The sequence below is a fragment of the Pseudomonas sp. MF6751 genome (genome assembly GCF_016613265.1).
Classification (GTDB): domain Bacteria; phylum Pseudomonadota; class Gammaproteobacteria; order Pseudomonadales; family Pseudomonadaceae; genus Aquipseudomonas; species Aquipseudomonas fluorescens_BV.
Map to the genome: position 1 here is coordinate 1 of NZ_JAENSV010000034.1, position 49,142 is coordinate 49,142.

The window sequence follows — 49,142 nt, forward strand, 5'->3', positions numbered from 1 at the left end:
TAAACCGGCATCCCTGCCGGTTTACCCCCCAAATCCCTGTCGAATTCCGGCCAGCGTGGTTTAACGGGGCGCCTAAGATCAAAAGCAGATCAAGATCAAAAGCGGCTCGCTTCGCATCGTGGTTACCGTTGAGCTAACAGAGTTATGTAGATACCTATGCTCATCGCGGGCGAACCCGGCTCCCACACTGGGCCGTGTTCTTTTGTTGGAATGCGGTCCAATGTGGGAGCTGGCTTGCCTGCGATGACGGTAGGTCAGGCCACATCAACAAAAACGGCCTCCACTAAGGGAGGCCGTTCTCATGACAAACAAGCCGTTAAGTGCTTACTTGCGGTCTTCCAGCTTGGTGATGTCACGCGACTCGTAGCCGGTGTACAGCTGGCGCGGGCGGCCAATCTTGTACGGGCTGGAGAGCATTTCCTTCCAGTGAGAGATCCAGCCCACGGTCCGCGCCAGGGCGAAGATCACGGTGAACATGCTGGTTGGAATGCCGATCGCCTTGAGGATGATCCCCGAGTAGAAGTCGACGTTCGGGTACAGCGAGCGTTCGATGAAGTACGGGTCGGTCAGGGCGATCTCTTCCAGGCGCATGGCCAGTTCGAGTTGCGGATCGTTCTTGATGCCCAGTTCCTTCAACACTTCGTCGCAGGTCTGCTTCATGACGGTAGCGCGCGGGTCGCGGTTCTTGTAGACCCGGTGACCGAAGCCCATCAACTTGAACGGATCGTTCTTGTCCTTGGCCTTGGCGATGAAGGTGTCGATGTTGGACACATCGCCGATTTCATCGAGCATGGTCAATACGGCTTCGTTCGCACCGCCGTGGGCAGGGCCCCACAGTGCGGCGATACCGGCGGCAATACAGGCGAACGGGTTGGCACCCGAAGAGCCCGCCAGGCGCACGGTAGAGGTGGAAGCGTTTTGCTCGTGGTCGGCGTGGAGGATGAAGATCCGGTCCATGGCCTTGGCGAGCACCGGGCTGATCGGTTTGATCTCGCACGGGGTGTTGAACATCATGTGCAGGAAGTTTTCCGCGTACGTCAGGTCGTTGCGCGGGTACATCATGGGTTGGCCCATGGAGTACTTGTAAACCATTGCGGCCAGGGTAGGCATCTTGGCAACCAGGCGGATCGCGGAAATTTCGCGATGCTGCGGGTTATTGATGTCCAGGGAGTCGTGATAGAAGGCCGACAGGGCGCCCACTACACCGCACATGACGGCCATCGGGTGGGCGTCGCGACGGAAGCCGTTGAAGAAGGTCTTCAACTGCTCGTGAACCATGGTGTGGTTCTTCACGGTGCTGACGAACTGGGCTTTCTGCTCGGCTGTTGGCAATTCGCCATTTAGCAGCAGGTAGCAGGTTTCCAGGTAGTCCGACTTTTCAGCCAGTTGCTCGATCGGGTAGCCGCGATGAAGCAGAATGCCATTGTCACCATCGATATAGGTGATCTTCGACTCGCAGGAAGCGGTCGACATGAAGCCTGGGTCGAAAGTAAAACGGCCCGTGGCCGTCAGGCCCCGTACGTCGATAACATCGGGACCAACGGTGCCGGTTAAAATGGGCAGCTCGACGGGGGCTGCGCCCTCGATGATCAACTGCGCTTTTTTGTCAGCCATGTGGCCTCCTATTTATGCTTCAAATCATCAGACAGACCCCCCACGCAGGGCCCGCACCACTATATTGATATAAATCCAGATGTCAATTTGCCTAAAGTCTTGCGCCAGAAGGCTTTAACCGTACTTTTTCGTCGAAATTGACTGCCATTTACGCCTTTTATCCCGCCAGCGCAATCAGCTATTAGGGTGAGGTGTGCGCGTTGTCATTAGTAACCTAACTGTCTATACTCGGCCACCGACCGCCAAGGGCTTTTGGGCTTGCTTTCATTGGGGGTCGCACTCCCTGGGTGGTGCTTACCTGACCAGTCGCACTCCCCAACAACTTTGCCCTGATTGTTAGGGGCTCTTCAGTGTGAAAAAAAGCCGTGAATAGCCAACGACCTGTAAACCTAGACCTAAGGACCATCAAACTCCCCATCACCGGCGTTACGTCGTTCCTGCACCGTGTTTCCGGCATCATCCTGTTCCTGGGCTTGGGCATCATGCTTTATGCATTGAGCAAATCCCTGGGTTCCGAGGAAGGATACGCCGAGGTGAAGGCATGCTTGACCAGCCCGCTGGCCAAGTTCGTAGCATGGGGCCTCCTGTCCTCTCTTCTGTATCACCTGGTAGCCGGTGTGCGCCACTTGATCATGGACATGGGCATCGGTGAGACGCTGGAAGGCGGCCGCCTGGGCTCGAAAATCATCGTCGCCATTTCCGTGGTGCTGATCGTTCTGGCAGGAGTTTGGATATGGTAACCAGCGTAACGAATCTGTCGCGTTCGGGCCTCTATGACTGGATGGCACAGCGTGTGTCTGCGGTCGTTCTCGCGGCTTATTTCATTTTCCTGATCGGATACCTCGTCGCAAACCCGGGCATCGGCTATGAGCAATGGCACGGCCTGTTTTCCCACAATGCGATGCGAATCTTCAGTCTGCTGGCCCTTGTAGCCCTGGGCGCTCACGCCTGGGTTGGCATGTGGACCATCGCGACTGACTACCTGACGCCGATGGCGCTGGGCAAGTCGGCGACTGCAGTACGTTTCCTCTTCCAGGCAGTATGCGGCGTTGCGATGTTCGCTTACTTCGTCTGGGGTGTGCAGATTCTTTGGGGTATCTGATTCATGGCTAACATTCCAACTATTTCATTCGACGCCATCATTATTGGTGGCGGCGGTGCTGGCATGCGCGCTGCGCTGCAGCTGGCTCAGGGCGGTCACAAGACTGCCGTGATCACCAAGGTGTTCCCGACGCGCTCGCACACCGTATCGGCCCAGGGTGGCATCACCTGCGCCATCGCCTCTGCCGACCCGAACGATGACTGGCGCTGGCACATGTACGATACCGTCAAGGGTTCCGACTACATCGGTGACCAGGACGCTATCGAATACATGTGTCAGGAAGGCCCGGCCGCGGTGTTCGAGCTGGACCACATGGGTCTGCCGTTCTCCCGTACCGAGCAAGGCCGTATCTACCAGCGTCCATTCGGTGGCCAGTCCAAGGATTACGGTAAAGGCGGCCAGGCTGCCCGTACCTGCGCTGCGTCCGACCGTACTGGTCACGCGCTGCTGCATACCCTTTACCAAGGCAACCTGAAAGCCGGTACCACGTTCCTGAACGAGTACTACGCGGTTGACCTGGTCAAGAACGCACAGGGCGAGTTCGTCGGTGTGATCGCCATCTGCATCGAAACCGGTGAAACCACCTACATCCGCGCCAAGGCTACTGTGCTGGCGACCGGTGGTGCAGGTCGTATCTACGCGTCGACCACCAATGCCCTGATCAACACCGGTGACGGCGTCGGCATGGCTCTGCGTGCTGGCGTACCGGTACAAGACATCGAAATGTGGCAGTTCCACCCGACCGGCATCGCCGGCGCCGGTGTACTGGTGACCGAAGGTTGCCGTGGTGAAGGTGGTTACCTGATCAACAAGCACGGCGAGCGTTTCATGGAGCGTTATGCTCCGAACGCCAAAGACTTGGCGGGTCGTGACGTTGTGGCCCGTTCGATGGTTAAAGAAATCATCGCCGGTAACGGCTGTGGCCCGAATGGCGACCACGTACTGCTCAAGCTCGATCACCTGGGCGAAGAAGTGCTGCACAGCCGCCTGCCTGGTATCTGCGAGCTGTCCAAGACCTTTGCCCACGTTGACCCGGTAGTTGCTCCGGTTCCGGTGGTTCCAACTTGCCACTATATGATGGGCGGCGTGCCGACCAACATTCACGGCCAGGCAATCACCCAGAACGCCGAAGGCGAGGACGAGATCATCCATGGTCTGTTCGCGGTAGGCGAAGTGGCTTGCGTATCGGTTCACGGTGCCAACCGCCTGGGCGGCAACTCGCTGCTTGACCTGGTGGTATTCGGTCGCGCGGCTGGCCTGCACCTGGAAAAAGCGCTGACTGACGGCATCGAATACGATGACGCCACCGACGCCAACATCGAAGCTGCCCTGGCGCGTCTGAACGCTCTGAACGAGCGCACTGATGGCGAAGACGTGGCAACCCTGCGTCGCGAGCTGCAAAGCTGCATGCAGAACTACTTCGGTGTGTTCCGTACCGGTGAATACATGCAGAAGGGTATTGCCCAGCTGGCCGACCTGCGCAAGCGCATCGCCAACGTCAAGATCAACGATAAGAGCCAGGCGTTCAACACCGCTCGTATCGAAGCCCTTGAGCTGCAAAACCTGCTGGAAGTGGCTGAAGCGACGGCGATCGCCGCCGAGGTTCGTAAAGAATCCCGTGGCGCTCACGCTCGTGAAGACTTCGAAGATCGCGACGACGAAAACTGGTTGTGCCACACCCTGTACTTCCCGGGTGACAAGCGCGTAACCAAGCGTGCCGTGAACTTCTCGCCGAAGACGGTACCGACGTTTGAACCGAAGATTCGGACTTACTAAGGGTGGCTGCCATGTTGAAAGTCAGTGTTTATCGCTACAACCCTGATCAGGACGCTGCGCCGTTCATGCAGGAATTCCAGGTCGATACCGGTGGTAAAGACCTGATGGTGCTGGATGTACTGGCACTGATCAAAGAGCAGGACGAGGGTTTCTCCTATCGTCGCTCTTGCCGTGAAGGTGTGTGCGGTTCCGACGGCATGAACATCAACGGCAAAAACGGCCTGGCGTGCATCACGCCGCTGTCCGCCGTGGTCAAAGGCAACAAGCTGATCGTTCGTCCGCTGCCAGGTTTGCCGGTTATCCGTGACCTGGTCGTCGATATGAGCATCTTCTACAAGCAATACGAGAAAGTTAAGCCGTTCCTGCAGAACGACACGCCGGCTCCGGCCATCGAGCGTCTGCAGTCCCCGGAAGAGCGTGAAAAGCTCGATGGCCTGTACGAGTGCATCCTGTGCGCTTGCTGCTCGACATCCTGCCCGTCCTTCTGGTGGAACCCGGACAAGTTCCTGGGTCCAGCTGCGCTGCTGCAAGCCTACCGTTTCCTGGCAGACAGCCGCGACACCAAGACGTCCGAGCGTCTGGCTTCGCTGGATGACCCGTTCAGCGTATTCCGCTGCCGCGGGATCATGAACTGCGTCAACGTATGTCCTAAAGGCCTGAACCCGACTAAGGCCATTGGTCACATCCGTAACATGCTGCTGCAGAGCGGCGTGTAACTGACGTTGTAGTAAAAGCAGGACCGTTGTGCCCGTAAATGCTACGGCGCAGGCTTCAACCGGCGCCGTAGTTTTAACTTGAGCAGCGACTTACAAAGCCGCGGCTCTTATTTTGAAGAAATGAGACAAGCAGGGGCATTCGGGTTGGTACCCGAACTATCAGCGTGATCCTAAGTGGCTTGTTTTGGTCGCTGCACTTGGCCTTTTGCAAGCAAACTCGGTGTTTTCGCCGGTGGTGTCCCCAAATCGAGGGTGACCAAGCATGCAAGAAAGCGTGATGCAGCGCATGTGGAACAGCGGCTATCTTTCAGGTGGTAACGCTGCCTATGTGGAAGAGCTTTATGAGCTCTACCTGCACGACCCTAACGCTGTGCCAGAAGAATGGCGCACCAAATTTCAGACGTTGTCTTCAGACGGCAACGCTGCCACCGATGTATCGCACGCAACAATTCGCGATCAGTTCGTGCTGCTGGCAAAGAACCAGCGCCGCGCCCAACCGGTTTCCGCCGGCAGCGTGAGCAGTGAGCATGAGAAGAAGCAAGTTGAAGTACTGCGACTGATCCAGGCCTACCGTATGCGTGGCCACCAGGCAGCCCAGCTTGACCCGCTGGGGCTGTGGCAGCGTCCTGCACCTGCAGACCTGTCGATCAATCATTACGGCTTGACCAATGCCGATCTTGATACGACCTTCCGTGCCGGCGACCTGTTCATCGGCAAAGAGGAAGCGAGCCTACGCGAAATTCACGAAGCGTTGCAGCAGACATATTGCCGCACCATCGGCGCTGAATTCACGCACATAACCGATTCCGAGCAGCGCCAGTGGTTCCAGCACCGCCTGGAAGGCGTGCGTGGCCGTCCGGTATTGTCCGCCGATGTGCGCGGCCACCTGCTTGAGCGTGTGACCGCGGCCGAAGGCCTCGAGAAATACCTGGGCACCAAATACCCAGGCACCAAGCGTTTCGGCCTGGAAGGCGGCGAAAGCCTGATTCCGATGCTCGACGAGCTGATCCAACGTTCCGGTTCCTATGGCACCAAGGAAATCGTGATCGGCATGGCTCACCGTGGTCGCCTGAACGTGTTGGTCAACACCTTCGGCAAGAACCCGCGTGAGCTGTTCGACGAGTTCGAAGGCAAGAAGAAGGTCGAGTTGGGTTCCGGTGACGTTAAATACCACCAGGGCTTCTCGTCCAACGTGATGACCACCGGCGGTGAAGTTCACCTGGCCATGGCATTCAACCCCTCCCACCTGGAAATCGTTTCGCCAGTGGTCGAGGGTTCTGTACGTGCACGCCAGGATCGTCGTAACGATTCTACCGGTGAGAAGGTTCTGCCGATTTCCATCCACGGTGACGCGGCATTCGCCGGTCAAGGCGTGGTGCTGGAAACGTTCCAGATGTCGCAGACTCGCGGCTTCAAGACCGGCGGTACCGTTCACATCGTCATCAACAACCAGGTGGGCTTCACCATCAGCAACCCGTTGGATGCGCGCTCCACCGAGTACGCTACCGACGTTGCCAAGATGATTCAGGCGCCGATCCTCCATGTGAATGGCGATGATCCGGAAGCCGTGCTGTTCGTGACTCAACTGGCTGTCGACTACCGCATGCAGTTCAAGCGTGACGTGGTCATCGACCTGGTTTGCTACCGCCGTCGCGGTCACAACGAAGCGGACGAGCCAAGCGGCACCCAGCCGTTGATGTACCAGCAGATCACCAAGCAGCGCACCACCCGTGAGCTGTACGCCGAAAGCCTGACCAAGGCCGGCGTGGTTGACGATGCGCGTGTTCAGGCGAAAGTCGACGAATACCGCAACGCGCTGGACAACGGCCTGCATGTAGTGAAAAGCCTGGTCAAGGAGCCGAACAAAGAGCTGTTCGTTGACTGGCGCCCATACCTGGGCCACACCTGGACTGCCCGTCACGATACCTCGTTCGATTTGAAGACGTTGCAGGAACTGTCCGCCAAGCTGTTGGAAATTCCCGAAGGCTTCGTCGTACAGCGCCAGGTTGCGAAGATCTACGAAGACCGTCAGAAGATGCAAGCCGGTGGCCTGCCGATCAACTGGGGTTACGCCGAAACCATGGCGTACGCGACCCTGGCGTTCGAAGGTCACCCGATCCGCATGACCGGCCAGGATATCGGCCGCGGTACGTTCTCGCACCGTCATGCTGTATTGCACAACCAGAAAGACGCGGGCACCTACATCCCGTTGCAGAACCTGTACGAAGGCCAGCCACGTTTCGACCTGTACGATTCGTTCCTGTCCGAAGAAGCCGTACTGGCGTTCGAATACGGTTACTCGACCACCACGCCGAACGCGCTGGTGATCTGGGAAGCCCAGTTCGGCGACTTCGCCAACGGTGCCCAGGTAGTTATCGACCAGTTCATCACCAGCGGCGAGCACAAGTGGGGCCGTCTGTGCGGTCTGACCATGCTGCTGCCACACGGTTATGAAGGTCAGGGCCCGGAGCACTCCTCGGCCCGTCTGGAGCGTTACCTGCAACTGTGCGCCGAGCACAACATTCAGGTGTGCGTGCCGACGACCCCGGCCCAGATCTACCACTTGCTGCGCCGCCAGGTGATCCGTCCGCTGCGCAAGCCGCTGGTGGTGCTGACGCCGAAGTCGCTGTTGCGTCACAAACTGGCCGTTTCGACCCTGGAAGATCTGGCCCAAGGTTCGTTCCAGACCGTGATTCCAGAGATCGATACGCTGGACGCCGCCAAGGTCACTCGCCTGATCCTGTGCAGCGGCAAGGTCTACTACGATCTGCTGGAAAAACGCCGTGCCGAAGGCCGCGAAGACATCGCCATCGTGCGTATCGAGCAGCTTTATCCGTTCCCGGAAGATGACCTCATGGAGATCATCGCGCCTTACACCAACCTCACGAACGTAGTGTGGTGTCAGGAAGAACCGATGAACCAGGGCGCCTGGTACAGCAGCCAGCATCATCTGCGTCGCAGCATCGGCAACCACAACAAGGCCTTGGTCCTTGAGTACGCCGGTCGTGATGCTTCTGCTGCACCTGCCTGTGGTTATGCGTCGATGCACGCCGAGCAGCAGGAAAAACTGCTGCAAGATGCTTTCACTGTTTAACGCCTTCGCGCTGACTGAAACCGAATTTTAAGGACCTACAGATAATGGCTATCGAAATCAAAGCCCCGTCATTCCCGGAATCGGTTGCCGATGGCACCGTTGCCACCTGGCACAAGAAACCAGGCGAGGCCGTCAAGCGTGACGACCTGATCGTCGACATCGAGACCGACAAAGTCGTTCTGGAAGTATTGGCCGAAGCTGACGGCGTGCTGGGCGCGATCGTTGCGGAAGAGGGCGCTACCGTTCTGTCGAACCAGGTGTTGGGCTCGATCGAAGAGGGCAGCGCTGCTGCAGCGCCTGCTCCTGCCGCTGCTGCAACGGCTGCTTCGGCGCCTGCCGCTGCACCGGCAGCCGGTGGCGAAGATCCAATCGCTGCCCCGGCTGCGCGTCAACTGGCTGAAGAAAACGGCATCAACCTGGCTTCCATCAAGGGCACCGGCAAAGATGGCCGTGTGACCAAGGAAGACGTGGTTGCCGCAGTTGAAGCCAAGAAGAACGCTCCGGCTGCCGCACCTGCCAAGGCTGCAACTCCTGCTGCCGCTGCGCCTGTGTTTGCCGCTGGCGACCGCACCGAGAAGCGCGTACCGATGACTCGCGTACGTGCCACCGTGGCCAAGCGCCTGGTTGAAGCTCAGTCGAACATGGCGATGCTGACCACCTTCAACGAAGTCGACATGACCGAAGTCATGGCCCTGCGTTCTAAGTACAAGGACCTGTTCGAGAAGTCCCACAACGGCGTGCGCCTGGGCTTCATGTCGTTCTTCGTGAAAGCGGCCACCGAAGCGCTGAAGCGCTTCCCGGCAGTCAACGCTTCCATCGACGGCGGCGACATCGTTTACCACGGCTACGCAGATATCGGCGTTGCCGTCTCCAGCGACCGTGGCCTGGTGGTTCCAGTCCTGCGTAACGCCGAGCTGATGAGCCTGGCCGAAATCGAAGGCGGCATCGCTGGCTTCGGCAAGAAAGCCCGTGACGGCAAGCTGACCATCGACGAGATGACCGGCGGTACCTTCACCATCACCAACGGTGGTACCTTCGGTTCGATGATGTCGACGCCGATCGTCAACCCACCGCAAGCCGCGATCCTGGGCATGCACAACATCATCCAGCGTCCGATGGCCATCAACGGCCAAGTCGTGATCCGCCCAATGATGTACCTGGCACTGTCTTACGATCACCGCCTGATCGACGGTAAAGAAGCCGTGACGTTCCTGGTGACCATCAAGAACCTGCTGGAAGACCCGGCTCGCCTGCTCCTGGACATCTGATAGAAGCAGTCGCACGTTGCGAGCTACAAGCTGTAGGAAAAAGCAGCTTGGCTTGCAACGTGTGGCTAGAAGCTTGTCGCAAATAGAGGATCTATTTTCATGACACAGAAATTTGACGTTGTAGTGATTGGTGCAGGCCCTGGCGGCTATGTTGCCGCCATCAAGGCTGCGCAACTGGGCCTCTCCACTGCTTGCATCGAAAAATACACCGACAAGGAAGGCAAACTGGCGCTGGGCGGTACTTGCCTGAACGTGGGTTGCATTCCGTCCAAGGCGCTTCTGGACAGCTCCTGGAAATTCCACGAAGCCCAAGACGGCTTCGCGATCCACGGCATCAACCATGCTGGCGTGACCATGGACGTACCAGCAATGGTCGGGCGTAAAGCCAACATCGTCAAAGGCCTGACTTCCGGCGTTGCCACCTTGTTCAAGGCCAACGGCGTTACTTCGATTCAAGGCCACGGCAAGCTGCTGGCCGGCAAGAAAGTTGAAGTCACCAAGCCAGACGGTTCGGTTGAAGTCATCGAAGCCGAAAACGTGATCCTGGCGCCAGGTTCGCGTCCAATCGACATTCCGCCTGCTCCTGTTGATAACAACGTGATCGTTGATTCGACCGGCGCCCTGGAATTCCAGGCTGTGCCTAAGCGCCTGGGCGTGATCGGCGCTGGCGTCATCGGTCTGGAGCTGGGTTCGGTATGGTCGCGTCTGGGCGCTGAAGTCACCGTGCTGGAAGCCCTGGACACGTTCCTGCTGGCGGCTGACACTGCAGTCTCCAAGGAAGCGCTGAAAACCCTGACCAAACAAGGTCTGGACATCAAGCTTGGCGCCCGTGTTACCGGTTCCAAGGTCAACGGCGAAGAAGTCGTGGTGACCTACACCGATAAAGACGGCGAGCAGACCATCACCTTCGACAAGCTGATCGTTGCCGTTGGTCGCCGCCCAGTGACCAATGACCTGTTGGCTTCCGACAGCGGCGTGAACATCGACGAGCGTGGTTTCATCCACGTTGACGATCATTGCGCTACCACCGTGCCTGGCGTCTATGCCATTGGCGACGTGGTTCGTGGCATGATGCTGGCCCACAAGGCTTCCGAAGAAGGCATCATGGTTGTCGAGCGCATCAAGGGTCACAAGACCCAGATGAACTACGACCTGATCCCATCGGTTATCTACACCCACCCGGAAATTGCATGGGTCGGCAAGAACGAACAGCAGTTGAAAGCTGAAGGCGTTGAAGTTAACGTCGGCACCTTCCCGTTTGCCGCTTCTGGCCGTGCCATGGCAGCCAACGACACCGGTGGTTTTGTCAAAGTCATCGCTGATGCCAAGACTGACCGCGTTTTGGGCGTCCACGTGATTGGCCCAAGCGCTGCAGAATTGGTTCAGCAAGGCGCGATCGGCATGGAATTCGGCACCAGTGCCGAGGACTTGGGCATGATGGTCTTCTCCCATCCGACCCTGTCCGAAGCGTTGCACGAAGCAGCGTTGGCAGTGAATGGCGGCGCCATCCACATCGCCAACCGCAAGAAGCGCTAAGCGAGATAATAAGAAACCACGGCGGAGTTGCCCGTCGTGAGCCTTGCGCGCAAGACTCACCGCGGAATATCCGCTGGACGCAGCCTTGCGCAGCTTTACGGGCCATAAGCCCCGCAAGTTGCGCAAGCAGCAGTCACAGGTGGCGCGGCACTCATAATGAGCGCAGCGCCGAATGCGCAGTACCTAACGAAGACGGTAAAAAGCATGAATCTTCACGAGTATCAGGGTAAGCAGCTGTTCGCTGAATACGGCCTGCCAGTTTCCAAGGGCTACGCAGTAGATACCCCGGAAGCAGCAGCAGAAGCTTGCGACAAAATCGGCGGCAGCGAGTGGGTTGTCAAAGCCCAGGTCCACGCCGGTGGTCGCGGTAAAGCGGGCGGCGTCAAGCTGGTTCGCAGCAAAGAAGACGCCAAGGCCTTCGCACAGCAGTGGCTGGGCAAGCGTCTGGTGACTTACCAGACTGATGCCAATGGCCAACCAGTCACCAAGATCCTGGTTGAATCGTGCACTGATATCGCTAAAGAGCTGTACCTGGGCGCTGTCGTTGACCGTTCGAGCCGTCGCATCGTGTTCATGGCTTCCACCGAAGGTGGCGTGGACATCGAGAAAATCGCTCACGAAACCCCAGAAAAAATTCTGAAGGCCACTATCGATCCACTGGTTGGCGCTCAGCCATTCCAGGGTCGCGAGCTGGCTTTCCAGCTGGGCCTGGAAGGCAAGCAAGTTGCCCAGTTCGCCAAGATCTTCGTAGGTCTGGCCAAACTGTTCCAGGATCACGATCTGGCCCTGCTGGAAGTGAACCCGCTGGTGATCAAGGCTGACGGCGATCTGCACTGCCTCGATGCCAAGATCAACATCGACGCCAACGCCATGTACCGTCAGCCTAAGCTGAAGACTTTCCACGATCCGTCGCAAGACGATCCGCGCGAAGCGCACGCTGCCAAGTTCGAACTGAACTACGTAGCCCTGGAAGGCAACATCGGCTGCATGGTCAACGGTGCCGGCCTGGCCATGGGTACCATGGACATCGTCAACCTGCATGGCGGCAAGCCAGCCAACTTCCTCGACGTAGGTGGTGGCGCTACCAAGGAACGCGTTACCGAAGCGTTCAAGATCATCCTGTCCGACTCCAACGTCGCCGCAGTACTGGTCAACATCTTCGGCGGCATCGTTCGTTGCGACATGATTGCCGAAGGCATCATCGGTGCAGTGAAAGAAGTCGGCGTTAAAATCCCGGTTGTTGTTCGCCTTGAAGGTAACAACGCTGAACTGGGCGCTAAAGTACTGGCAGAAAGCGGTTTGAACATCATCGCGGCTACCAGCCTGACCGACGCTGCTCAACAAGTTGTCAAAGCTGCGGAGGGCAAGTAATGAGCGTCCTGATCAATAAAGACACCAAAGTTATCTGCCAGGGTATTACCGGTTCGCAAGGTAGTTTCCACACCCAGCAAGCCATCGAATACGGCACCCAGATGGTTGGCGGCGTAACACCAGGCAAAGGCGGCACCGAGCACCTGGGCCTGCCCGTGTTCAACACTGTAAAAGAAGCAGTAGAAGCCACTGGCGCCACTGCCAGCGTGATCTACGTTCCAGCTCCTTTCTGCAAGGACTCGATCCTGGAAGCGGCGTTCGGCGGCATCAAGCTGATCGTCTGCATCACCGAAGGCATTCCTACCCTGGACATGCTGGACGCTAAAGTTAAGTGCGACGAGCTGGGCGTAGTCCTGATCGGCCCTAACTGCCCAGGCGTGATCACCCCAGGCGAATGCAAGATCGGCATCATGCCAGGTCACATTCACTTGCCAGGTAAAGTCGGTATCGTTTCCCGTTCCGGCACCCTGACCTACGAAGCTGTGAAGCAGACCACTGACGCCGGTTTCGGTCAGTCGACTTGCGTCGGCATCGGCGGTGACCCGATCCCAGGCTCCAACTTCATCGACATCCTGAAGCTGTTCCAGGAAGACCCGAAGACCGAAGCGATCGTGATGATCGGTGAGATCGGCGGTTCGGCTGAAGAAGAAGCGGCTGCCTACATCAAAGCACACGTGACCAAGCCGGTTGTTTCCTACATCGCTGGTGTGACTGCCCCTGCGGGCAAGCGCATGGGCCATGCTGGCGCAATCATCTCTGGCGGCAAAGGCACTGCAGACGAGAAATTCGCTGCACTGCAAGACGCAGGCGTTAAAACCGTGCGTTCGCTGGCAGACATCGGCAAGGCCCTGGCCGAGCTGACCGGTTGGGCTGTCAAGTAAGCCTCGCGCTTAGCTGACGCTTCACCACACAAAGGCCACCTTCGGGTGGCCTTTGTGCATTCTGGATATATCCAGATTGACGAATGTGCTCGGTTCAATGTGGGAGCTGGCTTGCCTGCGATACAGGCAACTGGGTGCATCAGCCAAACCGAGTCGATGCCATCGCAGGCAAGCCAGCGCCCACAGGGTTCTGTGTTGCCCAATTAAGTATGAAAACGCGACATTGAAATGTCGCTTATCGGACAGTTCGCCCCGCAACAGTGCGTTTGTCAGCCTGATTCTGTACTCTAGCCGCCTCTTTATGCGTCCGCGTCCCAAAAGGAAGCTGCGCGCTAGACCGGTCGGTCCCCACAAGGGCCGGCAGCATTTCCCTCATCCATAGGGAAGCCCTCTCTAAATTCCGATTCAGTAGTGTGGTATTTCCTCAAATGAAAGTGTTGAAAAGCCAGGATATCCTGGCGCTGGGCTTTATGACCTTTGCCCTGTTCGTGGGCGCCGGCAACATCATCTTCCCGCCTATCGTGGGTTTGCAGTCCGGGCCGCATGTGTGGATGGCGGCGCTGGGCTTTCTGATCACCGCAGTCGGTTTGCCGGTGGTCACCGTGATCGCCCTGGCCAAGGTCGGTGGTGGCATGGACGCGCTGAGCAGCCCGATAGGCAAGATTGCCGGTGGCCTGCTGGCGGCAGCGGCCTACCTGGCAGTGGGCCCACTGTTTGCGACCCCACGCACCGCAACAGTATCGTTTGAAGTGGGCCTGGCGCCCTTGACCGGTGAAAGCCCGTTGGCGCTGTTCCTCTACAGCTCGGTGTATTTCCTGGTGGTGTTCTTTGTCTCCCTGTACCCAGGGCGACTGCTGGACACCGTGGGCCGTTTCCTGGCGCCGCTGAAGATCATCGCCCTGGCTATCCTCGGTATCGCTGCGTTTGCCTTGCCCGCCGGTGAGGTGGGGGTTGCCACGCCGGAATACGTTGCCGCGCCGTTCTCCCAAGGCTTTATCAATGGTTACCTGACCATGGATACCCTGGGCGCCCTGGTGTTCGGCATTGTGATCGTCAACGCTATTCGCTCCCGTGGCGTCGAGTCACCCAAGCTGATCACCCGTTACGCGATCATTGCCGGGCTGATTGCCGGCGTGGGCCTGGCACTGGTGTACGTCAGCCTGTTCCGTCTGGGTTCGGGCAGCCATGCCGTGGCCGCGGGTGCCAGCAATGGCGCGGCGGTACTGCACGCCTATGTGCAGTACACGTTCGGCTCCCTGGGTAGTGGTTTCCTCGCCGTGCTGATTTCCCTGGCATGCCTGGTGACCGCCGTGGGCCTGACCTGTGCCTGTGCCGAGTACTTCAGTAAGATCCTGCCGCTGTCCTACAAGACCCTGGTGGTGATCCTGGCACTGTTCTCGCTGTTTGTGTCCAACCTGGGCTTGACCAAACTCATTGCCTTCTCGATCCCGGTGCTGACCGCGATCTACCCGCCGTGCATCGTGTTGGTGGCCTTGAGCTTCTGCAAAGGGTTCTGGCAGGAACAGGGCCGTATTGTCGGCCCGGTGATGCTGGTGTCGTTCATCTTTGGCTGCATCGACGCACTCAAGGGTGCGGGCCTGGCGGGTTGGATGCCTACGCAACTGGTAAACCTGCCGTTGAGCGAACAAGGCTTGGCGTGGCTGGTGCCGTCGGTGATGACGCTGGTCGTAGCCGTGGTGATTGACCGTATGCTGGGCAAGCGCAGCGAAGCGATCGCTTAAAACCTCTGACTTATACGCTGCAATTAAAAAGCCCCGGATCAAATGATCCGGGGCTTTTTTTGTACGCAGTGCCAAGCCAGGCTGCCTGTTTCAGGGTATCGGGAACTTGCTCTTTGTCGAATCCACTCCCATGTTCCTCAAATATTCCTGGGCGGGCCTTAAATCGCTTTTTTTGGGTAGATAGTGTCCAGAGACATCGGAAAGGTGGAATTTCCCGAAGGCATCTTTCCTTATATAGCCTGCGCTGACTACCTTTTCTGATTGGCCACTGCCAGCGCCGATTTCCGCGATGGCAGGATGTGATAACCATTTTGGCGGTGCACTTTTGTCGATAGTACCGATGATCAGTTGGTTGTCTTGAGTGAAGACGAACTTGCTGACTGTGTCGGGTTTCAATACAACCTTCAGGTCATCCGGCTTTGTGATGCGAACCAGTTCCGCTCGGGCCGCTCGGGGGTTCAATGCCGCTCCGGCCAGATGCAGCTCGGCGTTCAGGTCACGAGCCCTGGTATTGACCAGCACTGCAAGTGGTTTTCGAATGGGCGGCTCTATTCGCCAACTGCCGGAGGTGGAAGAGCTGCTTGCAGGCACTAGGTTTTCCGCCGAGGAGGCAGAATGAGGCTGCGGTAGGGGTTCTAGCGTTTGGGGTAGTTTGGCGCCTCCCGGCAAACCGGTTAGCACCCATTCGCCGTTCCCTTTGTTCAAAAGCGTAGCCACCCGACGCTTTGTTTCGGGGTTTATAACGTTTACAAATCCTGATTCGAATTTGAACGCTGGGCTTATTTGATAGACCCTGCTCACGTTTGAGTTATCGGTGTAACGGATCAACCATTTTTCACCGACTTGTTGTGGCCTGGTGGTGCTGAGCGGTTTTCCTGCCAGTAGCTGATTATCCAGTGCGTGCGCGGCGAGGTCCCCACGGTTCTGTACAGGGTGGGCCGCGTTCGGCAATTGGGTCGGGATGCTTGAGGGGCGGCCGCCCGATATCGACGTACCCGGAACCGGTACGACGTGACCGCTTGGCGTACCATTTGTACCTGCCGTGTTTGTCAGTCGCCGTTGGAGCGTGCGCCCAGGGGTTCTGAACACTGGGCGCAACGGGGTCCTTTTGAGTAAAGGGATACCCGACGCAGCCATGGCGAAATCGTCGTACACCGCCCCCCAGCGTCCCGGTTGGGTGAGGAGCTTGGGCAGGCTTCGTCCGGGTGTACGCAACGTTCTTAGCGCAGCCTTGGAGAGCCTGTTGGTGGCTGACATACCAGCGTTGACCGGGATGAGGCTTAGAACGAATTGGGCTATGTCTGCGGCGAACATTAATTTGTTGGCTGCGGATCGGGCCGATACCTCTGCGCTGGTTGTCATCCCAACCGACGCTCTCCCTCTGAGTAACCCCACCTCCTGCATGTACAGGTTTTCAGTGATGCTACCTTTGAACGGCTTCAGCCGGATGCCCGCTTCATAGTCGGCCGCGAATTTCTTGAGCCACGTGCCGAGCTGAGGCAAAAACAGGGTGTCGTGAATATTATATCGATCAACAGGTGATACCCGCTGATCCATGTAGGACATCCACTCGGGCGTGTTCAGCAGCGTGTTAAGTTGATCCTCGTCCACAATTTCTCTGAAGGGACGTCCGTCGGGAGCATCCGGGCTGTACAGCACCAGCGAGGGGTGGTTGGTCGGTTTGATGACCATCATGCCCTGGACGGGTTTGCCGTTCAGGACCACTCTATGCGAGACGATGGACGCACCATTCACGATTGGCCAGGTGGTGGAGTCGCTATGCTCAAGTGTCGCTTCGATCCATTGTTCGGCGATTTTTTGCCTGTTCAGATAGGCGTCGGGATCCAGGCTGGTGATGAACGCGTCCTTGGCCATCCTTGCCTTCAGATGGTTTTTCCACGCGTCGGGCAGCACCCTGGCTTCGTCGGAGGCGGCAGTGGGGCTGAGTTTGTCATCGAGTAGTTTGAGGTATTTGCCGCCCACATCGGTTTGGCTGATCAGGTTCTCGAGAAACGGCTTATCCAGGGTAAGCAGGTATTTTCCGTTAGCACTTACGACGCGAGCGGACCAGGTGCTCGTCGGCGAGCGTTCATGCCATGGCGTTGTGTTCATGAGAGCCAGGTCGGTCAGCGATCGGGTGTGGATCTGCGGCTTTGGTGCGTTTGCGGTACCTAAAAGTCCGCGATTGCTCGACTGCTGTGTGGTCATCTGAACCATCACGCGGTCTGGGTCTATTTCCTCGTGCTGGTAGCGGCCCGGCAGCTTGGCTTTCAACGCCTGGGCCAGCAACTGTTTGGCGAAAATGTTGGGGGCCGGGATGTTTACCAATAGCGCTTGCAAGTGCGTAAGGCTTGTATCCTGTGCTTCCTCCAGCTCCCTATAGCTCGTTTCTTGTTGGGGAGTCAGTTCTTTAAGCCATTGTGGTTGCAGTTTGTTGTGCAGTTGTTCATTGCGTGCGAGCAGGGCATTACTGCCATCGAAATGCAGTGAAAGATCCGCTGCATCATTGATGGTTTCGACAGTTTGGGCAGAGAGCAACGACGGTGTGCGAGAGGAGCCAGCTTCGGCTTGCGTTTGGGCGAACCCGGCCCGCATGGTTTCATTGACCTCGTCAGCCTGTCGCTGCAACAACTGGGGAAAGGTTTGTGCCACGACGTCGCCGCAGACGGGGGCGAATCCCAGCATTAAATCATCACCCCACGGAGGGTTTCGACTGTGCTCTACCGACACCGGTAGACTTTTGAGTAGCAGGTTGGCCTTCTCGTCATCATTATCGATCCTCCGCATCAATGCTTCGCGGGCTTTGCCAGGGCTCGCGAACTCCTCGAAACCGTCCCCGGGGGTGTAAAGCACTACAGGCCCGGTGGTGTCATCCAGCCCGATATTACGGGTGTCACTTGCGGTGTAAGGTGCCTCGGCCGACGAGCCGTCGCTGCGAGTGATAAGAAAACAACCGGCTAAAAATGCGCCGTTGGCGGAGTTGTCATCTATCCGGATCGGATACACCCCAGGCCGATCCCCTGCGGGAAGTTCGCGCTCGCGTGCTTCAAGGGTGGGGTACTGAAAGGCGGTGTCGATCAACTTTTTGCCAGCCTCGCTGAGGGTTCCGTCTTCAACCCGCAGGGCTGCCTCGGTGGAAAGCATTTGCCGATGCAGGGCGAGCAGTTGGGCTGAACGTGATGGCTGCTTGGGGGAGCCTACGGGTGATCTTTTCCAGTAGCTACTGAGCGCGCCTGAAAAGCGGGTTGCGATATCGTGTGCAAGCGTCAGCAGGGAACCCTGATGCTCCAACCTGGTTTGGGGAGCACCCGCAGGTCCGTCAATGTAAAAGCCCGTTTGTATGTCGGCACTGTGCTCTTCAGTGTTGGGCGTGCCAGTGACGGCGTTTATGTGGACTTGCGCGACTTTTTCGAGCAATGCCTCCGATAAGCTTTGCGTAGAAATCAGCACGGGCTCTGCCGGCGGCTGTTTTCGATAGGTGTTGACGTGGATAATGTTCGGGTCGATTGATGTGAGCTGGGGAAAGGCTTTTTTCAACTGAGCCTGGGTGAAGCGTTGGAATGTCATCTGCTGACTGAGTAAATCAATAATTTTCTGGTTGTACGCCTGATGCTGCTCGATCAATTGGGATTGCGCGGCAACTGCGTTCGGCCCTGTATCATTGGCAACGACTGGCTTTATGCCGGCTACTTGGATTTTGATCCGATCATCCGGGTCTAGTCCCAACGGCTTGGGCTGAGGGTGATGCGATAAAGGCGGGTGTTGCGTTGTCGATTCAGAGGCTGTGCCCACGGACAGCTGGATCGCTTGCGGCGCATGTGTTTGGCTGACAGAGAGAGACGTTGAGCGCATTTAACATCCTAAGGATAGATATGCAGTTCCTTCCGCCTGAGAAATGATCAAGGCTTCGTGCCTTGGGGCCAACTAAGTGAGTGGAGGCGTCCTATTGGTTCCAAGGCCGAACTCATGCATATCTGGAAACAGGAATTCTCATAAAAGACAGGTAGTACGACCGGGGTTTTGATATTTGTTGCACAACTCACCGGGCTCACATTTAGAAGGACCCGCATGTCGTTCGTCGAAACCAATCAAGTCCACCTGCTTGCCGCCCTGTGGTTCATCCTGTGCTGGGGCGGCTATACCCGTTACGCCACTTGGAAAGCTCGAGATACGGCCTGCCTGGCCAGCGTGTTGCACCTCTACCGTGAAGACTGGATGCGCCGCATGCTGTTGCGCGATAACCGCATCGCCGATGCCAGCGTGATCGGCAACCTGGAGCGTAATGCCTCGTTCTTTGCTTCCAGTACCTTGATCATCCTTGCGGGTATCCTGACCGTGCTCGGTGCTTCGGAGCGGGCGGTGTCGTTGCTGGCAGACATTCCAATGGTGCAGCAGGCGTCCCAGGGCATGTCGGAGGTCAAGTTGCTGTGCCTGGCCCTGGTATTTGTCTATGCGTTTTTTACTTTCAGCTGGTGCATGCGTCAGTACAACTTCGCGGCGGTGCTGGTGGGCTCGGCGCCGATGATTGGTGAACGACATGTGTCGGAGCAGGAGCGCAATGCATTTGCCTTGCGGGCAGCGCGGGTGATTTCGATGGCGGCCAACCAGTTCAACTTTGGCCTGCGTGCGTATTACTTCGGCATGACCATGCTGGCCTGGTTTGTCAGCCCCTGGTTGTTCATGTTGATGAGCAGTGGGGTGGTGTTGGTGCTGTACCGCCGCGAGTTCCATTCCGATGTATTGCAGGTGATGGTGTACACCCCGACCGATATGCCGGCAGTCGACGCTGTAAAAGAGGGCGCATCGTAGCGCTGGCAGCAAATCCCGGACAAAGAAAAGCCCGCTTGGTCAGCGGGCTTTCTTTTTGCTGCAATACAGCTTTAAACCCTGCGATTACTGCTTGGCAGGTTCTGCAGGTGCGGCAGGTGCAGCTTCTTTTGCAGCCGCTTCGTTCGATTCGGCCTGAGCTTTGGCAGCTTCGGCGTTTTCTTTCGCAGCGTCGTTCACTTTATCCTGTGCTTTAGCCATATCTTGCTGAGCTTGCTCAGCATGTGCAGCAGCGTCTTGGGCTTTGTCTTCGGATTTCTTGTCGCAGGCAGCCAGACCGAGAGCAGCGGCCAGCATCATGGAAATAGCTAATGTCTTACGCATGGGGTGTTTCTCCTTATTGAAGATATCTACTGGCCTTTCGAACCCAAGGGGCCAGCATTAGTTCCTTATGTCCCACAGATATATAGCATGTTTCGTACAGGAACTTTACCCAGTCATTCCCATCCGCCGAATTCACACTAATAAGAGTCTAAACACAATGACCGAAAACCCTTTGTTGGAGCGTGCCGTGCGCTTCGTTTCGGCCCTGCGCCATTGCCAGGTGCTGGGTGTGGCGGTGCATGAAGCCAGCGAGGAGGGCATGACCCTCGTACTGCCTTATGGGCCGCATATTGTCGGTGATCCCCTGACCGGGGTGATCCACGGCGGCGCGCTGACCTCCTTGATGGACACCGCTTGCGGCATGGCGACCCTGTGCGTATTGCCCGAGTTCGAGGTGTGCCCCACCCTGGACCTGCGTATCGACTACATGCATCCCGCCGAACCCCATAAGCCGGTGTATGGCTTCGCGCAATGCTACCGGGTCACCACCGACGTGATCTTCACCCGTGGCGTTGCCTATCAGGATGACCCGCAACAACCTATCGCCCATGTGGTAGGCACGTTCATGCGCATGGGCAAGCGCCTCAAAGGCACCCAAGGCTTGGGCACTGTCATCAAGGGAGAACAGGCATGACGCATCGGTTCAAGACGCGCCTGGAGCAAGCCCTCGACCGTGGCAACTACGATGCGCTGCTCGAGCTGGTGCCCTATGCCAGGCTGATCGGCATCGAATGCACCCGCCTGGGGGATGAGTTGCTGTTTCGCCTGCCGGCCAGCAAGGACAATATTGGTAACCCCATATTGCCAGCGTTGCATGGCGGGGTGATCGCCGGCTTCATGGAGCTGGCAGCCGCCATGCACCTGCTGGTGTTCACTGGCGCTCCGGGCCTGCCGAAAATCATCGACTTCTCCCTGGATTACCTGCGCGCCGGCCAGTTTCGGGACACTTATGCCAAGTGTCAGGTATGGCGCCAGGGCCGGCGCGTGGCCAACGTGGCGATTACCGCCTGGCAGAGCACACCGGCCGAACCGATTGCCACTGCCCGGGCACATTTCAAAATTGAGGAATTGGTTCGCCCTTGAAATCCTGGTCTTAGTCCCCAACTTTGATGACAACCCGCCGCCAACCCTCAAGGGCGCGGCCACTGCCATCCAATTGGAGTTTGATGACCATGAGTGTGGAAACTCAAAAGGAAACCCTGGGCTTCCAGACCGAGGTGAAGCAACTGCTGCACCTCATGATCCATTCGCTGTATTCCAACAAGGAAATTTTCCTTCGCGAATTGATCTCGAACGCCTCTGACGCTGTCGATAAATTACGTTTCGAAGCCCTGTCCAAGCCTGAGTTGCTGGAAGGCGGCGCGGAACTCAAGATCCGTGTGAGCTACGACAAAGACGCCAAGACCGTCACCCTCGAAGACAACGGTATCGGCATGAGCCGTGACGATGCGATCACCCACCTGGGGACCATCGCCAAGTCCGGCACCGCAGATTTCATGAAGAACCTGTCGGGCGACCAGAAAAAAGACTCTCACCTGATCGGCCAATTCGGCGTGGGCTTCTATTCGGCCTTCATCGTCGCCGACAAGGTTGAAGTATTCAGCCGCCGCGCCGGCCTTGACGCCAGCGAGGGCGTGCACTGGGCTTCCAAGGGCGAGGGCGAATTTGAAATCGCCACTATCGACAAGGCTGACCGTGGCACGCGCATCGTGCTGCACCTGAAAGCCGGTGAAGACGAATTCGCCGATGGCTGGCGCCTGCGCAACATCATCAAGAAGTATTCCGACCACATCGCGTTGCCGATCGAGTTGCCCAAGGAACAGACCGTTGCCGAAGGCGAAGAAGCCCCCGCGGTGGAGTGGGAAACCGTCAACCGCGCCAGCGCCCTGTGGACCCGTCCGCGTACCGAGATCAAGGACGAGGAATACCAGGAGTTCTACAAGCACATCGGGCACGACTACGAGAACCCGCTGAGCTGGAGCCACAACAAGGTTGAAGGTAAGCTCGAATACAGCTCGCTGCTCTACGTACCGGCCCGTGCTCCGTTCGACCTGTACCAGCGTGAGGCGCCAAAAGGCCTGAAGCTGTACGTGCAGCGCGTGTTCGTAATGGACCAGGCGGAATCCTTCCTGCCGCTGTACCTGCGCTTTATCAAAGGTGTGGTCGACTCCAACGACCTGTCGCTGAACGTGTCGCGGGAAATCCTGCAGAAAGACCCGATCATCGATTCCATGAAGTCGGCGCTGACCAAGCGCGTACTCGACATGCTGGAAAAGCTGGCGAAGAACGAGCCTGAGCAATACAAGAGCTTCTGGAAAAACTTCGGCCAGGTCATGAAAGAAGGCCCGGCAGAAGATTTTGCCAACAAGGAAAAAATCGCCGGTTTGCTGCGTTTTGCCTCGACTCAAGGCGAAGACGGCGAGCAGGTTGTGTCCCTGGCTGACTACCTGGCACGTGCCAAGGAAGGTCAGGACAAGATCTACTACCTGACCGGCGAAACCTACGCCCAGGTCAAGAACAGCCCGCACCTGGAAGTCTTCCGCAAGAAAGGCATCGAAGTGCTGCTGCTGACCGACCGCATCGATGAGTGGCTGATGAGCTACCTCACCGAGTTCGACGGCAAAACCTTCGTCGATGTGGCCCGTGGTGACCTGGACCTGGGTAACCTGGACTCCGAAGAAGAGAAGAAAGAAGCCGAAGAAGTCGCCAAGTCCAAAGAGGGCCTGGTTGAGCGCATCAAGGCTTCCCTGGGCGAAGCGGTGAGTGAAGTGCGGGTTTCCCACCGCCTGACCGACTCTCCTGCGATCCTGGCCATCGGCGAGCAGGATCTGGGCATGCAGATGCGCCAGATCCTCGAAGCCAGCGGCCAGAAAGTGCCGGATTCCAAGCCCATCTTCGAATTCAACCCGTCTCACCCGCTGATCGAGAAACTCGATGGCGAGCAGAGCGAAGAGCGGTTTGGCGACCTGTCGCACATCCTCTTCGACCAGGCCGCCCTGGCAGCCGGCGACAGCTTGAAGGACCCGGCCGCGTATGTGCGCCGACTGAACAAGCTGTTGGTTGAATTGTCGGTTTAACACCGTTGTAGAAAAACCCGCTTCGGCGGGTTTTTTCGTTTGTGCGCACCTCAACTGGAGTGAATCATGAGCCAAGTCACTGTACGTTCCGTGGTCTATCAGATTGATGGCCAGTCTTATGAAAGCCGTCTGGCATTCGATGCCAGCCACAAGGGCCCGTTGCCGGGACTGCTGATGGCGCCGAACTGGATGGGCGTGAGTGCGGGGGCCGAAGAGATCGCGCAGGCCGTTGCCGGCAAAGGCTACGTGGTGCTGATTGCCGACCTCTACGGGCAAAACGTACGTCCTTCAAATGGCGATGAAGCGGGCGCGGCGATGATGCCGTTGAAGAATGATCGCCCGTTGCTGAACAAGCGCATGCAAGCCGCCTTCGAGCAACTGCAAGGCCAGACTGAAGCCGCAGTGGACACATCGAAACTGGCCACCTTCGGCTTCTGCTTTGGCGGTTGCTGCTCCCTGGAGCTGGCCCGTACCGGCGCGCCGCTGAAGGCTGCCGTGTCGTTCCATGGCACTCTGGATACACCGAACCCCACAGACGCGAAGAACATCAAGGGTTCAGTGCTGGTGCTGCATGGCGCCTCGGACCCGTTGGTGCCCAAAGAGCAATTGCCGGCGTTCGAAGATGAAATGAACGCGGCGGGTGTGGATTGGCAGTTGCTCAGCTACGGCGGCGCGGTGCATTCCTTCACTGACCCCCATGCCAATGTGCCGGGCAAGATGATGTACGACGCCAAGACCGCCGCACGGGCTTTCCAGTCGATGCATAACTTGTTGGATGAAGTGTTCAAAGGCTGATGCTTCGGCGCCTGTTCGGGCCTTTTCGCGAGCAAGCCCGCTCCCACATTTCGATCTGTGAACGCAGTCAAATGTGGGAGCGGGCTTGCTCGCGAATGCTATCTAACAGGCAACTCGATTCTTTCTGACTCCCCCGGCACAGTGGGCCAATCCCCAGCCGCCCAACGCTGTCTCGCCTGCTCGATCACAGCCGGGTCGCTCGCCACAAAATTCCAGTTGATCCGCCGTGGCCCATCCAGCGGTGCCCCGCCAAATACCATCAGGTGGCAATCACTCTCGGCATACAGAGTCATCTCCTGCCCAGTCGGCAATACCACCAAGCTGTTGACCTCCAGGGCTTCACCGTCCAATTGCACCTCACCCTCCAGCACATACACCGCACGTTCCTCATGTTCATCCGGAATCAACAGGGTGGTGGCGGTTTGCATCTGTACCTCGGCATACAGCGTCGGCGACAGCACCGGCACCGGTGATCTGAGGCAAAAACCATCACCGGCGATCAAACGCACCTGCACGCCGAGGTTATCGCTTATCGGCAAACTTGCGGCTGGGTGATGGCTGTAGTGTCCGGGCCCGGTCTCGTGGTCCTTGGGCGAGGCCAGCCACACCTGCAGGCCATGCAGGTTGAAACCCCTGGCCTTGACCGCTTCAGGTGTGCGCTCGACGTGGGCAATCGCGCTGCCGGCGGTCATCCAGCTGACATCGCCGGCTTGCACCATCTGGTCCGAGCCAAGGCTGTCTTTATGCTGCAAGGTGCCTTCAAACAGGTAGGTGAGGGTGGACAGGCCGATGTGGGGATGCTGGCGGATATTCATGCCGTTACCCGGTGCGTAGCGGGTCGGCAGCATATGGTCGAAAAACACAAAGGGCCCGACGCTGCGGCATTCACGCGAGGGCAGGGGCCGCAGGATAGGCTGGCCTTCTACATCTTCGGGGCGAGGGCGAATCACGGTGAGGGTGGTCATGGGCATCCCATTCTGAGCGGGTTGGATGCTTTGAGCATAACCCGCTCGATGGGAAGTTGGGGCTATTGGCTGAAGGCGCCTTCCGACAATTTCGTCTCGATAGTGACTTCGGCGGTGGTCATCAGCTTATGTACCGGGCACTTATCGGCCACGCGATGCAGTTCATCGCGCTGGGCGTCAGTGAGTACGCCCTTGAGGGTCAGCTTGACGTTGAGCTTGTATTTACCCTTTTGCTCTTCGTCGCTGTCGTGAGTGACCTCCACGGTCACGCCGGTCAGCGGGATATCTTTTTTCTGCGCGTAGAGCCTTACGGTCAAGGCTTTGCACGACGCCAGCGCAGCATCGAAATAATCGTGGGGGGAGGGCGCCGAATCGTCACCGCCCAGGCTCTTGGGCAGGTCGGTAAACAGCTCGTGATTATTGATATTCACGCTGTGACGGAAGTTTTCAGCGTTCAGCGTATTAACGGTAACAGGCATGGCAAACCTCATAAGGGCGCAGGATGAAGGTCATGCAGTTATAGAGCATGCTGGCACCCCAGTGTTCCGGTTTTTTCCATGCTGAACCCTGAAGGCTGGCGCAAGGTCTACCCGTATCAGCCCTTATTGAGGTTTTACCGTGTCTGGAGCCCGCCTGAGTCTTGCCTTGTTGCTCGCCGCCAGCAGCCTTGTCGCGCAGGCCCGTGACTATGCCTACAGCGACGCGCACCTGCACTATGTGGATTTTTTCCAGGAAACCGCCGGCATGGACAAGCTGCTCAAGGCCATGGCGGACAACCGCATTGAACACGTCATGATTTCCGGGATTCCCGTGGCCAAGAAATGGCACGAAGACGAGCCCAAGCGTCCGCGCTACTACGCCGGTGACGACGCCGATGCCTATTGGTACAGCGCCACGGATGTGATCGTCGCGGCGGCGGTCAATAAACTTTCCCCCGAGCAACGTCAGCACTTTCATCCCTTTCTCGCCGGTTTCAATCCCAACGACAAGAACTCTGCAGCCCATATCCAGCGCATGCTCGACCTCAACCCAGGGCTGTGGCAGGGCATCGGTGAAGTGTTCACCCGGCACGATGACCTTACCGCCCTGACCTCCGGTGACACCCCGCGCGCCAATAACGAAGCCATGACGCGCATCTATCACCTGGCGGCCGAAAACGACCTGCCGGTGCTGCTGCACTCCAACATCACCTCCAAACGTGAGCGCAACCCGCTGTACCTGGCGGAAGTCGAACAGCCGTTACGCAATCACCCGCACACGCGTTTTATCTGGGCCCATGCCGGTACCAGCAAGGAAATTCACCGTCATCAGGTGCAGATGGACTTTTTGTTGCCTACCCTGACGCGCCTGCTTGAGGCGTACCCCAACCTGTATATCGACCTGTCCTGGAGCATGCTCACGCCCTATCTGCTGGATGACGCCGGCAAGCCACGGCCGCAATGGGTTGCGCTGGTGGAGCGCTTCCCGGATCGCTTCATGCTCGGCTCCGATGTTGTGGGGCGCTTCAATAAGTTGGGCAAGGAGATGCGCCGTTTCGATCCTTTCCTCGATGCGTTGCCCGAAGACGTTGCCTACAAGGTTGCGCGCGACAATTTCCTGGCCATCCTGCCCAAGCCGTCTCGCGATGGCGACGCGCGTTGATATCGCGTTTTGATCTTATGCCAATGACCTGAGGTGCCGATAACGTCCAAGAGACCCGCTGCAGGTGGATGCAGTACTTATGGAAGGAACCCTGGCATGAATATCCGCAGTTTGAATATCGCCCCTCGCGCCGGCCTGGGCTTTGGTGTGCTGGCGTTGATGGTGTTCGTCTTGGGCGGCTTTGCCCTGTTGCAGATGGCTAATATGCGCCAGCAGTCGGACCAGGTGGAGACCAACTGGCTGCCCAGCGTGATGGCGGTGGGGGAGATGAACCAGGATGTGTTGCGCATTCGGGCGCTGACGTTGCGCTTGCTGGTCAACCGCGACCCCCAGGCGGTGGCGCAGAACGAGCAGAAAATTGCCGAGATCAAAACCGGTTTGCACCACGCTGAAGGCGTGTACGAGGCATTGATCGTCTTGCCTGAGGAGCGCGTGCTGTTTGATCGCTTCAAGGTCGAGGAGCAGCAGTACCTGCAACGCCAGGAGCAGGTGGTGGGCTTATCCAAGGCCAATCGGCTGGAGGAGGCCATTGCGGTGGTCAATGGCGAAATGAATCAGATGGCTGACCAGATGGCCGTGACGCTGCGTGAGTTGGTCAATCTGAACAAGTCCAGCGCCAACGAGGCCGCCCGGCTGGCACAGCAGGTGTTCAGCCAGTCGCGGGTCTGGGTGATGACCATGATTGGCGTCACGGCGTTGGTCACGATTGGCCTGGCGGTGTGGCTGACACGCAGCATCGTGCTGCCGCTGGCACAGTCGTTGAAAGTGGCCCAGGGCGTTGCCAGTGGCGACTTGACGGGCGACATCAGGCTCAGTGGCAGCGACGAGCCGGCGCGCTTGCAACAGGCGCTCAAGCGTATGCAGGAGAGCTTGCGCGACACTATCCGGCGCATATCAGAATCGTCGAACCAATTGGCGTCGGCTTCCGAAGAGCTCAGTTGCGTCACCGAGGATGCGACCCGTGGTTTGCACCAGCAGAACCAGGAAATCGAACAGGCGGCCACGGCAGTCAATCAGATGACGGTGGCGGTGGAGGAGGTAGCGAGCAATGCCGTGGCCACGTCCCAGGCGTCTCGCGAATCCGACCGGATTGCCCAGCAAGGGCGTGAGCAGGTGCAGCAGACGGTGGTGTCGATTGAAGCCCTCGCGACCGATGTGACCGCCAATGTGACCCAAGTCGAAGCGCTGGCGCAAAAGGTCTATGGCATCAGCACAGTGCTGGATGTGATTCGTTCGATTGCCGAGCAAACCAACTTGCTGGCACTGAACGCGGCGATTGAAGCGGCGCGAGCGGGGGATGCCGGGCGCGGGTTTGCGGTGGTAGCCGATGAGGTGCGGGCCTTGGCCCATCGCACGCAACAGTCGACCCAGGAAATCGAGCAGATGATCAGCGGGATTCAGCAGGGCACCGACCAGGCTGTCAGCTCGATGCAGCAGAGCAATACACGGGCGCGCTCTACACTGGATATCGCCAAATCGGCGGGCATGGCCCTGGAAGAGATTGCCTCGGCTTTCACCTTGATCAACGAACGCAACCTGGTGATTGCCAGCGCGTCGGAGCAGCAGGCGGCGGTGGCTCGGGAGGTGGATCGTAACCTGATGAATATCCGCGACCTGGCGCACCAGACATCGACCGGGGCTAACCAGACCAGTGCAGCGAGTCAGGAGTTGTCGCGGTTGGCGGTGGATCTGAATTCGATGGTGGCGCGGTTTTCGGTGTAGGGCGGGGAACCGGGGCGGCCCAGCCGCAGGCAAGCCAGCTCCCACACTGGACCGTATTCCTTCAGGATGAACGCGGTCGAATGTGGGAGCTGGCTTGCCTGCGATGAAGGCGACGCGGTTTCAAATCAAAGCGCAAAAAAAGCCCCGAACCAGTCGGGGCTTTTTCGTGTGATCAACCTGCGGGCTTACTTGCCCTGCCAGCGCTTGAGTACCAAGGTGGCATTGGTGCCACCAAAACCAAAGCTGTTGCTCATCACGGTGTCGATCTTGGCGTTTTCAACGGTCTTGGTCAGGATTGGCATATCGGCCACAACCGGATCAATCTCGTCGATGTTGGCCGAGCCGGCCATGAAGTTGCCTTCCATCATCAGCAGGCAATAGATCGCCTCGTGTACGCCAGCGGCGCCCAGGGAGTGACCCGACAGGCTCTTGGTGGAGCTGATCTTCGGAGCCTTGTCGCCAAATACCGCGCGCACGCCTTCCATTTCCTTGGCATCGCCGACCGGGGTCGAAGTGCCGTGGGTGTTCAGGTAGTCGATTGGGGTATCGACGGTGGACATTGCCATCTGCATGCAGCGGATGGCGCCTTCACCGCTTGGCGCAACCATGTCGTAGCCGTCGGACGTGGCGCCGTAGCCGACGATTTCCGCGTAGATCTTCGCACCACGGGCCAGGGCGTGTTCCAGCTCCTCGACCACCACCATGCCACCACCACCGGCGATGACGAAACCGTCACGCTTGGCGTCGTAGGCACGGGAGGCTTTTTCCGGGGTTTCGTTGTACTGGGTGGACAAGGCACCCATGGCGTCGAACAGGAACGACTGGCTCCAATGCTCTTCTTCACCGCCGCCGGCAAACACGATGTCCTGCTTGCCCAGTTGGATCTGCTCAACGGCAGTCCCGATGCAGTGGGCGCTGGTGGCGCACGCGGAGGAGATCGAGTAGTTCACGCCCTTGATCTGGAACGGCGTAGCCAGGCAGGCGGAAACGGTGCTGCCCATGGTCCGCGTGACACGGTAAGGGCCGACGCGCTTCACGCCTTTTTCGCGCAGGATGTCCAGCGCTTCCATCTGGTTGAGGGTCGATGCGCCGCCGGAGCCGGCGATCAGGCCGGTGCGTACGTTCGAAACCTGGTCTTCGCTCAGGCCGGAGTCGGCGATCGCGTCTTTCATGGCCAGGTAGGCGTAGGCGGCAGCGTGGCCGACGAAGCGATAGATCTTGCGATCGATCAGTTCTTCGAGGGGCAGGTCAATGGAGCCGGAAACCTGGCTACGCAGACCCATTTCGGCATATTCCGGGTTGAAGCGGATGCCAGGGCGACTTGCACGCAGGTTAGCGGTGACGGTCTCTTTGTCATTGCCCAGGCAAGAAACGATGCCCAGACCAGTGATAACGACGCGGCGCATGCGGATAACCCTTAAAAGTTGTCAGTGGAAGTGAATACGCCGACCCGAAGGCCTTCGGCAGTATAGATCTCGCGACCGTCGACAGTCACCGAACCGTCGGCAATGGCCAGGTTCAGCTTGCCCTTGAGGACGCGCTTGATTTGAATGTTGTAAGTGACTTTCTTGGCGCTCGGCAGTACCTGGCCAAAGAACTTCACTTCGCCCGAACCCAGGGCGCGACCGCGGCCCGGCAGGCCTTGCCAGCCCAGGTAGAAGCCGACCAGTTGCCACATGGCGTCAAGGCCCAGGCAACCTGGCATCACAGGGTCGCCTTCGAAGTGGCAAGCGAAGAACCACAGGTCAGGGGTGATATCCAGCTCGGCGACCAATTCACCTTTGCCGTACTTGCCACCCTCTTCGCTGATATGGGTGATGCGATCCACCATCAGCATGTTCGGGGCGGGCAGTTGCGCGTTACCTGGGCCGAACAGCTCACCGCGACTGCAGCGCAGCAGGTCTTCCCGAGTAAAGGCGTTTTGTTTGGTCATGCGAGCTCCTCAATAATCCCATGCGGCAGGGTAGGGCAAATCTTCCCGAACCGAATGAAGCGTTCATGCCTCATAGCGGCAGCCTACACATAGACTATTGCGTTGTAGTGAAAGTCACAGCGGCAAGGCACTGAATGTACACTTGTTCACTGAAATTTTAAACCGGGCCTGTTTATCAGCCCGTTCGGGTGCCTAAGACTGCCGCACTTTCGTCTTTCACGCCAGTCGCAGTTGGCTGATGGCGCGGCGCTATTGCACCCAGCGCTGCAGGATTTGCTGCAAATCCGTGCGTTTGAACGGCTTGGCCAGGTAATCGTTCATTCCGGCTGCCAGGCAGGCTTCGCGATCGCCCTGCAAGGCGTTGGCCGTCAGGGCGATGATGGGCAGATCGGCGCAACCGGGCAGTTGGCGAATCTGCCGTGTGGCTTCGTAGCCGTCGATCAAGGGCAGCCGACAATCCATCAGGATAGCGGTGAAAATCAGGCTCTCGGCGCTGCGGATCGCCTCGGCGCCGTCCGTGGCCAGGCTGACTTCAAAGCCCAGGCTGCGCAGCATCGCTTCGACCACGGTGCGGTTGACCGGGTTGTCCTCTACCAACAGCACGTGGCGCCCATCGCCGGCGCTGGCTTTGCCAAGCGCGTCAGGTGCGGTGACCGGCGCATGCTGCTGGTCAATGGCCAGCGGAATCTCCAAGGTGAACACTGAACCTCGACCTTCTTCGCTCTGGGCGCGCAAGGTGCCACCCATACGTTCGGCCAGGGTGCGCGCAATCGGCAGGCCCAGGCCCGTGCCACCGTAACGCCTGGAAATGGAGCTGTCTGCCTGCTGGAATGCATCGAACATCAAATCCAGGCGTTCGGCGGAAATACCGATACCGCTGTCGCGTACGGTGCAGGTGAACCACACCAACTCATGGTCCAGGGTTTGCCAGTGGGGCTCCACGGTCACGCTGCCATGTTCGGTAAATTTCAATGCATTGCCGATCAGGTTCACCAGAATCTGGCGGATCCGCGTCGGGTCGCCGCGCACACGCAGAGCCTCCATGCCCATGGGAATGGGCAGTTCCAGGCTCAGCCCGCGCTGCTGGGCGCTGTGCTGGAAAGCCTGGGCGCAGCTGTTGATCAGATCGGCCAGGTTGAACGGAATATGTTCCAGTTCCAGGGCGGCGCGTTCAATGCGTGAGAAATCGAGGATGTCATTGATCACCTTGAGCAAATGCTCGGTGGACTCGCACGCCAGCGCCGCGTACTCGGTCTGCTCCTCGGTCATCTCCGTGGTTTCGAGCAGTTGCAGCATGCCCAGCACGCCGTTCATGGGCGTGCGCAGTTCGTGGCTCATCATCGCCAGAAAATCCGACTTGGCGTTGTTCGCCCGCTCGGCTTCTTCACGGGTCTGGATCAACTGGGCCATGGCTTGTTGCTGTTCGCGACTGGCCTGTTGAAGGCCCTCGGCCAGGTTGTTGATATGCCGCGAGAGGTCGCCCAATTCCGAGTCATCGACGATGGGCAGTGGCGTCTTGTAATCGCCTTGCTGGATGGCCTTGACCGCGTGCCCCATGGCGCTGATCGGCTGTGACAGGCTGGCCGACAAGCGTCGCGCCAGCAGGAAGGTAAACAGCAGGGCAAACAGCGCCAGTACCCCTGCCTTGAACAGGATTTCCTGCTGGCGCTGGCTGAAGGCGTCGTTGGACATGCCCACAATCACCCGCCCCAGGTAGTCCGCGCGGGGGGCCTTGGGTTCGCTGAGGTTGTCCTGGAAAAAGTCATTGTTGAGCTGGATGTGTTGCAGGCGGATCGGTGCCTGGAACACCTTCACCGACAGCGAACGGTCATGCCGCTCGGACGGCTGCTCCACATACACCAAAATGTTCTCGGCGCTGTCCTGGATCTCCAGGAAGCGCACATGGGGTGTGGCCAAGGTCGCACGCAGCAGGGTTTCAAGCACATCGTTGTTGCCGGAAATCACGCCGTACTCAGTGGCAGGCGCCAGCTGGTTGGCGATCAATTGACCGGTGTGGTCCAGCTCCTGGCGCAAGTCCTGGATGCGCACGAAGGTGAAGAAGGTGATGAGCAGCAGGGTCAACAGCAGCGCAGGGCCCAGGGTAATGAGCTGGGTGCGGGTGTTGATATCCCAACGACGGCGCAAGGTCATGGGCGTTGTTCTCCTTCGGCCAGGCGGGCGGCAACGGCGATTTCATCGACCTGTTCGATGCCCAGTGAGCGCGCGACTTGTGGGTTGCCCACGACTTTGAAGTACTGCGGGTAGAGCGTGCTGGGCCAACTGGCCGGCGGCTGGTCCAGCAGTTGGTCCAGTACCGCGAGCCAGTCGGATTGATCGCTGTAGGTGCTGGCCAGGCTGCCGGCCCGCACAAACCCCGCGTTGGGCCCCACCAACGGCAGTTGTTGGGCGTAGCTGCTCAGCAACAGGTTTTTTACGGTCTTGGGGTTGTACAGCTGCGGATCGTCGAGGCCCAGTAGCACGTCGCTGTTTTTGAACAGGGTTTGCAGTGGGCGACTGTCGCTGGTGTTGTCCCAGAGCTGGGGCATGATTTCCAGGCCCATGGGTTTGGCGAACTGGATCAGTTCGCGCAGCAGGAACTCGCTATCGACGCCGTACAGCACGCCGACGCGCCGGGCCTGGGGCAGGATATTGGCGATCAGGCGCAACTGACGTTCCAGCGGCGGGTCGCTCCATAGCAGACTGATTTTTGCCGGGTGCAAGTTGCCCAGGCGTTGTCGGGCCTGCAGACGGCTGATGCGCAGCACCAGGGTTGGTGGCCCCTGAGCATCCTGCAGGCGCCAGTCCAGACTCGGCAGGTCAAGGAGAATCAGGCGTGTGCTGGCAGGCAGGTGACTGGGCGCTGGCAACTGCTTGAGTGGCGTGAAGCTGACCTGGTCTTCGGGGCGCTGTTGGGCAAGGGCCTGGGTAAAGGCGCGCACGCCGGTGCTGTCTTCGGCGGCCGTCAGCAGGATGTTTGCGCTCCACGCCGGCGCCGTCAGCAACAGGCACGCGAGCAGCAGGGCGCGGCGCCAAAACCGTGAAGCCAAGAAGAGGGTCATCCGTGACTGGTCGGCCATGTCAGAAGTCCAGCTCGGCGCTGAAGTAGAGAACGTGGCGATGGTCGTAGTTGTTGTCGGCCCAGGTGGTGGGCTGGTTGTCCAGGCGTTGCTGCAACATGCCCGCCAGCTCCACATTGGCTTTGCCTACGGCAATGCGCTTGGCCACCCGCAGGTCGACCCGCTGGAAGCGATATTGGTTGAGTGCGTCGTCGCCATAGTAGAACAAGGCGCTGGACCAACCCTGGCCCCACTCACGCAGCCAACCGGCCGAGCCACTGTTACGCGCGGTTTGCGCTTTGTCCAGCGGGTTGCTGGAGGTGGCGTCTACATAAGCATAGGTCAGGCGCAGGCGGTCGGCGTTACTCACGCGCCAGTCGAACTGCGACTCGGCACCACTAAAGCGCGAGCTGTTGGCGTTGCTGGCGATGTATTGGTTGTTGCGCAGCGGCGAGCTGATCATGTCGGTGATTTCGTCATAGAACAGCTTCACGTCGACATTCAGCCCCAGCTCGGCAAAGAAGCCGTTGTAGCCTAGCTCGCGCGAGCGCATCAACTCTTTGTCGAGGTTGCCGGGGCCGCGCGTCACGACAAAATATTGACCGGCGTTTTGCCCGTAGGTCGGGGAGCTGAGATTGGTGACGCGGTAGCTCCAATTGACGTTGTTCTCGAACATGTCCGGCGAGCGGATTGCCTCGGAGTACACCGCGCGCAAGCCGTGGCGGGGGTTGATCAGGTAATTGACCGCCACACGCGGCGTGAGCGAGTTGCCGCTCAGGTGGGTGTCTTCGTACATGGCGCCACCTTGCAGCAACCAGTGCTCGCTGGCGCGCCATTCCAGGTGGCCGAACAGGCGCCAGGTGGTGTCGTCCAGGGTGCCATTGAAGTAGGTTTCGGAGTCGGCGCGGTCATAGCGGTAATTCATGCCGCTGACCAGGCGCAGGCTGTCGGAGAGGCTGAGCGTGTCCTGGATCTCCACGTCGTAGCGGCTTTCGCGGGTGCTTTGGTCGATATCGCCGCACACGCTTTGGTTGGCACCGTTGCGCCACTGGTCCAACACCTGGTTGGCCAAGGCCTGTTCGGCGGCGTTACCCGGTGGGGCGGAGCCTTGGCTGTAGGTGTCCATGTGCCGTGCCAGCAATTCGGCATAGTTGGGGTTGAGCTGCCATAGCTGGGTCAGTTCAGGGCTGAACGAGGCCTTGGCGTCACAGGCTTTCCAGATTTGCTTGCGGTCCCATTGCTGTGCCGAGCCCTGGATATACAGGCTGTGGTCGGGGTTGAAGTCGAAGTTCCAGCGCAGGGACCCTGCGTAGTCCTTGGCGGTGACATCAGAATTGGTGCCGCCTTCGGTAATTCCGGCAAACACCGGGGTGTAGGTATAAGGGCGCTGGTTGGTGCCTTCCTTGACGTTCAGTTGCCAATCGAGACTTTGTTGCGCGTTCAAGGCCTGGCTCACCGCCAGGCTGAAACGGTTGAGGCGACGCCCGTCACGGCGGTCGGCGCCGACCGCGTCGCTGTCAAAACCATCGTCCTGTTGCCCGGACAGAGACAAGCGCAAATTGCCGGTCTCCCAGCCCACACCCTGGCTGGCATAGAAGTCATTGATGCCACGCTCACCACGGATGACCTTTACCCGCGAGCCGTGGCTGTTGGCTGGCGAGCGGGTGAGAATATTCACCACCGCCATCAGCGCATTGGCACCGTAGCTGACGGTGTTGGGGCCGCGAAAGACCTCGATGCGCTCGATGTCCTCCATGGCCACCGGGATATCGCTCCAATCCACCGTGGCCAGGCCGGCGCGATAGACCGAGCGACCGTCGATCAGCACCTGCATGCGCCGTGCGTCACTGGCGCTGGTGCCATGGTAATTCACCGACGCCTGGTTGCCGCTGGTGTAGCCGACCATCATCCCCGGGACCAGCCGCAGCAGTTCCGAGATGTCCCGGGCGCCGCTGGCCTTGATCAGCTCACTGTCGATCACCGTCATGCTGCCGGGCACGGCGGCGGCCGATTGCTTGAGGCGCGTGGCGGTCAAGACCTGGGGCAGCGGCTGGCTGTCGAGGAACAGATCGTCGGCCTGCGCGCAGGTAGCACACAACAGCAGCAACAATAATGATGAGCGAGGAGGAGGGCCCAGATACACGGCACGGCCTTGTTAATTGCGGATAGCCGCCCATGTTAACCGAGGTGCGGCTGTTTGCCAGTCGTCGGACTTGCATTTACTTCGCACGCCTCTGGCATTTTCTGACTCGCGCGAATTGATACGGGGGCTGGCCGCAAGCGGGGCGCCCCGTATAATGCCGCCATCGCCACTGGTATGGATTAACGGATTGCATATGACTGAACAGCGCCCTATTGCGGTCCTGGGAGGCGGAAGTTTTGGTACCGCCGTGGCTAACCTGCTGGCCGAGAACGGTCACGCGGTGCGCCAGTGGATGCGCGATCCCGAGCAGGCCGAAGCCATTCGCGTGCATCGCGAAAACCCTCGTTACCTTAAAGGTATCAAGATTCATCCCGCCGTCGAGCCGGTGACCGACCTGCTGGAAACCCTCACGGCCTGCGACCTGTGCTTTGTCGCGCTGCCTTCCAGCGCCTTGCGCTCGGTACTGGCGCCACACGCCGAACGCTTGGCCGGCAAGTTACTGGTCAGCCTGACCAAGGGTATCGAAGCCCATACTTTCAAGTTGATGAGTGAAATCCTCACCGAAATTGCCCCTCAGGCGCGCATTGGCGTGCTGTCCGGGCCAAACCTTGCACGGGAGGTCGCCGAGCACGCGTTGACCGCCACCGTGGTCGCCAGTGAAGACGAGGCTTTGTGCGAGCGCGTCCAGGCCGTGCTGCACGGCCGTACCTTCCGGGTCTACGCCAGCGCCGATCGCTTCGGCGTCGAATTGGGCGGGGCCTTGAAAAACGTCTACGCGATCATTGCTGGCATGGCCGTGGCCTTGGGCATGGGCGAAAACACCAAGAGCATGCTGATTACCCGCGCACTGGCCGAGATGACACGTTTTGCGGTGAACCAGGGCGCCAACCCGATGACCTTCCTCGGCCTGGCGGGCGTGGGGGACTTGATCGTCACCTGTTCTTCGCCCAAAAGCCGCAACTACCAGGTCGGGTTCGCCTTAGGCCAAGGGCTGAGCCTGGAGGAAGCGGTGACGCGTCTGGGCGAAGTGGCCGAGGGGGTCAACACCCTCAAGGTCTTGAAGGCCAAGGCCCAGGAAGTGGGCGTGTACATGCCGCTGGTCGCCGGCCTGCATGCGATCCTGTTCGAAGGGCGCACCCTGAACCAGGTCATCGAGTTGCTGATGCGGGCCGAGCCCAAGACCGATGTCGACTTTATTTCCACCAGTGGTTTCAACTGAGGAACGCGTCATGAACGATCCCAAAGCTGCCCCCCCATACGAGTCGATTGGCTTGCGCATCCTGTGGATGCTGGTATTTGTGCTGGTGTGGCAGGTAGCCCAATTCCTGCTCGGTGCGCTGGTGGTGGTGCAATTGATTTACCGGCTGATCTACGGCGCACCGAACCTGGGCCTGATGAACTTTGGCGACAGCCTCAGCCAGTTCCTGGCGCAGATTGGCCGCTTCGGCAGCTTCCACACCGAACAAAAGCCCTGGCCGTTCGCCGATTGGCCAACCCCGCGCGCGCCCGAAGGCGAAGCGGCCCACAGCGTACCGCCGGCACCGCACCCGGTGCGTGATGAAGAGCCGAAGCTATGAAGGTATGGATTCTGCGTCACGGCGAGGCCCAAGCGCATGCGCGCACGGACGCTGAACGCAACCTTACCGAGCATGGGCGTGCTGAAGTATTGCGCAGTGCTACGCACCTGATTGGCCAGCCCTTGGGCGCCATCATTGCCAGCCCTTATGTTAGGGCGCAGCAGACGGCGCAGTTGGTGCGCGATGTGCTGGGGTTTGAGCCTGAGATCCGCACGGTGCCGTGGCTGACGCCCGATGGGGATGTCCAGCGAGTGCTGGAGAAACTCGATACCGATGACAACGTGCTGTTGGTTAGCCACCAACCGCTGGTGGGTAGCCTGATCAGTTTTCTGCAGCATGGGCATCAGCGTCAGCCACAGCCGATGTACACGGCCAGCCTGGCGGAGCTTGAGGGTGATTTTCCGTTGGCGGGGTTGATGAGTCTGGTGGATGTGAAGAATCCCTAGGCATCGTGCGACGCTGTGGCGAGGGAGCTTGCTCCCGCGACGGCCTGCCAGCCGACACCTATCTCGCTGACGCCCGCGATCCAATTGTGGGAGCTGGCTTGCCTGCGATGACGGCATCCCTGCCGGTTTACCCCCCACTCCCTGTCGAATTACGGCCAGCGTGGTTTGATGGGGCGCCTAAGATCAAAAGCAGATCAAGATCAAGAGCAGATCAAGAGCGTCTCGCTTCGCATCGTGGTTAGCGGCAGGCCGTTTCCTTCGTCTGTGCTATACAGTCAACCAAGCAAGTGCTTGGTTGGCTGTATCTCGGATCACAAAGGAGCGCGTCCCATGCCTGTCGCTTTTCGTTTGCCGTTGCAGGTCTTCTTCGAGCGTGAAGCGCGGCACCCGCGCAAAGTCTTCCTCGTTCAGCCCATCGGCGGCGGTGAGGTGCAGGCCCTCACCTGGGGCGAGGTCGGCCACCAGGCCCGTTGCGCCGCGCACTGGCTGCGTGCGCGGGAGTTGCCCCAGGGTTCGCACATTGCCTTGATTTCAAAAAACTGCGCCCACTGGATCATCGCCGACCTGGCGATCTGGATGGCCGGGCACGTGTCGGTGCCGCTTTATCCCAACCTCACCGCCGAGTCTGTCGCCCATGTGCTGACCCATTCGCAGGCGCGGTTGGCGCTGATCGGCAAGCTGGATGATTGGTCGGCAATGGCGCCTGGCGTTCCTGCGGATGTGCCGACTGTCAGCCTGCCGCTGTGCACTCCTGAAGAGACTTTCGATTTCACTTGGGCGGACCTGCAAGCCTGTTCACCGATCCAGGACAACCCGCTACCGGATGCCGCCAGCCTGGCCACTATCATCTACACCTCCGGTACGACCGGCCTGCCTAAAGGGGTGATGCACAGTTTCGGCGCCTTGGGGTTTGCTGCCTCGGGCGGTACTGAGCTGTTTGGCCTGGGGGAGGGCGACCGGTTGCTGTCGTACCTGCCGCTGTGCCATGTGGCGGAGCGGATGTTTGTAGAAATGGCGTCGATCTATACCGGGCAAACCGTTTTTTTCGCCGAGAGCCTGGAAACCTTCCTCACCGATCTGCGCAGGGCGCGGCCGACGGCCTTGTTTGGCGTGCCGCGCATCTGGACCAAATTCCAACTGGGCGTCTACGCCAAAATCCCGGAAACACGCCTCGATACCCTGTTACGCCTGCCTTTCATCGGCAAACGCGTCGGCCATAAAATTCTCGCCGGCCTGGGGCTGGATGCGCTGCGCATCGCCCTGTCCGGCGCCGCGCCGGTGCCCGAGGCGTTGCTGCGTTGGTATCAGCGCCTGGGCCTGGATGTGCTGGAGGTGTACGGCATGACCGAAAACTGCGGCTATTCCCATGTGTGTCGCCCAGGTGGGCAAACGCTCGGTTGGATCGGCCAGCCCTGCCCAGGCGTGCAAGTGCGTATCGACCCGTCAGGCGAAGTGCAGGTACGCAGTGGCGCGACCATGTTGGGCTACTTCAAGGACCCGCAGAAAACCGCAGATACGCTCACTGCAGATGGCTTCCTGCGTACGGGTGACAAGGGCGAGCAGGACGCGGACGGTCGCCTGCGCCTGACCGGACGTCTCAAGGAAATTTTCAAGACCAGCAAAGGCAAATACGTAGCCCCGGCGCCGATTGAAAACCGCCTGGCCGAACATGCACGTATTGAACAGGTGTGTGTGGTCGGCGAGGGGCTCAGCGCGCCGATCGGGCTGTGCGTGTTGTCGGCACCCGGCGAGGACCGCCAAGCTCTCGGCAGCGGCCTTGAGCGCTGGCTGGCACAGGTGAACGCGGGCCTGGACAAGCATGAACGCATGGGGCACTTGGTGGTGGTGAAAGACCACTGGGCGGTGGAAAATGGTTTTCTCACGCCGACCTTGAAGATCAAACGCAACGTGATCGAGTCGACGTACGGGCCACAATTGCAAGCATGGAGCGCGCGCGCCGAAACCGTTCTGTGGCAGGATTAGGGTCGTAATAAAACCAACAAGGACAACCGTATGAGCCTGTGGCGTACCCAACCGAATATCGAACACCTCAACGCGATCCAGAAAAACACCATCGGTGAAATGCTGGATATTCGTTTCGAAAGCTTCGACGACGAATCCCTTACCGCCAGTATGGTGGTCGACCACCGCACCCATCAGCCCTACGGCCTGCTGCACGGCGGCGCCTCGGTGGTGCTGGCCGAAAGTGTCGGCTCCATGGCCGCCTACTTGTGCATTGATGCAAGCAAGTTCTATTGCGTGGGCCTGGAGGTCAACGCCAACCACCTGCGCGGCGTGCGCAGCGGCCGGGTAACTGCGGTGGCCAAGGCTATTCATATCGGGCGTACCACCCAGGTGTGGGACATCCGCCTGAGCAGCGACGAGGGCAAGGCCAGTTGTGTCTCGCGCCTGACCATGGCCGTGGTGCCGCTGGGTGAACAACCGCCGGCGCGATAGCGCGTGGCGTGAGTGTCATCATTCCTGGCAGTTACAGTCATTGCTGTAGGGGCCGGGCATGGTGACAATCCCCCTCTGTTTTTGTTGATGGAACCTGTATGTCGCAGCACGTGTTTTTTACCCACGCCAATGGCTTCCCTTCGGCCACCTACGGCAAGCTGTTTGCCGCCCTGGCCCCGGAATATGCGGTGGCCCATCTGCCACAGCACGGTCACGACCCCAGGTTCCCGGTAGATGATAACTGGCAGAACCTGGTGGACGAGCTGATCCATCATCTGGAGCAGCAGCCAGAGCCTGTATGGGGCGTGGGCCATTCCCTGGGTGGCGTGCTGCATTTACACGCGGCCATGCGCTGCCCGCAGCTGTACCGGGGCGTGGTGATGCTGGATTCGCCGGTGCTCACCCGCGCAGACCGCTGGGTGATCCGCGCTGCCAAGCGCTTTGGTTTTATCGACCGACTCACCCCGGCTGGGCGCACGCTTGGCCGGCGCGAAGAATTCACCGACCTGGACACCGCGCGCAGCTATTTCGCCGGCAAGACCCTGTTCCGTGGCTTTGATCCCGATTGCTTTGACGCGTACCTGCAACATGGCCTGCAGCAAGTGGGCGACCGCCTGCGCCTGCGGTTCGACCCTGCCACCGAAATCAGCATCTATCGCGGCGTGCCCCACACCAGCCCGGGCCAGGTGCGCCAGTTGAAGGTGCCGCTGGCCGTGGTGCGTGGCCGCCAGAGCCGGGTGGTGATGCGTCACCATGCCAGCGGTGTCGACCGCTTGCCCATGGGCGAAATGCTCACCATGCCCGGCGGCCATATGTTTCCCCTCGAACGCCCTCAGGACACTGCTGCCTTGATCAAGACTCTGTTCGCCCGCTGGCAGGCCCGTGAGCGCAGTTGCGCATGAGTACGCCCGTTGAAGAGGTACGCCTGAGCCTGCCGCACATCGAACTGGCCGCGCATCTGTTCGGGCCCGAGGACGGCCTGCCGGTAATTGCCCTCCATGGTTGGCTGGACAACGCCAACAGCTTTGCGCGCCTGGCGCCCAGGCTGCGAGGGTTGCGCATCGTCGCCCTGGACATGGCGGGGCATGGGCATTCGGCGCACCGCCCGGCTGGCGCCGGTTATGCCTTGTGGGATTACGTCTACGATGTGCTGCAGGTGGCTGAGCAACTGGGCTGGAAACGTTTTGCATTACTTGGCCACTCCCTGGGCGCCATCGTCTCTCTGGTAGTGGCCGGGGCCTTGCCGGAGCGGGTGACACACCTGGGCCTGATTGACGGCGTGATCCCACCGACCGCCAGCGGCGAGAACGCGGCCGAGCGCCTGGGCATGGCGTTGCAGGCGCAATTGAGCCTGCAGGACAAGCGCAAGCCGGTCTACAACAGCCTTGATCGAGCGGTCGAGGCGCGGATGAAGGGCGTGGTGGCGGTCAGCCGTGAAGCAGCGCAGCTCCTGGCCCAGCGCGGTTTGATGCCTGTACCGGGCGGTTACACCTGGCGCAGCGATAGCCGCCTGACCCTGGCGTCGCCGATGCGCCTGACCGACGAACAAGCCATGGCCTTCGTGCGAAGGGTAGGGTGCCCTACCCAGTTGGTGGTCGCGGCTGACGGCATGCTGGCGAAACATTCCGAATTGCTTTCTCAGCTACCCTTCACGGTTACCACGCTGCCAGGCGGCCATCATTTACACCTGAATGACGAGCCCGGTGCGGCTCTTGTTGCAGACTGTTTCAATCGGTTCTTCTCCACGCCTTGACTTGGCGGGGTCAACTGCCGAGGCTGGGCGGATTGAAAGGGAGTCAACCATGAACACACTCGATATCGCTGTGACCAACATTGGCCAGGGCTCACTGATCCGATGAGCCTGGGTAAAGGATGTATCCGTGCCCTTGGCCTTTGCTGTTTCAGCCCCCTGGTATTTGCCGCCGATCTGCCCGGCAGCCAGGATCTACCGGCGGTAGCCCGCCAGGTTGATGCGCAAATCGTCGATTACCGCCCCGCTGAAGACAAGGAACGCATCTACCCCATGGGCGCGATCCGCAAGATCAGCGGCCAGTTGCGTTATGAAGGCCAGGCCATCGCACGCGGCCCAGCCACTGCAATCACCTATGAATTGCCCGCCGAACACAGCTCCAGCGCCGCCTTTACCGCAACGCGCGAAGCCTTGCAGGCCAAGGGTGCGCAGTTGTTGTTCTGGTGCAAGGCCCGCGATTGTGGCGAAAGCAGCCTGTGGGCCAACGAAGTGTTTGGCAACGCCAAGCTGGTGGGCGCCGACGGCCAACAGGAATACCTGCTGCTACGCCTGGCCGCCCCGCAGGACAATTCCCTGATCGCGTTGTACGGCATCACCCGTGGTAACCGCCGCGCCTACCTGCATGTGGAGCAACTCGACGCCAGCGCGCCCTTGGGCGAGCTGCTGCCCACCTCGGCCACCCTGCTGCGTGAACTCAAAAGCACCGGCGAGCTGGATTTTCCCGCGCTGGTTGCCAAGCCGGATGACACCTGGCTGACCTTGATATTCCGAGCCTTGAACCTCGACACCACCCTGCGCGTGAGCCTGAGCGGGCCGCAGGCCGAGGCCTGGCGCCAGGCGCTGGTGGAGAAGGGCGTGCGCACCGCCCGTCTGGAAACCGGCACCGGTGAAACCCAAGGGCTGCATCTGCATCTGATACGCTAAGCACCACAGGGCGAACGGACCCGCGCCGTTCGCCTAAGCTCTCTTTCTACAGCCTTCTTTTCGAGATACCCGATGCTCAATAACGATCGCCTGCTGGTGCAAATCCTGCTGCTGGTGCTGTTTGGTGCCAGCTTCTGGGTCATGGCGCCGTTCTGGTCGGCGCTGTTCTGGGGCGCGGTGCTGGCATTTGCCAGCTGGCCGCTGATGCGTTTGCTCACCCGTTGGCTCGGCGGCCGAGAATCCCTGGCCGCTGGCATCCTGACGTTGGGCTGGATGTTGCTGGTGGCGGTGCCATTGGTATGGCTGGGGTTCAACCTGGCTGACCATGTGCGTGATGCGGTGGCGCTGATCAAGGACATCCAGGTCGACGGCTTGCCCGAGGCGCCGACCTGGTTGGGGTCGATCCCCTTCGTGGGCGAGCGCCTGGTGGCGACCTGGGACAGCATTGATCAACAAGGCGCGGCGCTGATGGTGAGCATCAAGCCGTACCTGGGTCAGGTCGGCAATTGGTTGTTGGCGCGCAGTGCGCAAATTGGCGGCGGCATTCTTGAGCTGACCCTGAGCCTGGTCTTCGTGTTCTTTTTCTACCGTGACGGGCCGCGCCTGGCGATGTTTGTGCACCGCCTGTTGGAGCGCCTGATTGGCGAGCGCGCTGGCTATTACATCGAACTGGTGGCCGGCACGGTGCAGCGGGTGGTCAATGGTGTGATCGGCACCGCTGCGGCCCAGGCGCTGCTGGCGCTGATCGGCTTTCTGATCGCTGGCGTACCGGGCGCGCTGGTGCTGGGTATCGTGACTTTCCTGCTCAGCCTTATTCCCATGGGGCCGCCGCTGGTGTGGATTCCGGCCACGGCGTGGCTGGCGTGGAAGGGCGATTACACCTACGCGGTTTTCCTGGGCGTGTGGGGCACGTTCGTGATCAGCGGCGTGGATAACGTGCTCAAGCCGTACCTGATCAGCCGTGGCGGCAACCTGCCGTTGGTGATTGTGCTGTTGGGTGTGTTTGGTGGGTTGATAGCGTTCGGCTTTATCGGCCTGTTTATTGGCCCGACGTTGCTGGCGGTGGCCTACAGCCTGTTGACAGACTGGAGCGCGAGCCAGGCGCAAGTGCGTCGTGAAGACAAACCCTGTAACTGATGGGTGTACCTAACTGTGGTGCGCCGCGGTACTTGTGGGAGCTGGCTTGCCTGCGATAGCGGTGGGCCAGCCAACACTTCATCGACTGACACTGCGCAATCGCAGGCAAGCCAGCTCCCACATTTGGATCGCGGCGCGTCAGGTAAATGGGAGTGCTTAAACCCTCGGCAACCACATCACCGCCGTCAACCCACCGCCCGGTGTATCTTCCAGGCTCAGGTGGCCGCCGAGTCGCTCGACGGCTTCCCTGGCAATGGTCATCCCCAAACCGACCCCTCCGGAATTGCGGTTGCGCGATCCCTCCAGGCGAAAGAACGGCTCGAACACCGCTTCGCGCTTATCGGCGGCGATTCCCGGGCCGTGGTCGATCACCCGTATCACCAGGGCGCCGCGGCTGTCAGCCAGTTCTACCCGGGCGGTGCCGGCATAGCGCAGGGCGTTGTCGATCAAATTGTTCAGGCATGAACGCAGGGCCATCGGCTGTACCTGCAACGGTGTACAGGTGCCGGAAAATTTCACGTCGCGGCCTTGGTCCTGAGCGTTTTCACTCAGGGATTCCACCAATGCCTGGACGTCGAGCCAATGCCGTGTCTCGCTGGTGCGCTGTTCGTGCAGGTAGCTCAAGGTGGCATCCAGCATGCCGATCATGTCGTCCAGGTCTTGGCGCATCTGGCCTTGCAACTTGGGGTCTTCGATCTGTTCCAGGCGTAGCTTGAGGCGCGAGAGGGGGGTGCGCAGGTCATGGGAGACCGCGCCGAGCATGCGGGCGCGCTGGCTGACTTGTTCGCGGATGCGCTTTTGCATCAGGTTGAAGGTCGAGGCCGCCTGGCGTGCTTCGCGAGGGCCGGATTCCACCAGGGGCGGGCTGTCGAGGTCGACGCTCAAGCGCTCGGCCGCCGCGCTCAGGCGCTGGATCGGCCGGCTCAGCAGTTTGGCGCCGTACCAGGCGGCGATGATCAGCGAGATAAATTGAAATGTCAGGGGTACCACTGGGCCGCCAAACCAGGGGCGAGGCGCCTTGCGCAAGGGCGTGAGACTGCCGTCCGGTTGTTCGACGAACGCCGCGCGGGGCGGTGGCGGCGGGCCGTAGTGATGGAACCAGAAGAACGCCAGCACATGGGCCAGCACAATCGCCACCAGCAACAGGCCGAACAGTCGCCCGAACAGCGTGTTGAAGGGCGCGCGCATCAACCGATATCCTTGGCGTCGAACAGGTAGCCTTCGCCGCGTACGGTCTTGATCAATTGCGGTGCCTTGGGGTCATCCCCCAGCTTCTGACGCAGGCGCGACACCAGCAAGTCGATGCTGCGATCAAAGGCCTCGATAGAGCGCCCACGGGCCGCGTCCAACAGCTGTTCGCGGCTCAGCACACGGCGCGGGCGTTCGATGAACACCCACAACAAACGAAACTCGGCGTTGGACAGCGGCACCACCAGGCCATCATCGGCCACCAACTGGCGCAGCACGCTGTTCAGGCGCCAATTGTCGAAACGGATATTGGCCCGCTGTTCGGTGCGGTCATCACGCACCCGGCGCAGGATTGTCTGGATACGCGCGACCAGTTCCCGGGGTTCGAACGGCTTGGACATATAGTCGTCTGCCCCCAGTTCCAGGCCGATGATGCGGTCGGTGGGTTCGCAGCGGGCGGTGAGCATCAGGATCGGAATGTCCGACTCGGCGCGCAGCCAGCGGCACAATGTCAGCCCGTCTTCGCCCGGCAGCATCAGGTCGAGCACCACCACATCGAAGGTCTCCGCTTGCATGGCTTGGCGCATGGCGATGCCGTCGGTGACGCCTGAGGCGAGAATATTGAAGCGTGCCAGGTAGTCGATCAGCAGTTCGCGGATCGGCACGTCGTCGTCGACAATCAGCGCGCGGGTGTTCCAGCGCTTGTCTTCGGCGATCACCGCGTCTTTTGGCGCTTCGTTTACAGGGTCGCAAGGGGTATGCATAGCGAGGTCATCTGCCTGGTTGTGGCTGTCAGCATAGGCGCCCAGTTCCAGGGCTGGAAGTGCTGGGCGGGCGGTCATGTGCGCGAGGCTAGCCGGACGGCGTATTGAGGGCATGTCGTGAATGTATCGGCGCTGAAACAATCGCCCTGAATCGCCTATATTGGGCGCTTGATCGGTATTTACCGATCATCGGATCCCGCAACGGCGCTGCTTGCGCTACAATCCGCGCCGATTTCGACTTGCCTGAGAGCCCATTCCAATGTCCGTCTGCCAGACTCCTATCATCGTCGCCCTGGATTACCCCACCCGTGACGCCGCACTGAAGCTGGCTGACCAGTTGGACCCCAAGCTTTGCCGGGTCAAAGTCGGCAAGGAACTGTTCACCAGTTGCGCGGCGGAAATCGTCGGCACCCTGCGTGACAAAGGCTTCGAAGTGTTCCTGGACCTGAAATTCCATGACATCCCCAACACCACGGCCATGGCCGTCAAAGCCGCGGCCGAGATGGGCGTGTGGATGGTCAATGTGCACTGCTCCGGTGGCCTGCGCATGATGAGCGCCTGCCGCGAAGTGCTGGAACAGCGCAGCGGCCCAAAACCGTTGTTGATCGGTGTAACCGTGCTCACCAGCATGGAGCGCGAGGACCTGGCGGGCATTGGCCTGGATATCGAGCCGCAGGTTCAGGTGTTGCGCCTGGCAGCCCTGGCGCAGAAAGCCGGCCTCGACGGCCTGGTGTGCTCAGCCCTGGAAGCCCAGGCCCTGAAGAACGCTCACCCCTCGCTGCAACTGGTGACACCGGGTATCCGTCCTACCGGCAGCGCCCAGGATGACCAGCGCCGCATCCTGACCCCACGCCAGGCCCTGGATGCGGGCTCTGACTATCTGGTGATTGGCCGTCCGATCAGCCAGGCAGCGGATCCTGCCAAGGCGTTGGCAGCGGTCGTCGCCGAGATCGCCTGATTTTTAGAGCGGCAAAAATGTGGGAGCTGGCTTGCCTGCGATAGTATCAACTCGGTATCACTTAGAGACCGAGTTGCTTGCATCGCAGGCAAGCCAGCTCCCACATCTGTTTTTGTGGTGTGTCAGCTGACTTTGAGCACCAACTTCCCGAAGTTCTCGCCATTGAACAGCTTCATCAGCGTTTCCGGGAATGTCTCCAGCCCTTCGACAATATCTTCCTTGCTCTTGAGCTTGCCCTGGGCCATCCAGCCGGCCATTTCCTGGCCCGCCGCCGCGAAGTTCGCCGCGTGGTCCATCACCACAAAGCCTTCCATGCGCGCACGATTGACCAGCAATGACAGGTAGTTGGCCGGGCCTTTGACCGCTTCCTTGTTGTTGTACTGGCTGATTGCGCCGCAAATCACTACGCGGGCTTTGAGCGCCAGGCGGCTGAGCACGGCGTCGAGAATATCGCCGCCGACGTTATCGAAATACACGTCCACGCCTTTGGGGCACTCGCGCTTGAGGGCGGCGGGCACGTCTTCAGTTTTGTAGTCGATGGCGGCGTCGAAGCCCAGCTCATCCAACAGGAACTTGCACTTTTCGGCGCCACCGGCGATCCCCACCACGCGACAGCCTTTGAGCTTGGCGATCTGCCCGGCGATGCTACCCACGGCACCGGCAGCACCGGAGATCACCACGGTGTCACCGGTTTTCGGGGCGCCGGTCTCCAGCAGGGCAAAGTACGCCGTCATGCCGGTCATGCCCAGGGCGGACAGGTAGCGGGGCAGGGGCGCTAGCTTGGGGTCCACTTTATAGAAACCACGGGGCTCGCCAAGGAAGTAATCCTGCACGCCCAGTGCACCGTTCACGTAGTCCCCCACCGCGAAGTTCGGATGCTTCGAGGCAATCACCTTGCCTACGCCCAGGGCGCGCATCACTTCGCCGATGCCTACTGGTGGGATGTAGGACTTGCCTTCATTCATCCAGCCACGCATGGCCGGGTCGAGGGACAGGTATTCATTGCGCACCAGCACCTGGCCGTCCTGGGGTTCGCCCACCGGCACTTCCTGGTAAGTGAAGGTCTCGCGCGTGGCGGCACCGACCGGGCGTTTGGCGAGCAGAAATTGGCGGTTGGTCTGGGCGGTCATGGCAAGGACTCTTTAGAAATGGAACATGAGTGATAGACCCTCAGTGGCAGAAGGGCAAGGGTGTGCAAAGCAGGCGAATGCCCGGCAATAGCCCTCGCTGATAATCAGCCGGGCGGCTTTATCACTGCGATTCATGCAGCGCCAACCGGCCTTCTGATAGTGCTGACGCACGGCTCCCGGCGTTGGCTAGACTCGCTCCACCGTTACTAACCCCACAGGACAGTTCCCATGAGCATGACGTTTTCCGGCCAGGTCGCCTTGGTGACCGGCGCCGCTGCTGGTATTGGCCGCGCCACCGCGCTGGCGTTCGCCGCCGAAGGCTTGAAGGTGGTGGTCGCGGACCTTGATGTGGCAGGAGGCGAGGGTACTGTGGCACTGATCCACCAGGCCGGTGGCGAAGGGATATTTGTGCGCTGCAACGTCACGCTCGACACGGACGTGCAGCAATTGATGGCTCAGACCGTCGCCACCTATGGGCGCCTGGACTACGCCTTCAACAACGCCGGCATCGAAATCGAGAAGGGCAAACTGGCTGACGGCAGTCTCGATGAGTTCGATGCGATCATGGGGGTTAACGTCAAAGGCGTGTGGCTGTGCATGAAGTATCAGTTGCCTTTGCTGTTGGCTCAGGGCGGTGGGGCCATCGTCAACACCGCATCGGTGGCGGGGCTGGGGGCGGCACCGAAGATGAGCATCTATGCGGCGTCCAAGCATGCGGTGATTGGCCTGACCAAATCGGCGGCCATCGAGTACGCGAAGAAGAAAATTCGCGTGAATGCCGTCTGCCCGGCCGTGATTGATACCGACATGTTTCGTCGCGCCTATGAGGCCGACCCACGCAAGGCTGAGTTTGCCGCAGCCATGCACCCGGTGGGACGCATTGGCAAGGTTGAGGAAATCGCCAGCGCCGTGTTGTACCTGTGCAGTGATGGCGCAGCGTTTACCACCGGTCAGGCCCTGGCGGTGGACGGTGGCGCGACGGCGATCTAGGACCGCGCTTGGCACGCTGTTTGAAAAGAGCGCGGGGTGATGTGGGGCGTTTCCATAGCTGGCAGAGTGCCGTGGCTGAATATGTTTCTTCAGGTAAATAATCTAATAAAATCGGCGGTTGCAGAAGCTGAGTGCAACACGGTTATTGATTTGAAGCTGGAGCATGATGCCGCATAGCCATGGCTTCCTGCATCACCTCGCCCATGACTTCGATCGGGCACTTGAAATCGAAGCGTTT

At 59.6% G+C, this 49,142-nt stretch carries 41 protein-coding genes and 1 pseudogene; 29 read left to right on the forward strand and 13 right to left on the reverse strand.

What is annotated here, in order from left to right; all coding sequences use genetic code 11:
• Positions 1 to 324: 324 nt before the first annotated feature.
• Positions 325 to 1,614: a citrate synthase gene (gltA, locus tag JJD66_RS21480; RefSeq protein WP_014717728.1), complete on the reverse strand. Its 1,290-nt coding sequence runs from the start codon at positions 1,612 to 1,614 to the stop codon at positions 325 to 327.
• A gap of 365 nt (positions 1,615 to 1,979) precedes the next feature.
• On the opposite strand from gltA, the gene sdhC reads away from it, so the two are divergent.
• From sdhC to brnQ, 10 genes are all read left to right on the forward strand, one after another.
• Positions 1,980 to 2,354, forward strand: coding sequence for a succinate dehydrogenase, cytochrome b556 subunit (gene sdhC, locus JJD66_RS21485; RefSeq protein WP_014717729.1), 375 nt, complete (start codon positions 1,980 to 1,982; stop codon positions 2,352 to 2,354).
• On the forward strand, positions 2,348 to 2,716 hold the full coding sequence (gene sdhD / locus JJD66_RS21490) for a succinate dehydrogenase, hydrophobic membrane anchor protein (protein ID WP_003172805.1): 369 nt from the start codon (positions 2,348 to 2,350) through the stop codon (positions 2,714 to 2,716). The genes sdhC and sdhD overlap by 7 nt, the downstream gene beginning before the upstream one ends.
• 3 nt (positions 2,717 to 2,719) lie before the next feature.
• Positions 2,720 to 4,492, forward strand: coding sequence for a succinate dehydrogenase flavoprotein subunit (gene sdhA, locus JJD66_RS21495; RefSeq protein WP_010211741.1), 1,773 nt, complete (start codon positions 2,720 to 2,722; stop codon positions 4,490 to 4,492).
• Positions 4,493 to 4,503: 11 nt separating this feature from the next.
• A complete protein-coding gene (locus tag JJD66_RS21500; protein ID WP_003172807.1) occupies positions 4,504 to 5,208 on the forward strand; it encodes a succinate dehydrogenase iron-sulfur subunit in 705 nt (234 codons plus the stop codon).
• A 262-nt stretch (positions 5,209 to 5,470) separates the two neighbouring features.
• On the forward strand, positions 5,471 to 8,302 hold the full coding sequence (locus tag JJD66_RS21505) for a 2-oxoglutarate dehydrogenase E1 component (protein ID WP_014717731.1): 2,832 nt from the start codon (positions 5,471 to 5,473) through the stop codon (positions 8,300 to 8,302).
• Between the two features lie 44 nt (positions 8,303 to 8,346).
• Positions 8,347 to 9,570 carry a 2-oxoglutarate dehydrogenase complex dihydrolipoyllysine-residue succinyltransferase gene (gene odhB, locus JJD66_RS21510; protein WP_105226289.1) on the forward strand — a complete coding sequence of 408 codons (1,224 nt, stop codon included), beginning with the start codon at positions 8,347 to 8,349 and terminating at the stop codon, positions 9,568 to 9,570.
• A 99-nt stretch (positions 9,571 to 9,669) separates the two neighbouring features.
• On the forward strand, positions 9,670 to 11,106 hold the full coding sequence (gene lpdA, locus JJD66_RS21515; protein ID WP_003190010.1) for a dihydrolipoyl dehydrogenase: 1,437 nt from the start codon (positions 9,670 to 9,672) through the stop codon (positions 11,104 to 11,106).
• A gap of 204 nt (positions 11,107 to 11,310) precedes the next feature.
• A complete protein-coding gene (sucC, locus tag JJD66_RS21520; protein WP_003190011.1) occupies positions 11,311 to 12,477 on the forward strand; it encodes an ADP-forming succinate--CoA ligase subunit beta in 1,167 nt (388 codons plus the stop codon).
• Positions 12,477 to 13,358, forward strand: a complete 882-nt coding sequence (sucD, locus tag JJD66_RS21525) for a succinate--CoA ligase subunit alpha (protein WP_003190013.1) — start codon at positions 12,477 to 12,479, stop codon at positions 13,356 to 13,358. The genes sucC and sucD overlap by 1 nt, the downstream gene beginning before the upstream one ends.
• 428 nt (positions 13,359 to 13,786) lie before the next feature.
• Positions 13,787 to 15,100: a branched-chain amino acid transport system II carrier protein gene (gene brnQ / locus JJD66_RS21530; RefSeq protein WP_003190014.1), complete on the forward strand. Its 1,314-nt coding sequence runs from the start codon at positions 13,787 to 13,789 to the stop codon at positions 15,098 to 15,100.
• A gap of 90 nt (positions 15,101 to 15,190) precedes the next feature.
• Here the strand turns inward: brnQ and JJD66_RS21535 are convergent, their stop codons facing one another.
• Positions 15,191 to 18,952 carry a dermonecrotic toxin domain-containing protein gene (locus JJD66_RS21535; RefSeq protein ID WP_200648980.1) on the reverse strand — a complete coding sequence of 1,254 codons (3,762 nt, stop codon included), beginning with the start codon at positions 18,950 to 18,952 and terminating at the stop codon, positions 15,191 to 15,193.
• A 216-nt stretch (positions 18,953 to 19,168) separates the two neighbouring features.
• Between JJD66_RS21535 and JJD66_RS21540 the strand changes: the two genes are divergently transcribed.
• Entirely contained in the window at positions 19,169 to 19,909 is a 741-nt protein-coding gene (locus JJD66_RS21540) for a DUF599 domain-containing protein (RefSeq protein WP_034127195.1), read from the forward strand.
• An 84-nt stretch (positions 19,910 to 19,993) separates the two neighbouring features.
• Here the strand turns inward: JJD66_RS21540 and JJD66_RS21545 are convergent, their stop codons facing one another.
• Positions 19,994 to 20,251, reverse strand: coding sequence for a hypothetical protein (locus JJD66_RS21545; RefSeq protein WP_034127196.1), 258 nt, complete (start codon positions 20,249 to 20,251; stop codon positions 19,994 to 19,996).
• A gap of 157 nt (positions 20,252 to 20,408) precedes the next feature.
• Here JJD66_RS21545 and JJD66_RS21550 point away from each other — a divergent pair, with 157 nt between their 5' ends.
• From JJD66_RS21550 to JJD66_RS21565, 4 genes are all read left to right on the forward strand, one after another.
• Positions 20,409 to 20,885, forward strand: coding sequence for a PaaI family thioesterase (locus JJD66_RS21550; RefSeq protein ID WP_105226292.1), 477 nt, complete (start codon positions 20,409 to 20,411; stop codon positions 20,883 to 20,885).
• A complete protein-coding gene (locus JJD66_RS21555; protein WP_054898383.1) occupies positions 20,882 to 21,334 on the forward strand; it encodes a PaaI family thioesterase in 453 nt (150 codons plus the stop codon). The genes JJD66_RS21550 and JJD66_RS21555 overlap by 4 nt, the downstream gene beginning before the upstream one ends.
• Before the next feature lie 89 nt (positions 21,335 to 21,423).
• On the forward strand, positions 21,424 to 23,328 hold the full coding sequence (gene htpG, locus JJD66_RS21560) for a molecular chaperone HtpG (RefSeq protein ID WP_014717738.1): 1,905 nt from the start codon (positions 21,424 to 21,426) through the stop codon (positions 23,326 to 23,328).
• Between the two features lie 66 nt (positions 23,329 to 23,394).
• On the forward strand, positions 23,395 to 24,123 hold the full coding sequence (locus tag JJD66_RS21565; protein ID WP_200648981.1) for a dienelactone hydrolase family protein: 729 nt from the start codon (positions 23,395 to 23,397) through the stop codon (positions 24,121 to 24,123).
• 98 nt (positions 24,124 to 24,221) lie between these two features.
• On the opposite strand, the gene JJD66_RS21570 is transcribed toward JJD66_RS21565, so the two are convergent.
• The gene (locus JJD66_RS21570; RefSeq protein WP_200648982.1) at positions 24,222 to 25,088 is read right to left on the reverse strand and encodes a pirin family protein; all 867 of its coding nucleotides are present in this window, start codon (positions 25,086 to 25,088) and stop codon (positions 24,222 to 24,224) included.
• A 62-nt stretch (positions 25,089 to 25,150) separates the two neighbouring features.
• The gene (locus JJD66_RS21575) at positions 25,151 to 25,567 is read right to left on the reverse strand and encodes an OsmC family protein (protein WP_034127200.1); all 417 of its coding nucleotides are present in this window, start codon (positions 25,565 to 25,567) and stop codon (positions 25,151 to 25,153) included.
• Positions 25,568 to 25,706: 139 nt separating this feature from the next.
• On the opposite strand from JJD66_RS21575, the gene JJD66_RS21580 reads away from it, so the two are divergent.
• The 3 genes and pseudogenes from JJD66_RS21580 (at position 25,707) to JJD66_RS28530 (ending at position 28,451) form a co-directional block, all read left to right on the forward strand.
• A complete protein-coding gene (locus JJD66_RS21580) occupies positions 25,707 to 26,729 on the forward strand; it encodes an amidohydrolase family protein (RefSeq protein ID WP_198715456.1) in 1,023 nt (340 codons plus the stop codon).
• Positions 26,730 to 26,825: 96 nt separating this feature from the next.
• A pseudogene (locus JJD66_RS28525) lies at positions 26,826 to 27,596 on the forward strand (MCP four helix bundle domain-containing protein); the annotation flags it as partial.
• Entirely contained in the window at positions 27,588 to 28,451 is an 864-nt protein-coding gene (locus tag JJD66_RS28530; RefSeq protein ID WP_404942496.1) for a methyl-accepting chemotaxis protein, read from the forward strand. The pseudogene JJD66_RS28525 and the gene JJD66_RS28530, both read left to right, overlap by 9 nt.
• A 185-nt stretch (positions 28,452 to 28,636) precedes the next feature.
• On the opposite strand, the gene fabB is transcribed toward JJD66_RS28530, so the two are convergent.
• From fabB to JJD66_RS21610, 5 genes are all read right to left on the reverse strand, one after another.
• The gene (gene fabB / locus JJD66_RS21590) at positions 28,637 to 29,857 is read right to left on the reverse strand and encodes a beta-ketoacyl-ACP synthase I (RefSeq protein ID WP_003190033.1); all 1,221 of its coding nucleotides are present in this window, start codon (positions 29,855 to 29,857) and stop codon (positions 28,637 to 28,639) included.
• An 11-nt stretch (positions 29,858 to 29,868) separates the two neighbouring features.
• Positions 29,869 to 30,384, reverse strand: a complete 516-nt coding sequence (fabA, locus tag JJD66_RS21595; RefSeq protein ID WP_003190035.1) for a 3-hydroxyacyl-[acyl-carrier-protein] dehydratase FabA — start codon at positions 30,382 to 30,384, stop codon at positions 29,869 to 29,871.
• A gap of 249 nt (positions 30,385 to 30,633) precedes the next feature.
• Positions 30,634 to 32,535 (reverse strand): ATP-binding protein, encoded by a 1,902-nt coding sequence (locus JJD66_RS21600; RefSeq protein ID WP_054899022.1) that lies wholly within the window; start codon positions 32,533 to 32,535, stop codon positions 30,634 to 30,636.
• Entirely contained in the window at positions 32,532 to 33,461 is a 930-nt protein-coding gene (locus tag JJD66_RS21605; protein WP_200648983.1) for an ABC transporter substrate-binding protein, read from the reverse strand. The genes JJD66_RS21600 and JJD66_RS21605 overlap by 4 nt, the downstream gene beginning before the upstream one ends.
• Position 33,462: 1 nt before the next feature.
• A complete protein-coding gene (locus JJD66_RS21610; protein WP_105226298.1) occupies positions 33,463 to 35,583 on the reverse strand; it encodes a TonB-dependent receptor plug domain-containing protein in 2,121 nt (706 codons plus the stop codon).
• A 193-nt stretch (positions 35,584 to 35,776) separates the two neighbouring features.
• Between JJD66_RS21610 and JJD66_RS21615 the strand changes: the two genes are divergently transcribed.
• The 9 genes from JJD66_RS21615 to JJD66_RS21655 all read left to right on the forward strand — a co-directional run bounded on the left by JJD66_RS21615 (position 35,777) and on the right by JJD66_RS21655 (position 43,874).
• A complete protein-coding gene (locus tag JJD66_RS21615) occupies positions 35,777 to 36,802 on the forward strand; it encodes an NAD(P)H-dependent glycerol-3-phosphate dehydrogenase (protein ID WP_116667546.1) in 1,026 nt (341 codons plus the stop codon).
• Positions 36,803 to 36,812: 10 nt separating this feature from the next.
• Positions 36,813 to 37,160 carry a DUF4389 domain-containing protein gene (locus JJD66_RS21620; protein WP_105226300.1) on the forward strand — a complete coding sequence of 116 codons (348 nt, stop codon included), beginning with the start codon at positions 36,813 to 36,815 and terminating at the stop codon, positions 37,158 to 37,160.
• Entirely contained in the window at positions 37,157 to 37,606 is a 450-nt protein-coding gene (gene sixA, locus JJD66_RS21625) for a phosphohistidine phosphatase SixA (RefSeq protein WP_200648984.1), read from the forward strand. The genes JJD66_RS21620 and sixA overlap by 4 nt, the downstream gene beginning before the upstream one ends.
• Before the next feature lie 330 nt (positions 37,607 to 37,936).
• Positions 37,937 to 39,589, forward strand: coding sequence for an AMP-binding protein (locus JJD66_RS21630; protein ID WP_200648985.1), 1,653 nt, complete (start codon positions 37,937 to 37,939; stop codon positions 39,587 to 39,589).
• A gap of 30 nt (positions 39,590 to 39,619) precedes the next feature.
• A complete protein-coding gene (locus tag JJD66_RS21635; protein ID WP_014717751.1) occupies positions 39,620 to 40,063 on the forward strand; it encodes a hotdog fold thioesterase in 444 nt (147 codons plus the stop codon).
• A gap of 98 nt (positions 40,064 to 40,161) precedes the next feature.
• The gene (locus JJD66_RS21640; RefSeq protein ID WP_057976723.1) at positions 40,162 to 40,965 is read left to right on the forward strand and encodes an alpha/beta fold hydrolase; all 804 of its coding nucleotides are present in this window, start codon (positions 40,162 to 40,164) and stop codon (positions 40,963 to 40,965) included.
• Positions 40,962 to 41,816, forward strand: a complete 855-nt coding sequence (locus tag JJD66_RS21645) for an alpha/beta hydrolase (protein ID WP_198716236.1) — start codon at positions 40,962 to 40,964, stop codon at positions 41,814 to 41,816. The genes JJD66_RS21640 and JJD66_RS21645 overlap by 4 nt, the downstream gene beginning before the upstream one ends.
• Before the next feature lie 102 nt (positions 41,817 to 41,918).
• Positions 41,919 to 42,737: a DUF4892 domain-containing protein gene (locus tag JJD66_RS21650; RefSeq protein ID WP_200648986.1), complete on the forward strand. Its 819-nt coding sequence runs from the start codon at positions 41,919 to 41,921 to the stop codon at positions 42,735 to 42,737.
• Positions 42,738 to 42,809: 72 nt separating this feature from the next.
• Complete coding sequence (locus JJD66_RS21655; protein WP_003190063.1) at positions 42,810 to 43,874, forward strand: AI-2E family transporter; 1,065 nt, start codon at positions 42,810 to 42,812, stop codon at positions 43,872 to 43,874.
• A gap of 156 nt (positions 43,875 to 44,030) precedes the next feature.
• On the opposite strand, the gene JJD66_RS21660 is transcribed toward JJD66_RS21655, so the two are convergent.
• Both JJD66_RS21660 and JJD66_RS21665 read right to left on the reverse strand, forming a co-directional pair.
• Positions 44,031 to 45,062, reverse strand: a complete 1,032-nt coding sequence (locus JJD66_RS21660; protein ID WP_089042712.1) for a sensor histidine kinase — start codon at positions 45,060 to 45,062, stop codon at positions 44,031 to 44,033.
• The gene (locus JJD66_RS21665) at positions 45,062 to 45,826 is read right to left on the reverse strand and encodes a response regulator (RefSeq protein WP_198716238.1); all 765 of its coding nucleotides are present in this window, start codon (positions 45,824 to 45,826) and stop codon (positions 45,062 to 45,064) included. The genes JJD66_RS21660 and JJD66_RS21665 overlap by 1 nt, the downstream gene beginning before the upstream one ends.
• 259 nt (positions 45,827 to 46,085) lie before the next feature.
• Here JJD66_RS21665 and pyrF point away from each other — a divergent pair, with 259 nt between their 5' ends.
• The gene (gene pyrF, locus JJD66_RS21670; RefSeq protein WP_003190068.1) at positions 46,086 to 46,784 is read left to right on the forward strand and encodes an orotidine-5'-phosphate decarboxylase; all 699 of its coding nucleotides are present in this window, start codon (positions 46,086 to 46,088) and stop codon (positions 46,782 to 46,784) included.
• 122 nt (positions 46,785 to 46,906) lie between these two features.
• Here the strand turns inward: pyrF and JJD66_RS21675 are convergent, their stop codons facing one another.
• Positions 46,907 to 47,914 carry an NADP-dependent oxidoreductase gene (locus tag JJD66_RS21675; RefSeq protein ID WP_200648987.1) on the reverse strand — a complete coding sequence of 336 codons (1,008 nt, stop codon included), beginning with the start codon at positions 47,912 to 47,914 and terminating at the stop codon, positions 46,907 to 46,909.
• A 228-nt stretch (positions 47,915 to 48,142) separates the two neighbouring features.
• Here JJD66_RS21675 and JJD66_RS21680 point away from each other — a divergent pair, with 228 nt between their 5' ends.
• A complete protein-coding gene (locus JJD66_RS21680) occupies positions 48,143 to 48,904 on the forward strand; it encodes an SDR family oxidoreductase (protein ID WP_003190072.1) in 762 nt (253 codons plus the stop codon).
• Positions 48,905 to 49,142 lie beyond the last annotated feature (238 nt).

Coding starts and splice junctions, on each gene's coding strand:
- sdhD (WP_003172805.1), top strand. CDS start 2,348: ATGGTAACCAGCGTAACGAATCTGTCGCGTTCGGGCCTCTATGACTGG.
- JJD66_RS21545 (WP_034127196.1), bottom strand. CDS start 20,251: ATGCGTAAGACATTAGCTATTTCCATGATGCTGGCCGCTGCTCTCGGT.
- pyrF (WP_003190068.1), top strand. CDS start 46,086: ATGTCCGTCTGCCAGACTCCTATCATCGTCGCCCTGGATTACCCCACC.
- JJD66_RS21660 (WP_089042712.1), bottom strand. CDS start 45,062: ATGCGCGCGCCCTTCAACACGCTGTTCGGGCGACTGTTCGGCCTGTTG.
- JJD66_RS21575 (WP_034127200.1), bottom strand. CDS start 25,567: ATGCCTGTTACCGTTAATACGCTGAACGCTGAAAACTTCCGTCACAGC.
- JJD66_RS21540 (WP_034127195.1), top strand. CDS start 19,169: ATGTCGTTCGTCGAAACCAATCAAGTCCACCTGCTTGCCGCCCTGTGG.
- gltA (WP_014717728.1), bottom strand. CDS start 1,614: ATGGCTGACAAAAAAGCGCAGTTGATCATCGAGGGCGCAGCCCCCGTC.
- JJD66_RS21535 (WP_200648980.1), bottom strand. CDS start 18,952: ATGCGCTCAACGTCTCTCTCTGTCAGCCAAACACATGCGCCGCAAGCG.
- JJD66_RS21570 (WP_200648982.1), bottom strand. CDS start 25,088: ATGACCACCCTCACCGTGATTCGCCCTCGCCCCGAAGATGTAGAAGGC.
- fabA (WP_003190035.1), bottom strand. CDS start 30,384: ATGACCAAACAAAACGCCTTTACTCGGGAAGACCTGCTGCGCTGCAGT.
- JJD66_RS21665 (WP_198716238.1), bottom strand. CDS start 45,826: ATGCATACCCCTTGCGACCCTGTAAACGAAGCGCCAAAAGACGCGGTG.
- JJD66_RS21680 (WP_003190072.1), top strand. CDS start 48,143: ATGAGCATGACGTTTTCCGGCCAGGTCGCCTTGGTGACCGGCGCCGCT.
- fabB (WP_003190033.1), bottom strand. CDS start 29,857: ATGCGCCGCGTCGTTATCACTGGTCTGGGCATCGTTTCTTGCCTGGGC.
- JJD66_RS21615 (WP_116667546.1), top strand. CDS start 35,777: ATGACTGAACAGCGCCCTATTGCGGTCCTGGGAGGCGGAAGTTTTGGT.
- JJD66_RS28530 (WP_404942496.1), top strand. CDS start 27,588: ATGCAGGAGAGCTTGCGCGACACTATCCGGCGCATATCAGAATCGTCG.
- odhB (WP_105226289.1), top strand. CDS start 8,347: ATGGCTATCGAAATCAAAGCCCCGTCATTCCCGGAATCGGTTGCCGAT.
- htpG (WP_014717738.1), top strand. CDS start 21,424: ATGAGTGTGGAAACTCAAAAGGAAACCCTGGGCTTCCAGACCGAGGTG.
- JJD66_RS21600 (WP_054899022.1), bottom strand. CDS start 32,535: ATGACCTTGCGCCGTCGTTGGGATATCAACACCCGCACCCAGCTCATT.
- JJD66_RS21675 (WP_200648987.1), bottom strand. CDS start 47,914: ATGACCGCCCAGACCAACCGCCAATTTCTGCTCGCCAAACGCCCGGTC.
- sixA (WP_200648984.1), top strand. CDS start 37,157: ATGAAGGTATGGATTCTGCGTCACGGCGAGGCCCAAGCGCATGCGCGC.
- JJD66_RS21630 (WP_200648985.1), top strand. CDS start 37,937: ATGCCTGTCGCTTTTCGTTTGCCGTTGCAGGTCTTCTTCGAGCGTGAA.
- lpdA (WP_003190010.1), top strand. CDS start 9,670: ATGACACAGAAATTTGACGTTGTAGTGATTGGTGCAGGCCCTGGCGGC.
- JJD66_RS21620 (WP_105226300.1), top strand. CDS start 36,813: ATGAACGATCCCAAAGCTGCCCCCCCATACGAGTCGATTGGCTTGCGC.
- JJD66_RS21550 (WP_105226292.1), top strand. CDS start 20,409: ATGACCGAAAACCCTTTGTTGGAGCGTGCCGTGCGCTTCGTTTCGGCC.
- JJD66_RS21650 (WP_200648986.1), top strand. CDS start 41,919: ATGAGCCTGGGTAAAGGATGTATCCGTGCCCTTGGCCTTTGCTGTTTC.
- JJD66_RS21640 (WP_057976723.1), top strand. CDS start 40,162: ATGTCGCAGCACGTGTTTTTTACCCACGCCAATGGCTTCCCTTCGGCC.
- JJD66_RS21655 (WP_003190063.1), top strand. CDS start 42,810: ATGCTCAATAACGATCGCCTGCTGGTGCAAATCCTGCTGCTGGTGCTG.
- JJD66_RS21555 (WP_054898383.1), top strand. CDS start 20,882: ATGACGCATCGGTTCAAGACGCGCCTGGAGCAAGCCCTCGACCGTGGC.
- JJD66_RS21565 (WP_200648981.1), top strand. CDS start 23,395: ATGAGCCAAGTCACTGTACGTTCCGTGGTCTATCAGATTGATGGCCAG.
- JJD66_RS21500 (WP_003172807.1), top strand. CDS start 4,504: ATGTTGAAAGTCAGTGTTTATCGCTACAACCCTGATCAGGACGCTGCG.
- sucC (WP_003190011.1), top strand. CDS start 11,311: ATGAATCTTCACGAGTATCAGGGTAAGCAGCTGTTCGCTGAATACGGC.
- JJD66_RS21645 (WP_198716236.1), top strand. CDS start 40,962: ATGAGTACGCCCGTTGAAGAGGTACGCCTGAGCCTGCCGCACATCGAA.
- JJD66_RS21635 (WP_014717751.1), top strand. CDS start 39,620: ATGAGCCTGTGGCGTACCCAACCGAATATCGAACACCTCAACGCGATC.
- sdhA (WP_010211741.1), top strand. CDS start 2,720: ATGGCTAACATTCCAACTATTTCATTCGACGCCATCATTATTGGTGGC.
- brnQ (WP_003190014.1), top strand. CDS start 13,787: ATGAAAGTGTTGAAAAGCCAGGATATCCTGGCGCTGGGCTTTATGACC.
- sucD (WP_003190013.1), top strand. CDS start 12,477: ATGAGCGTCCTGATCAATAAAGACACCAAAGTTATCTGCCAGGGTATT.
- JJD66_RS21505 (WP_014717731.1), top strand. CDS start 5,471: ATGCAAGAAAGCGTGATGCAGCGCATGTGGAACAGCGGCTATCTTTCA.
- JJD66_RS21605 (WP_200648983.1), bottom strand. CDS start 33,461: ATGGCCGACCAGTCACGGATGACCCTCTTCTTGGCTTCACGGTTTTGG.